This window comes from Muricoccus roseus, assembly GCF_900141905.1.
GTDB lineage: Bacteria > Pseudomonadota > Alphaproteobacteria > Acetobacterales > Acetobacteraceae > Roseomonas > Roseomonas rosea.
Genome location: NZ_FQZF01000019.1, coordinates 1 through 55646, shown reverse-complemented (window position 1 = coordinate 55646; position 55646 = coordinate 1). Strand labels below are relative to the sequence as shown.

47 protein-coding genes, 1 tRNA gene and 1 pseudogene (1 of these 49 running past the window's edge) are annotated in these 55646 nt (G+C 71.9%); 19 read left to right on the top strand and 30 right to left on the bottom strand.

Annotation, left to right across the window (positions count from 1 at the left end; genetic code table 11):
- A protein-coding gene (locus BUB97_RS16175; RefSeq protein WP_217659687.1) for an ABC transporter substrate-binding protein crosses the window boundary here: on the bottom strand, positions 1-284 show its start. The gene continues 925 nt to the left of window position 1, outside the view; 284 of the gene's 1209 nt are visible here — the first part of the coding sequence; the start codon lies at positions 282-284; the stop codon falls past the left edge of the window.
- A gap of 38 nt (positions 285-322) precedes the next feature.
- A complete protein-coding gene (locus BUB97_RS16170; RefSeq protein WP_073136574.1) occupies positions 323-1087 on the bottom strand; it encodes an SDR family NAD(P)-dependent oxidoreductase in 765 nt (254 codons plus the stop codon).
- A 68-nt stretch (positions 1088-1155) separates the two neighbouring features.
- Between BUB97_RS16170 and BUB97_RS16165 the strand changes: the two genes are divergently transcribed.
- Positions 1156-1884, top strand: a complete 729-nt coding sequence (locus BUB97_RS16165; RefSeq protein WP_338141786.1) for a GntR family transcriptional regulator — start codon at positions 1156-1158, stop codon at positions 1882-1884.
- Positions 1885-1915: 31 nt separating this feature from the next.
- On the opposite strand, the gene BUB97_RS16160 is transcribed toward BUB97_RS16165, so the two are convergent.
- Complete coding sequence (locus BUB97_RS16160; RefSeq protein ID WP_073136572.1) at positions 1916-3007, bottom strand: alpha-hydroxy acid oxidase; 1092 nt, start codon at positions 3005-3007, stop codon at positions 1916-1918.
- Between the two features lie 116 nt (positions 3008-3123).
- Between BUB97_RS16160 and BUB97_RS16155 the strand changes: the two genes are divergently transcribed.
- The 3 genes from BUB97_RS16155 (at position 3124) to BUB97_RS16145 (ending at position 8190) form a co-directional block, all read left to right on the top strand.
- Positions 3124-5616 (top strand): heavy metal translocating P-type ATPase, encoded by a 2493-nt coding sequence (locus tag BUB97_RS16155; RefSeq protein WP_073136570.1) that lies wholly within the window; start codon positions 3124-3126, stop codon positions 5614-5616.
- Positions 5613-6005, top strand: a complete 393-nt coding sequence (cueR, locus tag BUB97_RS16150) for a Cu(I)-responsive transcriptional regulator (protein WP_073136568.1) — start codon at positions 5613-5615, stop codon at positions 6003-6005. The genes BUB97_RS16155 and cueR overlap by 4 nt, the downstream gene beginning before the upstream one ends.
- Positions 6006-6225: 220 nt before the next feature.
- Entirely contained in the window at positions 6226-8190 is a 1965-nt protein-coding gene (locus BUB97_RS16145; RefSeq protein WP_086062253.1) for a hybrid sensor histidine kinase/response regulator, read from the top strand.
- Between the two features lie 273 nt (positions 8191-8463).
- Here the strand turns inward: BUB97_RS16145 and BUB97_RS16140 are convergent, their stop codons facing one another.
- The gene (locus BUB97_RS16140; RefSeq protein WP_073136566.1) at positions 8464-9285 is read right to left on the bottom strand and encodes an RNA methyltransferase; all 822 of its coding nucleotides are present in this window, start codon (positions 9283-9285) and stop codon (positions 8464-8466) included.
- A gap of 229 nt (positions 9286-9514) precedes the next feature.
- On the opposite strand from BUB97_RS16140, the gene BUB97_RS16135 reads away from it, so the two are divergent.
- Positions 9515-10687, top strand: coding sequence for an extracellular catalytic domain type 1 short-chain-length polyhydroxyalkanoate depolymerase (locus tag BUB97_RS16135; RefSeq protein WP_073136564.1), 1173 nt, complete (start codon positions 9515-9517; stop codon positions 10685-10687).
- Between the two features lie 44 nt (positions 10688-10731).
- Here BUB97_RS16135 and BUB97_RS26265 read toward each other — a convergent pair whose 3' ends face one another.
- The 9 genes from BUB97_RS26265 to BUB97_RS16090 form a co-directional block, all read right to left on the bottom strand.
- A complete protein-coding gene (locus tag BUB97_RS26265; protein WP_073136562.1) occupies positions 10732-11100 on the bottom strand; it encodes a DUF1488 family protein in 369 nt (122 codons plus the stop codon).
- A 369-nt stretch (positions 11101-11469) separates the two neighbouring features.
- Positions 11470-12078 carry an exopolysaccharide biosynthesis protein gene (locus BUB97_RS16125; RefSeq protein ID WP_073136560.1) on the bottom strand — a complete coding sequence of 203 codons (609 nt, stop codon included), beginning with the start codon at positions 12076-12078 and terminating at the stop codon, positions 11470-11472.
- A gap of 10 nt (positions 12079-12088) precedes the next feature.
- A complete protein-coding gene (locus tag BUB97_RS16120) occupies positions 12089-12292 on the bottom strand; it encodes a hypothetical protein (protein ID WP_073136558.1) in 204 nt (67 codons plus the stop codon).
- A 154-nt stretch (positions 12293-12446) separates the two neighbouring features.
- Positions 12447-14783, bottom strand: coding sequence for a class I SAM-dependent methyltransferase (locus BUB97_RS16115; RefSeq protein WP_073136555.1), 2337 nt, complete (start codon positions 14781-14783; stop codon positions 12447-12449).
- A gap of 86 nt (positions 14784-14869) precedes the next feature.
- The gene (locus tag BUB97_RS16110; RefSeq protein ID WP_073136554.1) at positions 14870-15391 is read right to left on the bottom strand and encodes a GNAT family N-acetyltransferase; all 522 of its coding nucleotides are present in this window, start codon (positions 15389-15391) and stop codon (positions 14870-14872) included.
- Positions 15376-16818 (bottom strand): cysteine--tRNA ligase, encoded by a 1443-nt coding sequence (cysS, locus tag BUB97_RS16105; protein WP_073136552.1) that lies wholly within the window; start codon positions 16816-16818, stop codon positions 15376-15378. The genes BUB97_RS16110 and cysS overlap by 16 nt, the downstream gene beginning before the upstream one ends.
- A gap of 4 nt (positions 16819-16822) precedes the next feature.
- Positions 16823-18154 (bottom strand): glutamate--tRNA ligase, encoded by a 1332-nt coding sequence (gene gltX / locus BUB97_RS16100; RefSeq protein ID WP_073136549.1) that lies wholly within the window; start codon positions 18152-18154, stop codon positions 16823-16825.
- Positions 18151-18531, bottom strand: coding sequence for a hypothetical protein (locus BUB97_RS16095; RefSeq protein WP_073136547.1), 381 nt, complete (start codon positions 18529-18531; stop codon positions 18151-18153). The genes gltX and BUB97_RS16095 overlap by 4 nt, the downstream gene beginning before the upstream one ends.
- Positions 18528-19949, bottom strand: coding sequence for a nitrilase-related carbon-nitrogen hydrolase (locus BUB97_RS16090; protein ID WP_073136545.1), 1422 nt, complete (start codon positions 19947-19949; stop codon positions 18528-18530). Before BUB97_RS16090 ends, BUB97_RS16095 begins: the two co-directional genes overlap by 4 nt.
- A 79-nt stretch (positions 19950-20028) precedes the next feature.
- On the opposite strand from BUB97_RS16090, the gene BUB97_RS16085 reads away from it, so the two are divergent.
- Positions 20029-21087 (top strand): 2OG-Fe(II) oxygenase family protein, encoded by a 1059-nt coding sequence (locus BUB97_RS16085; protein WP_073136670.1) that lies wholly within the window; start codon positions 20029-20031, stop codon positions 21085-21087.
- 103 nt (positions 21088-21190) lie between these two features.
- Positions 21191-21649, top strand: coding sequence for a hypothetical protein (locus BUB97_RS16080; protein ID WP_073136543.1), 459 nt, complete (start codon positions 21191-21193; stop codon positions 21647-21649).
- 1 nt (position 21650) lies between these two features.
- On the opposite strand, the gene BUB97_RS16075 is transcribed toward BUB97_RS16080, so the two are convergent.
- The 5 genes from BUB97_RS16075 to BUB97_RS16055 form a co-directional block, all read right to left on the bottom strand.
- On the bottom strand, positions 21651-22781 hold the full coding sequence (locus BUB97_RS16075) for a beta/alpha barrel domain-containing protein (protein ID WP_073136541.1): 1131 nt from the start codon (positions 22779-22781) through the stop codon (positions 21651-21653).
- Between the two features lie 2 nt (positions 22782-22783).
- Positions 22784-24166, bottom strand: a complete 1383-nt coding sequence (locus tag BUB97_RS16070; protein WP_073136539.1) for a class II 3-deoxy-7-phosphoheptulonate synthase — start codon at positions 24164-24166, stop codon at positions 22784-22786.
- A gap of 133 nt (positions 24167-24299) precedes the next feature.
- Complete coding sequence (gene gorA / locus BUB97_RS16065) at positions 24300-25694, bottom strand: glutathione-disulfide reductase (RefSeq protein ID WP_073136537.1); 1395 nt, start codon at positions 25692-25694, stop codon at positions 24300-24302.
- A 61-nt stretch (positions 25695-25755) separates the two neighbouring features.
- The gene (gabD, locus tag BUB97_RS16060; RefSeq protein WP_073136535.1) at positions 25756-27228 is read right to left on the bottom strand and encodes an NADP-dependent succinate-semialdehyde dehydrogenase; all 1473 of its coding nucleotides are present in this window, start codon (positions 27226-27228) and stop codon (positions 25756-25758) included.
- Positions 27229-27286: 58 nt separating this feature from the next.
- On the bottom strand, positions 27287-27997 hold the full coding sequence (locus tag BUB97_RS16055) for a GntR family transcriptional regulator (RefSeq protein WP_175562649.1): 711 nt from the start codon (positions 27995-27997) through the stop codon (positions 27287-27289).
- Between the two features lie 54 nt (positions 27998-28051).
- On the opposite strand from BUB97_RS16055, the gene fahA reads away from it, so the two are divergent.
- Genes fahA through BUB97_RS16040 form a run of 3 tightly spaced genes read left to right on the top strand, consistent with a single transcriptional unit; the run spans position 28052 to position 31130 of the window.
- Positions 28052-29353 (top strand): fumarylacetoacetase, encoded by a 1302-nt coding sequence (fahA, locus tag BUB97_RS16050; protein WP_073136533.1) that lies wholly within the window; start codon positions 28052-28054, stop codon positions 29351-29353.
- 26 nt (positions 29354-29379) lie between these two features.
- Positions 29380-30168: a cyclase family protein gene (locus BUB97_RS16045; RefSeq protein WP_073136666.1), complete on the top strand. Its 789-nt coding sequence runs from the start codon at positions 29380-29382 to the stop codon at positions 30166-30168.
- Between the two features lie 5 nt (positions 30169-30173).
- A complete protein-coding gene (locus BUB97_RS16040) occupies positions 30174-31130 on the top strand; it encodes a Bug family tripartite tricarboxylate transporter substrate binding protein (RefSeq protein ID WP_073136531.1) in 957 nt (318 codons plus the stop codon).
- 42 nt (positions 31131-31172) lie between these two features.
- On the opposite strand, the gene BUB97_RS16035 is transcribed toward BUB97_RS16040, so the two are convergent.
- From BUB97_RS16035 to glmU, 3 genes are all read right to left on the bottom strand, one after another.
- Positions 31173-32096: an alpha/beta fold hydrolase gene (locus BUB97_RS16035; protein ID WP_175562648.1), complete on the bottom strand. Its 924-nt coding sequence runs from the start codon at positions 32094-32096 to the stop codon at positions 31173-31175.
- A 150-nt stretch (positions 32097-32246) separates the two neighbouring features.
- A complete protein-coding gene (gene glmS, locus BUB97_RS16030) occupies positions 32247-34070 on the bottom strand; it encodes a glutamine--fructose-6-phosphate transaminase (isomerizing) (RefSeq protein WP_073136529.1) in 1824 nt (607 codons plus the stop codon).
- A gap of 2 nt (positions 34071-34072) precedes the next feature.
- Entirely contained in the window at positions 34073-35410 is a 1338-nt protein-coding gene (glmU, locus tag BUB97_RS16025) for a bifunctional UDP-N-acetylglucosamine diphosphorylase/glucosamine-1-phosphate N-acetyltransferase GlmU (RefSeq protein WP_073136527.1), read from the bottom strand.
- A gap of 93 nt (positions 35411-35503) precedes the next feature.
- On the opposite strand from glmU, the gene gph reads away from it, so the two are divergent.
- Positions 35504-36154 carry a phosphoglycolate phosphatase gene (gph, locus tag BUB97_RS16020; RefSeq protein ID WP_073136525.1) on the top strand — a complete coding sequence of 217 codons (651 nt, stop codon included), beginning with the start codon at positions 35504-35506 and terminating at the stop codon, positions 36152-36154.
- A 305-nt stretch (positions 36155-36459) separates the two neighbouring features.
- Here gph and BUB97_RS16015 read toward each other — a convergent pair whose 3' ends face one another.
- Positions 36460-37287, bottom strand: coding sequence for a DUF3108 domain-containing protein (locus BUB97_RS16015; RefSeq protein ID WP_086062248.1), 828 nt, complete (start codon positions 37285-37287; stop codon positions 36460-36462).
- A 116-nt stretch (positions 37288-37403) separates the two neighbouring features.
- Here BUB97_RS16015 and BUB97_RS16010 point away from each other — a divergent pair.
- Positions 37404-37478 (top strand) — tRNA-Val (locus BUB97_RS16010).
- A gap of 132 nt (positions 37479-37610) precedes the next feature.
- On the opposite strand, the gene BUB97_RS16005 is transcribed toward BUB97_RS16010, so the two are convergent.
- Positions 37611-38147: an EF-hand domain-containing protein gene (locus tag BUB97_RS16005; protein WP_073136523.1), complete on the bottom strand. Its 537-nt coding sequence runs from the start codon at positions 38145-38147 to the stop codon at positions 37611-37613.
- Positions 38148-38429: 282 nt separating this feature from the next.
- On the opposite strand from BUB97_RS16005, the gene BUB97_RS16000 reads away from it, so the two are divergent.
- The 3 genes and pseudogenes from BUB97_RS16000 to BUB97_RS27480 all read left to right on the top strand — a co-directional run bounded on the left by BUB97_RS16000 (position 38430) and on the right by BUB97_RS27480 (position 41671).
- A complete protein-coding gene (locus tag BUB97_RS16000) occupies positions 38430-40196 on the top strand; it encodes a solute carrier family 23 protein (RefSeq protein WP_073136521.1) in 1767 nt (588 codons plus the stop codon).
- A gap of 101 nt (positions 40197-40297) precedes the next feature.
- Positions 40298-40801: pseudogene (locus BUB97_RS27485) on the top strand (protoglobin domain-containing protein); the annotation flags it as partial.
- Positions 40802-40909: 108 nt separating this feature from the next.
- Positions 40910-41671 carry a methyl-accepting chemotaxis protein gene (locus tag BUB97_RS27480; RefSeq protein WP_408906139.1) on the top strand — a complete coding sequence of 254 codons (762 nt, stop codon included), beginning with the start codon at positions 40910-40912 and terminating at the stop codon, positions 41669-41671.
- A gap of 17 nt (positions 41672-41688) precedes the next feature.
- Here the strand turns inward: BUB97_RS27480 and BUB97_RS15990 are convergent, their stop codons facing one another.
- Positions 41689-43104, bottom strand: coding sequence for a M20/M25/M40 family metallo-hydrolase (locus tag BUB97_RS15990; RefSeq protein ID WP_073136516.1), 1416 nt, complete (start codon positions 43102-43104; stop codon positions 41689-41691).
- 119 nt (positions 43105-43223) lie between these two features.
- On the opposite strand from BUB97_RS15990, the gene BUB97_RS15985 reads away from it, so the two are divergent.
- Positions 43224-43574 (top strand): hypothetical protein, encoded by a 351-nt coding sequence (locus BUB97_RS15985; RefSeq protein WP_139281364.1) that lies wholly within the window; start codon positions 43224-43226, stop codon positions 43572-43574.
- Between the two features lie 270 nt (positions 43575-43844).
- On the opposite strand, the gene BUB97_RS15980 is transcribed toward BUB97_RS15985, so the two are convergent.
- The 4 genes from BUB97_RS15980 to BUB97_RS15965 form a co-directional block, all read right to left on the bottom strand.
- On the bottom strand, positions 43845-44825 hold the full coding sequence (locus tag BUB97_RS15980; RefSeq protein WP_073136513.1) for a Bug family tripartite tricarboxylate transporter substrate binding protein: 981 nt from the start codon (positions 44823-44825) through the stop codon (positions 43845-43847).
- 81 nt (positions 44826-44906) lie between these two features.
- Positions 44907-46103 (bottom strand): Zn-dependent hydrolase, encoded by a 1197-nt coding sequence (locus BUB97_RS15975; protein ID WP_073136511.1) that lies wholly within the window; start codon positions 46101-46103, stop codon positions 44907-44909.
- Positions 46104-46141: 38 nt separating this feature from the next.
- Entirely contained in the window at positions 46142-46507 is a 366-nt protein-coding gene (locus tag BUB97_RS15970; protein ID WP_073136509.1) for a hypothetical protein, read from the bottom strand.
- Positions 46508-46647: 140 nt separating this feature from the next.
- The gene (locus BUB97_RS15965; protein ID WP_073136507.1) at positions 46648-47802 is read right to left on the bottom strand and encodes an acyl-CoA dehydrogenase family protein; all 1155 of its coding nucleotides are present in this window, start codon (positions 47800-47802) and stop codon (positions 46648-46650) included.
- Positions 47803-47959: 157 nt separating this feature from the next.
- On the opposite strand from BUB97_RS15965, the gene BUB97_RS15960 reads away from it, so the two are divergent.
- Together BUB97_RS15960 and BUB97_RS15955 are read left to right on the top strand one after the other, a co-directional pair.
- The gene (locus tag BUB97_RS15960) at positions 47960-48433 is read left to right on the top strand and encodes an NMCC_0638 family (lipo)protein (protein ID WP_139281363.1); all 474 of its coding nucleotides are present in this window, start codon (positions 47960-47962) and stop codon (positions 48431-48433) included.
- A 9-nt stretch (positions 48434-48442) separates the two neighbouring features.
- Entirely contained in the window at positions 48443-48802 is a 360-nt protein-coding gene (locus BUB97_RS15955) for a hypothetical protein (RefSeq protein ID WP_073136503.1), read from the top strand.
- A 304-nt stretch (positions 48803-49106) separates the two neighbouring features.
- On the opposite strand, the gene BUB97_RS15950 is transcribed toward BUB97_RS15955, so the two are convergent.
- Entirely contained in the window at positions 49107-52523 is a 3417-nt protein-coding gene (locus BUB97_RS15950) for an indolepyruvate ferredoxin oxidoreductase family protein (RefSeq protein ID WP_073136501.1), read from the bottom strand.
- A 160-nt stretch (positions 52524-52683) separates the two neighbouring features.
- On the opposite strand from BUB97_RS15950, the gene BUB97_RS15945 reads away from it, so the two are divergent.
- Positions 52684-53136, top strand: a complete 453-nt coding sequence (locus BUB97_RS15945; RefSeq protein ID WP_073136499.1) for an Lrp/AsnC family transcriptional regulator — start codon at positions 52684-52686, stop codon at positions 53134-53136.
- Between the two features lie 7 nt (positions 53137-53143).
- Here BUB97_RS15945 and BUB97_RS15940 read toward each other — a convergent pair whose 3' ends face one another.
- Positions 53144-55375, bottom strand: coding sequence for a hypothetical protein (locus BUB97_RS15940; protein ID WP_073136497.1), 2232 nt, complete (start codon positions 55373-55375; stop codon positions 53144-53146).
- Positions 55376-55646 lie beyond the last annotated feature (271 nt).

Genomic DNA, 55646 nt, shown 5'->3' with positions numbered 1-55646 from the left:
TTCACCGCGGCGACCAGGTCGTTCGCGTTGCAGCGGTCGTCCTCCACCACGGCCTCGATCTGCCGTCCGTGGATGCCGCCCTCGCGGTTGATCTTGTCGAACCACATGCGGGCGGCGTTCAGCACGTCCTGCCCATAGGCCGCGCTCGGCCCCGAAAGAGGCGCGAACATGCCAATCCGCACGCGGTCCGGCGTCACGCCCACCTCCTGCGCCAGCGCCGTCAGCCCGCCCGCCATCGCCAGCACACCACCGAGCAGTGCCGCCCGGACCGATCGCATTCCCATCTTCTGCTTTCCTTCTGTCTTGGACGTTGCGCGGGACGCTATTGCATCCGGTATCCACCATTCACGTCGATCGTCACGCCGGTGAGGTAAGACGCCTCGGCCGAGGCCAGGAACCGCACCGCCCCGGCCACGTCGCCCGGGGTGCCGATCCGCCCCAGCGGGATATTCGCCGCCGCCTTCGCGTCATCCGCCGCATCGAGCGAGAGCCGCAGCATTGGCGCGTCGATCAGCCCCGGCGCGACGGAGTTCGCCGTGATGCGCCTCGGCGCCAGCTCCCGCGCCAGCGCCTTCGTCAGGCCGAGCACCGCGGACTTGCTGGCGATATAGGCGGCGCTGGAGCGGTATCCGCCGAGCTGGGCCGCGACCGAGGAGAGGGTGACAATCCGCCCCGTCGGGTTCTCCACCGGCGCGCGCCGCACATATTCGCGGCAAGCCAGGAAGCAGCCGGTCGCGTTCACCTCCTGCGTCCGGCGCCAGTCCTCCAGACGCGTCTCCGCCACCAGCGGCCGGTCGCCACCCGGCGCGAAGAGAAGGATGCCGGCGCAGGTGACGAGAATGTCGATGGGCCCGAGCGCCTGCTGCACCCGCTCGAAGCCGGCGGCCACCACCGCCTCGTCGGTCACGTCCATGGCCAGGCCGAGATGCCGCCCGGAGGGCAGCGCGGCCGCCACGCGGGCCGCCGCCTCCGCGTCCAGATCCGCCACCGCCACATCCACCGCATCCGCCGCCAGCGCCGCGGCAATGGCCGCGCCGATCCCGCGCGCGCCACCCGTCACAAGGGCGGTCCGCCGCCTTCGTTCCATCACGTTCTCTCCCTGCTCCCGGATGGGGAGCTGGGCCTGTTCAAACCGGCCCTCTTAGGATTGGATACATGAGGGAGGGCTCAATGGCAGGTCAAGACCGTTTTCCGGCCCAGGACGCCGAAATTTTATCCAATCCCCTACGTCGCACAGAGGGTGAGGAAGCGACGGCCATCCTGCGCGAACGTGTGCTGAACGGCGATCTCGCGCCGGGGGAGCGCCTGCACCAGGTCCCACTCGCCCTCTCTCTTGGCGTTTCGCGCACGCCGCTGCGGGAAGCGCTGGTCAACCTCGCCCAGGAAGGCTTGCTCGAGTACGAGGCCAACCGTGGATACACGGTGCGCCGCTTCGGTATGGAGGACATCCAGCAGGCCTATGCCGTCCGCGCCCGGCTGGAAGGCTTCGCCTGCTGGCTCTGTGCTACCCAGGGCCTGCCCGAGGCGGCGGCGGCCCGGCTACGCGCCTGCCTCGAAGCCGGCGACCGCATCCTCGCCGCCGGCACGCTGACACCCGAGGGCCTGCCGCCCTACCGCGCCATGAATGTAGAGTTCCACGAAACCCTGCTCGCCTGCGCCGAGAACCGCTTCGTGCGGAGCTTTGTACACCAGACCCAGAACGTGCCCATGGCCTCCGACCGCCTCTTCGTCTGGGAGGACCACGCCATCATCCGCCGCTCCCATGACGACCATCACCGCATCCTGCGCGCCATCCTGGCGGGCCAGGGCGAAAGGGCCGAGGCGCTGATGCGCGAACACGTCACCTTCGCCTGGGAGGTGCTGCGGGACCTGCTGCGCCGCTGATCCGGCGGAACGCGCGGTCCCGGCCCAGCCCTCACGGCCCGCGCCAGATCACCCCCGGCCCGATGGCGTCCAGCGTCGGGCAGCCCGTCTGCACCATCGCCACCTCCAGCTCCGTGCGCAGCAGCTTCAGCACATGCGCGACCCCCATGGCGCCCGCCACGGCGAGCCCATGCAGCACCGGCCGGCCCACCAGCACCGCCTGCGCCCCCAGCGCCAGCGCCTTCAGCACATCCGTCCCGCGCCGGATCCCGCCATCCATCAGCACGGGCACCCGCCCACCCACCGCCTGCGCGATGCCGGGCAGGGCGTCGATCGTGGCCGGCATCGTGTCCAGCACCCGCCCCCCATGGTTGGAGACGATGATGCCATCCACCCCCGCCCCCACCGCCCGATCGGCATCGGCGGGGGTCATGATCCCCTTCAGCAGCACCGGCAGCCGCGCCGCCGCCTTGAGCGCCACGATGTCCTCCCAGCCCGCCGCATGCTCCACCGCCCCGAAGATCTCGCTTTCCCCCGTCGCGGGGGGCGGCGCGGCCGCCCCGCGCAGGTTCACGGAATCGATCCCCGGCGGCAGCCGGAACCCCAGCCGCTGCTCCCGGTTCCGCAGGCTCACCGGCGCATCCACCGTCACCACCAGCGCCCCATAGCCCGCCGCCTCCGCCCGCCTCGCCAGCCCCAGGGTGAAGTCCCGGTCCGGCTGCACATAGAGCTGGAACCACGGCGCCTGCCGGGCCTGCGCCGCGATGGCCTCCAGCGGCAGGCTCGCCTGCGCGCTCACCACCATCCCGCTGCGCGTCGCGGAGGCGCCCAGCGTGGTCGCCACCTCGCCGTCCCGATGCAGCAGCCGGTGCCAGGCGCTCGGCGCCACCAGCACGGGGTGCTCGAAGTCCTGCCCCAGCAGCCGCAGCCGGGTATGGGCGCCGCGCATCGGCACCAGCACCCGCGAGGCCAGCCGCAGCCGCTCGAACCCCGCCCGGTTCTCCCGCAGGGTCAGCTCATCCCCCGCCCCGCCCCCTACATAGGCCCAGGCATTCTCCCCCATGCGCTCCCGCGCGGGCTGCTCGTAATCCGGCACGCAGACGATGCCGTCCGGAATGGGGTCGAAGCCGGTGGATGCGGACATGCCCCCGGATTAGGGCGGAACGCGCCGCGCCGGAACCGGGCTTTCGCGCGGGCGCCCCTCCCCTTGACCTTCCCATGATGGGAACCCCCATCTGAGCGGGCAAAGGATCACCGCCGATGCCCGTCGCCACCGCCACCCGCCTCACCCTCCCCGTCGAAGGCATGACCTGCGCCTCCTGCGCCGGGCGGGTGGAGCGTGCCCTCGCCGCCCAGCCCGGCGTCACCGGCGTCGCCGTCAACCTCGCCACCCATCGCGCGACGGTGGAAGGCGAGGCGCTGAACACCGCCGCCCTGCGCGGCGCCATCGCCCGCGCCGGCTACGAATCCCCGCTGGAGACCACGGAGATCGGCGTGGAGGGCATGACCTGCGCCTCCTGCGCCGGCCGCGTGGAGCGCGCCCTCGCCGCCCTCCCCGGCGTGGAGGAGGCGGCGGTGAACCTCGCCACCCACCGCGCCACCCTCCGCCACGCCCCCGGCACGCCGGACCGGACCGCCATGGAAGCGGCCATCCGCCGCGCCGGCTACGAGCCCGCCCCCGGCCCGGAAGCCCATCACCACGCCCATGCCGGCCATGCCGCCCATGCGACTGGGGATGCCGACCCGCACGCCCACCATGCCGGCCCGCCCGGCGCGGGCGAGGAAGCGGGGCTGCGCCGCGACACCCTCATCGCCCTCGCCCTCGCCGCCCCCCTCTTCCTCATCGAGATGGGCGGCCACCTCATCCCCGCCCTCCACCACGCCGTCAGTGGCCCCGTCTGGAACGGCCTCCAGCTCCTCCTCGCCTCGGCCGTCCTCTTCGGCCCGGGCTGGCGCTTCCACCGCATCGGCTGGCCCGCCCTGCTGCGCGGCGGGCCGGAGATGAACAGCCTCGTCGCCCTCGGCACCCTCGCCGCCTGGGGCTACTCCGTCATCGTCACCCTCGCCCCCACCCTCCTCCCGGAGGACCAGCGCCACGTCTATTTCGAGGCGGCGGCCGTGATCGTCGCACTCGTCCTGCTCGGCCGCTGGCTGGAAGCCCGCTCCCGCGGCCGCGCCTCCGCCGCCATCCGCCGCCTGCTGGACCTCCAGCCCGCCACCGCCCGGGTGGAACGCGACGGCACGGAAGCCGAAATCCCGGCGGCCCAGCTCCGCGAAGGGGACATCCTCCGCATCCGCCCCGGCGAGCGCATCCCCACCGATGCCGAGGTGCTGGAGGGCGAAAGCCATATCGACGAATCGATGGTCACCGGCGAATCCCTCCCCGTCCGCCGCGGCCCCGGAGACGCGGTGGTCGGCGGCACGGTGAACGGCGCCGGCGCCCTGCGCCTGCGGGCCACCGCCGTCGGCGCGGGCACCGTCCTCGCCCGCATCACCCGGCTGGTCGAGGAAGCCCAGGGCGGCAAGCTCCCCATCCAGGCCCTGGCCGACAAGGTCACGCGCGTCTTCGTCCCCGCCGTCATGGCCGTCGCCGCCCTCACCGCCCTCGGCTGGCTGGCGGCCGGGGCCGGCACCGCCCATGCGCTGGTCGCGGCGGTGGCGGTGCTCATCATCGCCTGCCCCTGCGCCATGGGCCTCGCCACCCCCGTCGCCGTCATGGTCGGCACCGGGCGCGGCGCGGAACTCGGCGTGCTGTTCCGCCGCGGCGCCGCCCTGCAGGCGCTGCGCGACGTCACCACCATCGCCATGGACAAGACCGGCACGCTGACGGAAGGCCGCCCGGCGCTGACCGACCTCATCCCCGCCCCGGGCTTCGCGGAGGCCACCCTCCTCCCCCTGGTCGCCGCCGCCGAATCCGCCAGCGAGCATCCGGTCGCCGAGGCCATCCGCGCCGCCGCCGCCGAGCGCGCCCTGCCCATTCCCGCCGCCACCGACACCCAGGCCATCCCCGGCATGGGCCTGCGCGCGATGGTCGGCGGGCAGCGCGTCGAGGTCGGGGCGGACCGCTTCATGGCCTCGCTGGGCCTCGACGTCTCGCCCTTCGCCGCCGAGGCCAGCCGCCTCGCCGATGCCGGCCGCACCCCGCTCTACGCCGCCATCGACGGGAAGCTCGCCGCCATCCTCGCCGTCGCCGACCCCATCCGCCCGACCACCGCCCCCGCCCTCGCGGCGCTCCGCCGCATGGGCCTCACCCTGGCGATGGTCAGCGGCGACAACCGCCGCACCGCCGCCGCCATCGCCCGCCGCCTCGGCATCGAGCGGGTGGAGGCGGAGGTGCTGCCGGAGGGCAAGGTGGACGCCATCCGCCACCTGCGCGGCGCGGGCCGCCTCGCCTTCGTGGGGGACGGCATCAACGACGCCCCGGCGCTCGCCGCCGCCGATACCGGAATCGCCATCGGCACGGGCACGGATGTCGCGATCGAAAGCGCCGATGTCGTGCTCATGTCGGGCGACCCGCGCGGCATCCCCACCGCCATCGCCCTCAGCCGCGCGACGCTGCGCAACATCCGCCAGAACCTCTTCTGGGCCTTCGCCTACAACGTCGTCCTCATCCCCGTCGCCATCGCCGGCCTCCTCTCCCCCGTCCTGGCGGCGGCGGCCATGGGCCTCTCCAGCGTCTTCGTCGTCGGCAACGCCCTGCGCCTGCGCCGCTTCACGCCACCTGACATCACCGCCCCGGAGACACGCGCATGAAGATCGGCGAAGCCGCCCGCGCCTCCGGCGTCACGGCGAAGATGATCCGCCACTACGAGGCGATCGGCCTCCTCCCCCCGGCCAGCCGGAGCGAGGCGAACTACCGCGACTACGGGGAAGCCGAGATCCACGCCCTGCGCTTCATCCGCCGCGCCCGCGACCTCGGCTTCTCGCTGCACGAGATCGCCAGCCTGCTCGCCCTGTGGGGTGACCGCCACCGCGCCAGCGCCGAGGTGAAGCGCCTGGCGCTCGCCCATGTGGAGGCGCTGGAGGCCAAGGCCCGCGACCTCTCCGCCATGGCCGCCACCCTCCGCCACCTCGCCGCCCATTGCCACGGCGACTCCCGCCCGGACTGCCCCATCCTGGACGAGCTCGCCCGCTCCAATTGAGCCCCACCCCAGGCTTCCGCCCAGCGAATCCCCTTTCATGGGGATTCACATGTGTTTGTGAAGAGCCTCACGCTTGAGGCGCGCCGGGAAGGATGCTGAGACAACTCCCGCAGGTTGCAGCCCGCGGGACCGGTCATGCCCGCAGGCCCCGCGACCTCGACCCCATGACCAGCCCGAGCATCCGAAGTGAACGCATGCGACCGGACCATGCCTTAAGGTGATGACCGCCCCCCAGGCTATCCCAGGCGCGAGAATCGCGGCTCCCACGGCCGGCACCTACGAGATGCTCGTCCAGGCCGTGGTGGACTATGCGATCTACATGCTGGACCCCGAGGGCTACGTCGCCAGCTGGAATCCCGGCGCGCAGCGGATCAAGGGCTACGACGCCGAGGAAATCATCGGCCAGCACTTCTCCCGCTTCTACACCGAGGAGGACCGCGCCGCCCGGATCCCCGAGCAGGCCCTGCGCATCGCGGCCGAGACCGGCCGCTTCACCGCCGAAGCCTGGCGCCTCCGCAAGGACGGCACGCGCTTCTGGGCCATGGTCGTGATCGACCCCGTCCGCCGCAACGGCCAGCTCGTCGGCTTCGCCAAGATCACCCGCGACATGACCGAGCAGCGCCTCATGCAGCTCGCCGCGCTGGAAAGCGAACGCGGCTTCCGCCTGCTCGTGCAGGGAGTGGTGGACTACGCCATCTACATGCTCAGCCCCGAGGGCCTCGTCACCAACTGGAACGCGGGCGCCGAGCGCATCAAGGGCTACGCCGCCACGGAGATCACCGGCCAGCACTTCTCCCGCTTCTATACGCCCGAGGACATCGCCACCCGCCTCCCCTGGCGCGCGCTGGAAACGGCCGAGCGCGAGGGCCGCTTCGAGGCCGAGGGCTGGCGCCTCCGCAAGGACGGCAGCCGCTTCTGGGCCGGCGTCGTCATCGACGCCATCCGCGACGAATCCGGGACGCTGATTGGCTTCGCGAAGATCACCCGCGACCTCTCCGAACGGCGCGAGGCGCAGATCCGCCTCGACGAATCCCGCCAGCAGCTCTTCCAGGCGCAGAAGATGGAGGCGCTCGGCCACCTCACCGGCGGCCTTGCCCATGACTTCAACAACCTCCTCACCGGCATGATCGGCAGCCTCGAGCTGCTGAGGACCCGCGTCGCCCAGGGCCGCCTCACCGATCTCGAGCGCTACCTCACCGCCGCCCAGGGCGCCGCCAGCCGCGCTGCCGCCCTCACGCACCGCCTGCTCGCCTTCGCCCGCCGCCAGACCCTCGACCCCAAGCCCACCGACGCCAACCGCCTGGTCGCCGGCATGGAGGACCTCCTCCGCCGCACCGTCGGCCCGGCCATCCGGATCGAGACGCGCCTCGCCCCGGATCTCTGGCCCGTCCTCTGCGACCCGAACCAGCTCGAAAGCGCCATCCTCAACCTCTGCATCAACGCGCGCGACGCGATGCCCGATGGCGGCCAGATCGTCATCGAAACCGCCAATGCCGAATTCACCGGCCAGGCCGCGCAGGACCGCGACATCCCCCCCGGCGGCTACGTCACCGTCGCCATCGCCGATACCGGCACCGGCATGCCGCCCGAGGTGCAGGAGCGCGCCTTCGACCCCTTCTTCACCACCAAGCCCCTGGGCCAGGGCACCGGCCTCGGCCTGTCCATGGTCTATGGCTTCGCGCGCCAGTCCGGCGGCCATGTCCGTATCCAGTCCGCCCATGGCGCCGGCACGCGGGTGAAGATCGACCTGCCCCGCCACAGCGGCACCGCCGAGGCAGAGGCGTCCGAGCCCATGCCCGGTGCCGCTTCCCGGGCCCGCGCCGGCGAAACCGTCCTGGTGGTCGACGACGAAGCCACCATCCGCATGCTCGTCGCTGAGGTGCTGCAGGAACGGGGCTTCGCTGTCATCGAGGCGCCGGACGGCCCCTCCGGCCTGAAGATCCTCGAGTCCGACATGCCGATCGACCTGCTGATCACCGATGTCGGCCTGCCCGGCGGCATGAACGGCCGCCAGCTCGCCGATGCCGCCCGCCAGCTCCGCCCGACCCTCAAGGTGCTCTTCATCACCGGCTATGCCGAAACCGCGGTCATGGGCGAGGGACAGCTCGAGCCCGGCATGCATGTGATGACCAAGCCCTTCCCGATGGACGCTCTGGCCAGCCGGCTCGGGCAGATCCTGGGCTAGGGATGCCGGTCTGTCCCGGGGAGAGAAAGAAGGAATTCTTCCTCTCCCCGGACCCCTCACCTTCTTCTTTTTCTTCAAGTTTGGAATCACGGGGCTGACAGTGCGCCTGAGGTCTTGGACCTCAGGCGACTTCAACGGCAGAATCAGCACCCTTCAACCCGAGACCCCTTCGATCCGGGGTATCCACGGCAGTCAGACGGGGTTCCAAGGGCCTCAGGCCCTTGGCGAGTGGAGGGCGGAGCCCTCCGGGCAAGACCCTGGAGCCGCGTGGCCTCAGCCGTCGATCTGCGGGTCCACCGTCGGTTCCGGCACCGCCGGGCCGCCGCGCGCGATCCGGCCGCGGGAGAGTTCGGTGACCACGCCGTGCAGGGTGCGCAGTTCCTGTTCCGTCACCTCGCCCCGTTCGAAGAGGTGGCGGAGGTTGCGGACCATGCCCGGGCGCTTGGGCAGGTTGTCCAGGAAGCCGCAGGCGTCGAGTTCCTTCACCAGCCGGCCGAGGAAGCCCTCCAGTTCGCCTTTGGTGGCGACGCGGGTTTCGTTGGTCATGAAGGCGCGGGGGGGCGTGGATTCCTCGGCCATCCACCACTCATAGGCCAGGATCATCACGGCCTGGGCGAGGTTCAGGCTCATATGGGCGGGGTTGAGGGGGTAGCGGACGAGGGTGTCGGCGCGCGCCATGTCCTCGTTGTCCAGCCCGGCGCGTTCGGGGCCGAAGAGGATGGCGGCGCGGAGGCCGCGGCTGTTGATTTCGCGCAGGTCCTCCGCCGCGGCGCGGGCGGTGCGGACGGGGATGATGACGTGGCGCGGGCGCGGGCAGGTGGCGAAGACGCGGTGGCAGTCGGCCAGGGCGTCGTCCACCGTCTCGTGGATGGTGGCGGCGTCCAGGATGCGGTCGGCGCCCGAGGCCGCGCGGTAGGCCACTTCCTGCGGCCAGCCGTCGCGGGGCGCGACGATGCGCAGGTGGAACAGGCCGCCATTGGCCATGGCGCGGGCGACGGTGCCGATGTTCTGCGCCATCTGCGGGCGGACGAGGACCACGATGGGGCTCTCGCCGGGCGGGGGGGTGAGGGCTGCGCCGCCGTCTCTGCCGGTCATCGGGGGGGCATGCCGCCTGGCGCGGGCCGGGGCAAGAGGTGCTTTGGGGGTGGAGCCATTCCGGCGCCGGGGAGTGGCATGGGCGGGTGTGAAAGGACAGGACGGCACACGCATCCGCGACCTTGCCGCGCCTTACCTTCAGGCGGCCGGCACCCCATGTTGCAATGCAGCATGACGCCCAGGCGCCTGGCCGGGCTCGGCCGCGGCCCGGCGCAGGAAAGGGCTTCCCATGGATTCCAAGCTTGGCCTCGCGGCACTCGTCCGCCTGCAGCGTCTTCGCCGGCACGCAGCCGGGCAGGCGGCCGGTGCGCCGTCCGGCGACGGGCGGCTGGTGGAGGTGACGGATTTCGGCTCCAACCCCGGGGCGCTGCGGATGCTCGCCTACCGGCCGGCAGGGCTGCGGCGGGGCGCGCCGCTGGTGGTGGCGCTGCATGGCTGCACCCAGGCCGCGGGCGGCTACGACCGGGGCTGCGGATGGTCGGACATGGCGGACCGCGCCGGCTTCGCGCTGCTGATGCCGGAGCAGCAGCGGGGCAATAACGGGCATCTCTGCTTCAACTGGTTCGAGCCGGGCGACACGGCGCGCGACATGGGCGAGGCGCTCTCGATCCGGCAGATGATCGGGCACATGGTGGAGCGGGACGGGCTGGATCCGGCGCGGGTTTTCATCAGCGGGCTTTCGGCCGGGGGCGCCATGACCTCGGTGATGCTGGCCACCTATCCCGAGCTTTTCGCGGGCGGGGCGGTGCTGGCCGGGCTGCCGCATGGCGCGGCGCGCAGCGTGGCGGAGGCGTTTTCCGCGATGGGCCGACCGGCCGCGCTACCGGCCTCCACGCGGGGCGAGGCGGTGCGGGCGGCGAGCGGGCATCGTGGCCCCTGGCCGCGCGTCGCGGTGTGGCAGGGGGATGCGGATACGACCGTGCATCCCGGCAATGCCGAGGAAATCGCGAAGCAGTGGCTCAGCCTGCATGGGCTTGCAAATGCGGCGCCCGAGGAGACGGTCGGGGCGGCCGGGCATGCGCAGCAGGTCTGGCGCGGGGCGGATGGCGGCGTGCGGGTGGCGGTGCATCGCATCCCCGGCATGGCCCATGGGGTGCCGCTGAATCCCGGGCGGACGGAGGGGCGCTGCGGTGTGGCCGGGCCCTATCTGCTGGATGTCGGCCTCTCCTCCACCCATGCCATGCTGGAGTTCTGGGGGCTGGAGACGGCCGGGGCGGCCCTGCCGGAGATGGAGGTGATCCCGCCCGGGGCGGCCGCGGCTTCCGACCGCGCCCGGCCGGAGGCGCCGCATGCGGCGTCAGGCAGGCCTGGCTTTCCGCCGATGGATCAGGGGCTCCTGTCCCACGGGCCCGGGGCGGTGATCGCGAAGGCGCTGCGGGCGGCAGGGCTCATGGGGCGCTGATGCGGCGCTGACGGCCAGTGCCCCTGGCCGTCAGGGGCGGTCGCTCAGGGCTGGAGCGCGGCCTGGCCGGCGATCGCGGGCGGCTCGGGGTCGTCGTCAAGATCGGCCGACCAGACATGCACCGGGCCGTCCAGCCCGCCCGGGCGCTCGCGGAACTTCGCCAGGGCCGCCTGCTCGATGCGCGGACGCAGACGGACGAACTCGGTCATGATGTCGCGTGGCAGGTTCGAATAACGACCGCCCGCATCCTGGATGGCCGCCTTGGAAACGGAGCAGGCGAGCGCCACGCCATGCTCCTCCACCTCGAACAGGATGCGGTCGTGCTGCCAGCGGGGCTGGCGGAGCACCGGGGCGTTCGCCGCGACGGGATGGGCCGCCGTATCGGGACGGTCGCCGGGATGATCGTTGTTCATTCGCCACCCTAGGCCCTTCCGGTCGCGGGGCGGGCGCACGTTCGCGGCATGATGCCCGTGCTGGGGAGTCTCGCTTGAGGGCTCCGCCCTCAACCCGCCAAGGGCCTCAGGCCCTTGGAACCCCGTCTGACTGCCGTGGATACCCCGGATCGAACGGGTCTCTGGTTCAAGGGGATTGGTCCTGCGCTTGCAGTCGCCTGAGGTCATCGACCTCAGGCGCACCGCCAGCTGAGTGATTCCAAACTCGAAGAAAAAGATGATGGGTCGAAGGCACTGCCTTCGACGGGTCCGGGGAGAGGAAGAATTCCTTCTTTCTCTCCCCGGGACAAACCGACAGACGAAAACCCGGCAGCACGAGACGGATCCCGCTCAACCGCCGAGCCAGAGGGTCGTTTCCACCGTTCCCCAGACCGCGGCCGCCATGGCCAGGACAAGCGCCACGGCGGAGACGAGGGAGAGGCAGAGCAGCAGTCCGTCCTCCTCCAGATAGGCGATGGCCATCAGCACGATGACCAAGCTGGGCGGGATGTTGCTGAGTGGCAGGGGGACGAGCAGGCAGGCGCCAAGGAGCAGGATGGCCGCGCCCACCACGCGCTTGGTCGTTTGGAAGGGCGTGGGCCAGCGCGGGCGGCTGAAGCGCTCGATGACGCGGAGGACCGGCAGGGCGCGGGTGATGAGTGCGGCGAAGCGGGCCGCCGCGATGGGGCGGTTCGAGAAGCGGCGCGGGAAGACAGGGGCGGTGCGGCCGAGCAGCATCTGGAAGGCCGGGACAGCGACGAGGAGGCCGGCGAAGAGCGAGATGCCGGGCAGCAGCCCGCCGGTGCCGAAGAGGAGCAGGAGGATGCCGAAGGCGCGTTCCCGGAGATGGGCGAGGACCCAGGCGAGGGTCACGCCGTCCGGCGGCGCCGTGCTTCGCAGGCGGGCCAGCACGGCGGAGGTGGCCTCATGGGGGAGGACGTCTTCGCCGGGCTGCGTCATGGCGGGGAGGTCAGGGATGGTCCTCAGGGGGGGTGGCGAGGGCGAGTTCCATCGCCTCCATCTCCCCAAAGGGCTTCAGCTCGCCGCTGGCCACCAGCCCGTGCAGGCGGCCCATGAGATCGGCCGCGGCGTCGGCCACGCGCTCGAAGTCGCGGCGGGCCGCGTCGCGTTCGCGGGTGAGCCGCTCGATGTCGCCGGGCTGATGTGTGATCACGCGGGGGCTCCGGCCATTCCGCCTCCGGCGGCGTCGCCTTCGGCTTCGGGCAGGATAGCGCGCGGCAGGGCCCGGCGCGATGGGCGATCCGGCGTCGCGCCGTTCAGGCGGCGCGGCGCGCCTGCCATTCCGGGTTAGCCAGGCGCGCGCGGACTCAGTGCGCGCGAGCGACGAGGATGGTGAAGTCGCTGCCGATCCGGCCTTCCGCCATCATGCGGTCCTCCAGCTCGAAGAAGCGCCGGAGATGGGCCATGTCCTCCGGGCTGTCCTCGCGGAAGTTCTGCGCGATGTTGCCGAGGGCGAGGTGCAGCAGCGTCCCGCCATAGGGGCGTTCCTCCACGATCTCGAAATGCCGGGCGAGGACCTCGCGGATCTCGGCGCTGCGGATGGCCTCGGTGGGGTCGACCGCGATCATGTTCTCGATCGTGTCGCGTGCCTGGGGCGGCTTCTGGCCGCTGGGGGTGCGGCGCAGGCGAGGCGGCAGGGAATCGAGCAACTCGTTCACGAGGTCGATCTGCGTGTCGGTCCACTGGAAGCGGTTGGGGCCGACATACTCGTTCAGGTGGAAAATGCCGCCGGGGCGGAGGGCGCGGCGGATGGCGGCGAAGATTTCGTCCAGCCGCTCGATGTGGTGGACGGACTGGTGGGCGAAGACGACGTCGTAGGAGCCCTCCGGGAAGTCCTGCGTCTCGAGGTCCCCCACATGGTAACGGAGCCAGCCAAAGCCGGCCTCCTCCGCCAGGCGGCGGGCCTCGGCGATCGCGCCCTCGGCCAGGTCGTAGGCGTCGATCTCGCGCAACATGCCGCGCGCGGCCAGGTCGCGCTCCAGCCCGCCGAAGCCGCAGCCGAGGGAGAGGGCGCGCGGAATGGGGAGTGGCATCCCGTTCCCGGCCAGGATCTCGCCAAGGCGGGTATAGGCGTCCCGGTCCGGGTAGCCGGAGACAAGCGTGTTGATCCGGGCCCGCACGGCGGGATGGGCCATCCAGTACCAGCCCACCGCCTCGGCCTGCTCCTCCGGCGAGAGGGACCAGTAGGCGGCGGCGCCGGCGGTTTCGCCCTCGGCGCCCTGGGCGCTGGCCGCGCGGAGGGAGGGAGGCGCCATGAGGCCGGTGCGGCCGGCATCGTGCTCGGCCTGCTCCTCCGGCGTGCGGCGGCGGAGGATGACGAAGTCCTGGATGGCCGCGGTCGCGTCCTCGATCGCGAGGACCTCGAAATAGGGGCTCCAGCGGTCCACGATATAGGCGCGGGACTGCATGGCGGAGCGGTAGTACTCCTTGTCCTCAATCACCGCGTCCAGCGCGTCGTCCACGGAGAGGTCCAGGAAGCCGTCCCGCTCGATCTGGCGGAAGAGATGGGGCGGGAAGCCATTATAGGCGAACTGCACGGGCCCCTGGATGGAGAGGAAGACGAGGCCGCCGGGGCGGACGACGCGGCGCAGCTCCTCCAGCCAGGCGAACTGCACCTCCTCCTTCAGATGGGTGACGACGGAGATGCCCACGGCGAGGTCGAAGGACCCGTCCTCGAAGGGCATGGGCGGCATGAGGCCCACCGTCTCGAAGCGGCCGCCGGGCAGGTTGGCGCGGCACCAGGCGATGTTGTCCGCGTCGATGTCCACGCCCGTCACCCGCGCGCCGGAATGGGCGATGAGATAGCGCGCGAGGCGCCCGGCGCCGCAGCCCCAGTCCAGGATGCGCGGGGTGTCGCCCCAGGTCAGCCCCAGCTCGCGCAGGTGGAATTCGAGGTTCTTGAACAGGGTGGCGCCGCCGAAGACGAAGCGCGCCCGGTTGGCCTCGCCCACCACGCGGCGCTGGTTGTCCTCGGGCGGCAGGGGGAATCGCTCGAATTGCGGGTGGACAAAGTGCAGGGCGCGCCGCCAGTCGGCCTCGAGATAGTGGCCGGTCGGCGAGGCGTCGAAGCGCAGGAAGCCGTCTGTGCTGAGCGTGGCCGTGTCCGTCCCCAGCCGCGCGCGGACATGCAGCCCCCCTCCCCGAACCTCCGAGAAGCGGGCGGCGGTCTGCTCGTCGAGCATGGGATACTCGGCATGGGCGAAGCGCTGGCCGTTCACGAAGAAGGCCATGTTGGCCGCCAGCCCTTCCGGGGCGCCGGCCAGGCCCTCGATCTGGATCGCGCGGTCGGTGACCCGGACATCGCCGAGAAGGAAAGGCAGGTGCCGGAGCGCGGCGCGCTGCAGCTCGCGTGCCGTGAGGCGGTCCAGCTCGGCATCCGGTCCGGCATCCGGCCCGGGCACGGCCGGCGGGACCTGCTCGGGCGGGGGCTGCTCGGGTGGGGGGGCGGCGAGGTGGGCGAGCTGCTGCCGGAGCTGGCGCAGCGCCTCCTCCTGCGCCTCCAGCCGGCCGCCGAGGGCGCGGCCGGCCTCCTCCTGCTGCGCGCCGAGCCGGGCGACCGCCGCGTTCAGGTCGCGGATCGCCTCGCGGAGCCGGCCAGCGGGAGGAAGGGCACGCAGTGCGATGCTGGAGAGGAGGCTGGCCATGGGCGCGCTGGATCCATCCGTTGCTCCCCGGCACACCTAGATCATGCTGGCCTTGGGTTGAAGCGTCGCCGTGCCGGGGCGACGGGTCAGGCCGGAGTGGCGGCCGCCCGGCGCGCCTGCCATTCCGGGCGCAGGATGGACATGATCACCAGGTCCTCGCGGCTGCCATCCGGGCGGGGGCGCGCCTGGCGGAGGCGGCCTTCCTCGGTGAAGCCTTCACGCCCGTAGAGGTGGCGGGCGCGGGCATTGCCGGCGAGGGTGTGCAGCCAGAAGCGGTGGACGGGCGTGTTGGCGAAGGCCCAGTCCGTGACGGCGTTGAAGAGCGCGGTGCCGAGGCCCCTGCCCGGCTCGGCGACGGCGATGCGCTTGAGGCAGTGGTTGCCGCGCGTGTCCGTCAGATCCGAGAGGATGGCGAAGCCGACGGGGGTGCCGGGCGGCGCCTCCGCGATGAAATAGGCGAAGGCGGAAGAGGCGAGCTGCGCCGCGTGCTCCGCCTCCGGCTGACGGTTGATGAAGGCATCATGGCCGGGCGTCGCTTCCACGGCCATGACGAAGGGAAGATCCTCCGCCGTGGCGCGGCGGAGGTTCAGCGTCAGGCGCGGCGCCATGTGGTGGTGCCCTTGCCGTCCTCGAGCACGATGCCCTTGGCCGCGAGGTCCGCGCGGATGCGGTCGGCCTCGGCCCAGTCCTTGTTGGCGCGGGCGGCGAGGCGGGCCTGGATGGCGGCCTCGATCTCCGCATCCTCTCCCCCTGCCCCGCCATCCGCCTTGCCCTGGCGCCAGGCCTGGGGATCGGAAGGGAGGAGGCCGATGGCGTTGGCGGCCTCGCGCAGCGCGGCGCCGGCCTGGCCGGGCTTGGGGGACCAGCCCCGGTTGGCGCGCGAGAGCACGGCGGTCATCGAGCCGCCGACCTGCATGACGTTCTCCAGCGCGCGCAGGTCCCGCAGCCGGGCGATGACCAGCGGGGTGTTCAGGTCGTCGGCCAGGGGCTCCAGTGCCCAGGCGACCATGTCGGCGACCGTCTCGTCCCCTTCCTCGGGCCGGGGCAGGTCGCGCACGAGCAGGGCGTAGTGGTCGTCCAGCTCGGCCCGGGCCTCCTCCAGCCGCTCGGGCGTGTAGTCGAGGGCGGAGCGGTAGTGCGTTTTCAGCAGCAGCAGGCGGAAGGCCTCGCCGGCCCAGGGGCCGCGCGCGAGGATGTCGCGCACCGTGAGGAAGTTCCCGAGGGACTTCGACATCTTCTCGCCGTTCACGAGCAGCATGCCGTTGTGCATCCAGAGATGCGCGAAGCGGCTGCCGGGGAAGGCGCAGCAGGATTGCGCCACCTCGTTCTCGTGGTGGGGGAAGATCAGGTCGGCGCCGCCGCCATGGATGTCGATCTCCTCGCCGAGGTTGCGCCAGGCCATGGCGGAGCACTCGATATGCCAGCCCGGGCGGCCGCGGCCCCAGGGGGAATCCCAGCCTGGGGTTTCGGCATCGCTCGGCTTCCACAGAACGAAGTCGCCGGGGTCGCGCTTGTAGGGGGCGACCTCGACGCGGGCGCCGGCGAGCATCTCGTCCGGGCTGCGGCCGGAGAGCTGGCCGTATTCGGGGTAGGAGGCGACGGAGAAGAGGACGTGGCCCTCCGCCTCATAGGCATGGCCGTTGGCGATCAGGCGTTCGATGAGCGCGATCATCTCCGGGATGCTGGCGGTGGCGCGCGGCTCGACATCGGGGGGCGCGCAGTTCAGCGCGGCGATGTCGTCATGAAAATCGGCGATGGTACGGGCGGTGATGGCGGCGATGGGCTCGCCGCTCTCGCGGGAGCGCGCGTTGATCTTGTCGTCCACGTCCGTGATGTTGCGGACATAGGTGACGGCGGGGAATTCGCGGCGCAGCAGGCGCGCGAGCACGTCGAAGACGACGACGGGGCGCGCATTGCCGAGATGGGCGAGGTCGTAGACCGTCGGGCCGCAGACATAGAGGCGGATGTGGTTCGGGTCGATCGGGCGGAATTCCACCCGTTCGCGGCGCGCGCTGTCGTGGAAGTGGAGTTGCATCGTTTCAGCCGATCGATCGCTGCAGGCGGATGGCCGCGCGGTCGCGGCCGATCAGCGGCAGGAAGGTCTTGAGGTCGGGGCCGTGCTCCTCGCCGGTCAGGGCGAGGCGGAGGGGGAGGAAGAGGGCCTTGCCCTTCTTGCCCGTCGCGGCCGAGAGCGCGGCGGTCCAGGCGGACCAGGTGGTCGCGTCCCAGGGTTCGGCGGGGAGGGATTCCAGCGCGGCCTTGAGGAGCTCGGATTCCTCCGGCTGCTCCGGCACGGTGATGTCGCCGCGGGCGACGTCGTACCAGTCGCGCGCCTCGGCCAGCAGGTCGAGATTGCCGCGGATGGCGAGCCAGAACGCCTCGTCGGCGCCTTCGGGCAGGCGGTCCTTCACCTGCGCGAAGCCGAGGGCGTGCAGGTGGCGGCGGTTGAGGGCGAGGAGCTGCTTCGTGTCGAAGCGCGCGGGGGAGTGGGAGACGCGGGTGATGTCCCAGTCCGCCACGAGGTCCTTCGGCGCGGCGGCGACGGGGTCGCGCGAGGTGCCGAGCGCCGAGAGATAGCCGGTGATGGCCTCGGGCTCGATGCCGTCGCGCCGGAACTGGCGGAGCGAGATGCTGCCGAGGCGCTTGGAGAGCTGCCCGCCCTCCGCATCCGTCAGCAGCGGCATATGCGCGAAGTGGATGCGGTTCGGGCGGCCGCTCAGCGCCTCGATGATGTCGATCTGGATGCCGGTATTGGTGACGTGGTCCTCGCCCCGGATGATGTGGGTGATGCCCGTCTCCAGGTCATCGACCACCGAGGTGAAGGTGTAGAGGAAGGAGCCGTCCGCACGGATGAGCACGGGGTCCGAGAGGCTGGGGAGCTTCACGTTGCGCTCGCCCAGCACGCCGTCCCGCCAGGTGACGGTGCGGGTGTTCAGCTTGAAGCGGTAATAGGGCGTCTTGCCGTTGGCGAGCGCGCGTTCGAGCTGCTCCTGCGTCATCTTCAGCGCGCCGCGGTCGTAGATGGGCGCGCGGCCCTGCTTGCGGCGCTGCTCGCGCTTGAAGTTCAGCTCCTCCTCGCTTTCGAAGCAGGGATAGAGGAGGCCCTTCCTCTTCAGCACCTCGGCGGCGGCCTCGTAGCGCGCGATGCGGTCGGACTGGCGGAAGAACTCGTCCCAGTCGAGGCCGAGCCAGCGCAGGTCCTCCTCGATCCCTTGCGCGTATTCGGGCTTGCTGCGCTCGGTATCCGTGTCGTCCAGGCGCAGCACGAAGGTGCCGCCGCGCTTGCGGGCCTCCAGCCAGTTCGCCAGGGCCGGGCGGGCATTGCCCACATGCAGCCAGCCCGTGGGGCTGGGCGCGAAGCGGACCTTCATTCGCCCCCCTCCTCCTCATCGTCGGTCATGTTCTTGCGGGGGTCGAGCGCGCGCCAGTCGCGCTCTGCCTTCGTGCGGGCGGGCTTGGCGGCGAAGTTCCGGATCTCGGCGCCCGAGGTCCAGTGCTCGCCATCCAGGTCCAGCGCTTCGGCATCCTCGCCGAAGGCGAACCAGGCGGCGAGGACGGCATCGGCATCCATGCCCGGGGCGCGGCAGCGCTCCATGCTGTCGCGCACGTAGCGGCGGGCGAAGGTGGCGGCATCGGCGGCGCTGGGGAAGCCGCGGATCTCCTCCACGGGTTCGTCGCCATTGCCGCCGGAGAGGTCCTTGATGCGGACGAAGGGGCCTGTCGGGGCGGGGAGCGGGGAGTTGGTCATGGCGCCGGGGCCTCGTCGGGGTTGCGGTGGCCCAATATGTGGCCCCGATCCCCCCCGAAGGCGCGGGGTGCGGGATTCAGGCCGGGCGGGAGTCGGCGGCGCTTGTAATCCGCGTGGGCGAGGCTTTGCCAGGGGGTGAGGCGCGGGGCCTGCCCGGCTTGGGGGGCGGGGCTGGCCGGTGGAAGCGGCAGGCCGGGCGCCGGAGGGCCCAGCAGGCCGGCGGGGTGGTGGGCGTTGCGCCAGGCCGCGAGGGCCTGGCGCTCCGCGCCGGTGAGGTGCCGGAGCGGGGCGAAGGCCGAGGGGCAGTCGCTCGGCGTCTCGGTGAGGGGGAGGAGGTTTCCGGCCAGGGCGAGGCTGTCCAGGGCCAGGCGGTGGAGTGGGTCGGGCGGAGGCGTCGCGCCCAGGGCCGCGGCCAGGGCCGTGGCGGCGGGGCCGAGCGCGAGAGGCCGGGGCTCCAGGCCGAGGCGCTGCGCGAGAGGGGTGGCCTCCGCCTCCAGCAGGAGGGGGTGGAGGGCTTCGGCGGCGAAGGCGTCGGTCGCAAGGGCGGCTGTGAGGGCTGCCTCCGGACCGGCGCGGAGCGGGAGCAGGATGCCGGCGGGGGCGTGGCGCGCGGCATGGTCGCGCAGGGCGAGGAGAAGGGCGCGCCAGAGGGCTTCCTCTTCCCCCATGGCGGGCGGCCTGGGCTGGGGCGTGCAGCGCCACGCTCCTTCGGCCCGGGTCCATTCGGTGACGGCGAGTGTTTCCGCGAAGGGCGGGAGGCGGAGGGCGGGGCTGCGATCCGCGTTGAGGATGAGGGCGGCGCCGTCATGCGCCGCTTCCTCCTCCGCGCCGAGGCGGTTGAGCAGGATGAGCGGGAGGTCGTTCTCCACAACCCGGGACAGGGCGGCTTGCAGCACGCGCTCCTCCCCGCCCCGCTCGAAGGGCAGGGCGTCGAGGGCGACCAGCAGCTCCGCGCCGGTCTCGGCCAGGGTTTCGGGCGTGGCGGGCTGGCGCCAGTCGGCCCCCGCCATGAGGCCGAGCCGGGCCCCGCGGAAGGCCACGGGGCCGGGCACCGGGCCGGGATCGAAGCCGGGGCGCGGCTCATGGGCGGCGCGGCGGGCGCGGATGGCGCCGCCCTCCAGCAGGTGCAGGGCGTCGTGCAGGCGCGGGCCGTCCCGCCAGGGGGCACCGAGGATGAGGGCGGGGCCGGGTTCGGCGGCCAGGGCGGCGAGGGCCGCCTCGCAGGCCTCGGCGAAGGCGGGATCGGCGGCGAGGGCGGCGGGGACGGCGCCGGAGAGGGCGTGCAGGGGGGCGAGGAGGAGATCCGCCCCCTCCCCCGCCGCCTGGGCGCGCAGGGCGCGAAGGCGGGCGGCATTCGCCTCGGTTTCCGCCATGCGCGGGTTGAAGCTGGCCAGGGCGATGCGGAGCGTGTCGGGCATGGGGGCCGGACCCTAGGGCAGCGCGCCGGAGGGCGGAATGGTGCTGGCGTCGCGACGCGGAGGGCGCGAGAAGGCGGGGATGTCCGAGCGTTCCTCCTTCCTGATCGGTGACCACCTGCCCGGGATCGTGCTGCCCGACGCGACCGGCGCGGGTTTTGACCTGATGGGGCAGGCCATTGCCGGGCGGCCGCGCCTGTTGCTGCTGGGGAGCCCGCCTGAAGGGATCGGCGAGCTGGAGGTGGCCGTGCGGGCGGCGGGGGCGCTGCTGCTGCTGGTGGAGGCGCGGGCGCCGGATGGGGGGCCTTCCGCAGAGGGCATGGCGCCGGGGGAGAGCGGGCCGGCGCGGCTGTTCGACGCGCAAGGGCAGCTTTTTCGCGCGCTGGGCCTGCCGGATGGCGGGGTGGCGGTGATCTCCCCGCGCGGGCGCCTGGTCTTCGCGGCCCGGGCGGCGGAACCGGCCGATGCGGTGCGGGCGGCGCTGGCGGCGCTGCCCTCCCCCGCCCCGGAACCGCCCGTGCGGCGCTCGGGCGCGCCGGTGCTGCTGGTGCCCGATATCCTGGAGCCGCCGTTGGTCGGCGCATTGCTGGCGCATTGGGAGAAGGGGGCGAAGCAGAAGGACAGGGTGGCCGGCGGGGCGGATGCGGCCGCGGCGAACCGGATCAAACGCCGGGCGGATGTGTTCCTGGACGACCGCGCGCTCTACGAGACCCTCCAGGCGCGGCTGATGCGGCGCGTGGTGCCGGAGATGATGCGAGCCTTCCGCTTCGCGGCCGCCTCCTACGAGGTGCCGCGGATCGGCTGCTACGACGCGGGCGATCTCGGCGCCTTCGAGGCGCATCGGGACAACCGCACGGCCTTCACCGCGCATCGGCGCTTCGCGATGAGCCTGAACCTGAACACGGGCGCGTATGAGGGCGGGCAGCTGCGCTTTCCCGAATACGGGCCGGACCTGCATGAGCCGCCGGCGGGAGGGGCCGCGATCTTCGGCTGCGACATGCTGCACGAGGCCCTGCCGGTGACCCGGGGGCGGCGCTTCGCGATCTTCACCTTCTTCACCGATGCCGAGGGGGCGAAGCAGGAGCAGGCGATGATCCGGCAGCGGATGGCGACGGGGCAGCCGGGCGTCTCCATGCGCTGACGCTCAACTGGGCGCGAGGAGCGGGCCTTCCGGACCCGGCCGCCATGCCCGCGCCCCATTTGCCGGCTGCCTTCGCACCCAGGTTGCAGGAAGGAGGCAGGCCATGGCCGATCGGATCATGCGGCGGGCGGTGCTGGGCGGGATGGCGCTGGCGCTGGCGCTGGCGCCTATTGCGGCAGGGGCGCAGACCCGCGGCCCGGTGGAGGAGCTGCAGGGGGCGCTGACGGCGCGCAACGCCGCCGCCTTCGGGCGCTTCGTCTCGGCGCATGACGGCGGGCTGGTTTCGCTGAAGCTGACCGCGGCCCCGGCCGAGGGGCGCGGCTTTTCGGTGTCCCTGCAGGCGCCGCTGCTGCTGGTGAACCTGGACCATCCCGAGCGGATGCAGGTGAGCGTGACCGGCGACTACACGCTGCGCGACGGGGCCTTCGCGCTGGACGGCGTGTACCGCGTGAAGGCCGAGGGGATGCAGCAGGGCATCCTGATCCTCGTGCTGGAACCGGTGCCGGGCGGCGAGGCGCGGCGGGTGCGGGACGCCGGTGTGAGGGCGGTCCCGCTTTCCTGATTCAGCCCTGGCGGGCGGCGCGCAGCAGGAACTCGCGCCCGACCTTCACGCGCGGCACGCCGTCATAGGAGACGATGTCGGCGGTGGCGTAGGTCTCGCCCCAGCTGTCCGGGATGAAGCTGCCGGTGCCGATCACGTCGATCGGCGCCCGGGCCTCGGCCATGACGCGGCATTTGGAGACGCCGAAGCCGGAGGAGGCGATGATGCGGACCTTCGGGAAGCCGGCCTCGTCCAGCGCCTCGCGCATGCGCCAGATGGCGGCGGCGGAGACGCCGGTGCCGACGAGGTGACGCAGCTCGCTCTCGCTGCGGTAGCGGCGGATGGCGCCGGGGGCGTGGCGCTCGACCGCGGCATAGGATTGCTGGGGGTCGAGCCCTTCGAGGAAGCGGCCGCCATGCGTGTCCAGCCGCACGGCGATGCGGCCGGCGGCGGCGAGCTCGGGGAAGCGGCGGCAGACGGCCAGGCCATCCGTCACCTCCTGGCCGAAATAGTCGGTCAGGACGGTGAGGTTCTCCTCCGGGAAGGTCTCGTGGAACATCTCGGCGGCGCGCAGCGTGCTGCCGGCATAGCCGATGAGGGCATGCGGCATGGTGCCGGCGCCCTTCTGCGCGCCATAGTAGTGGGCGGTGGCGTCGTTGGCGTTGCCGATGAAGCCGGTCGCGCCCTCCCCCTTCGCGGCCTTGCTGCCGACGGATGCGGCATAGGCCATGATCTCCTGCATCTCCGCCCCGGCGCAGTGGCGCGCCTCCATCGCCAGGAAGGCGACGTGCGGAAGTTCCAGGCACATCTGGTAGGCGTTGTGCGCGGCGACGCAGGCGGCGCCGAGCTTCTGGAGGAGGAGCGTTTCCAGATCCGCGAGATGGGTGAAGGAGCCGGTGACGTAGAGGATGGGATCGCCGGCGCCGACCCAGGTGCCCTCCTGGTGCATCAGCTCGACATCGAGCGCGGCGCCGCGCTCGGCGGCCACCGTGTTCAGCCAGTCCAGCATCAGCCGCGGGGCGGAGACGACGGGGCGGCGGAGGAAGATGGCATAGGTGACGCGCGCATCGCCGAAGCGCTGCACGATCGCCTTGGTGCGCTTGAAATAGACGTCCGTGCGGGCCGCGATATCGGCTTCCAGCGGCGAGGTCATCTCTATTGCGCGGCCCGGAGGTGGAGGGTGGTGGCGCGGCGGGACTTCAGTTCCTCGGCGACGAGGAAGGCGAGCTCCAGCGACTGCTCCGCGTTCAGCCGCGGGTCGCAGAAGGTGGCGTAGTTCGCGGCGAGGTCCGCTTCTGTCAGGCGATGCGCGCCGCCGAGGCATTCGGTGACGTCGCGGCCCGTCATCTCGACATGCACGCCGCCGGCATTGGTGCCTTCCGCGTGGTGGATGTCGAAGAAGCCGCGCACCTCCTGCAGGATGGCGTCGAAGGAGCGGGTCTTGTAGCCGCCTGCGGCATGGGTGTTGCCGTGCATCGGGTCGGACAGCCAGGTGACCTTGCAGCCATGGGCCTGGATGGCGCGGATGAGCGGCGGCAGCTTCGCCTCGATCTTGCCCGCGCCCATGCGGGTGATGAGCGTCAGGCGGCCCGGCGTGTTGGCCGGGTTCAGCCGCTCCGCCAGGCGGAGGAGGTCGTCCACCTCCGTGGTCGGGCCGACCTTCAGGCCGATGGGGTTGGCGACGCCGGAGAGGAATTCGACATGCGCGCCATCGGGCTGGCGGGTGCGGTCGCCGATCCAGAGGAAATGGGCGGAGCAGGCGTAGTGGCGGCCGGGATGCGTGCTCGGCTCGCGGGTCATCGCCTCCTCGAAGGGAAGCAGAAGGGCCTCGTGCGAGGTGTAGAACTCGGTCTCGCGGATCTGCGGGGCGGTGAGGCTGTTCATGCCGCAGGCGGCCATGAAGCGCAGCGTCTCGTCGATCCGCTGGGCGATGTCGGCGTAGCGATCGGCGAGGGGGGAGCGCGCGACGAAGCCGAGGTTCCAGCGGTGGACCTCATGCAGGTCCGCGAAGCCGCCGGTGGCGAAGGCGCGCAGCAGGTTCAGCGTGGCGGCGGATTGGAGATAGGCGAACTCCATCCGGGACGGGTCCGGGATGCGGGCCTCGGCGGTGAAGTCGGCGCCGTTGATGATGTCCCCGCGATAGGAGGGGAGGGTCTGGTCGGCGACGGTTTCCGTGTCGCTGCTGCGGGGCTTGGCGAACTGGCCGGCCATGCGGCCGAGCTTCACCACGGGCAGGCCGCCGCCGAAGGTGAGGACCACCGCCATTTGCAGGAGGACGCGGAAGGTGTCGCGGATGGTGTTGGCGTGGAAATCCGCGAAGCTTTCGGCGCAGTCGCCGCCCTGGAGCACGAAGGCGCGCCCCTCCCCGGCCTCGGCCAGGAGCTTCGTCAGCCGGTCGGCCTCACCCGCGAAGACCAGCGGGGGGAAGCGGGCGAGCTTCTCCTCCATGGCGCGGAGGCGCGCCTGGTCAGGGTATTCCGGGACCTGGCGGATGGGCATGTCGCGCCAGGAGGCGGGGTGCCAGGGGGTGGTGGGCATGACGCGGTTACAGTCCGGTGTGGGCGGCGGCGCCCTCTCGCGGGGCGGTCGGGCACCATAGCGGGGGGAGGCGGGGGGGCAAGGGTTGATGACCAGCCCTGCCCGGCCCGTCTGGCGGGGGGCCGGCGGGGGGTCAGGCGGCCTTGGCGGCCCCCTCCCCCACCCGCCGCGTTGCCACCCGCATCGTCACCCACTCCTCCGCGGCGGTGGGGTGGATGCCGATGGTGGCGTCGAGCTGGGCCTTGGTCAGGCGGTTCACCACGGCCACGGCGATGCCCTGCATCATCTCGGGGCTATCCTCGCCGATCATATGGGCGCCCAGCAGGCAGCCCGTGCCGCCCTCCACCACCAGCTTCATCAGGGTCTTGCGGCCCTCCCGCCGGGTGATGGTGTGGCGCATCGGGGTGAAGCGGGTGGTGTAGACCTCCACCGGGCCGCGCAGGGCGGCCTCCTCCTCGGTCAGGCCGACGCTGCCGATCGGGGGCGAGGTGAAGACGGCCTTGGGCACGTTCTCGTAGCTCGCGCGGCGCGGCTTGGGGCCGAAGAGGGTGTCGGCCAGGGCATGGCCCATGGCGGTGGCGACGGGGGTGAGGTTCACCCGGTCCGTCACGTCGCCGAGGGCGAAGATGTGGGGGATGTTGGTGGCGTGGTCGTCATCCACGGCGATGGCCCCGCCCTCGCGGCAGTTGATGCCGGCGGCGTCCACGCCGAGGCCCTTGGTGGCGGGCTTGCGCCCCGTGGCGAAGAAGACCGCATCGGCCTCCACCACCTTGCCCGAGGCCATGCGGGTGGTGCGGGTCTCGCCATTTCGGGTGATCTCGGCCGGGGTTTCGCCGGGGAGGATGGTGATGCCGTCGGCCGTCAGGGCCTCGCAGACCGCCTCGCGGATCTCGTGGTCGAAGCCGCGGAGGGGCAGGGACTGACGGTAGGCCAGCGTCACCTCGGCGCCCAGCCCGTTCAGCATGGAGGCGAATTCGAGGCCGATATAGCCGCCGCCCACGACGAGGATGCGGCGCGGCCGCTCCTTCAGCGTGAAGAGGTCGTCGGAGATATAGGCGTGCTCGGCGCCGGGGATGTCCGGACGGTCGGGGTTGCCGCCCACGGCGATGGCGATGCGGTTGGCCGTGACCGTGCGGTCGCCGACGCGCAGCTCATGCGGGCTGGTGAAATGGGCGTAGCACTCGAAGATCTCGACCCCGACGCCGGCCAGCATGCGGCTGTAGATGCCGGAGAGGCGGGCCACCTCCATGTCCCGCGCGCGGGCCAGGGCGGCCCAGTCGTGCTGCGGCTCGCCCAGGTTGGTCCAGCCGAAGGCCGCTGCGTCCCGGGCCCAGGCGCCGTATTCCGCGGCCTGGACCATGATCTTCTTCGGAACGCAGCCCACATTGACGCAGGTGCCGCCCCAGAACCGCCCCTCGGCGATGCCGACCTTGGCGCCATGGCCGGCGGAGATCCGGGCGAGCCGGACGCCGGCGCTGCCGCCGCCGATGACGAAGAGGTCGAAGTCGTAGGGGTGGGGCGCGCTCATGGGGAGAAAATCGGCGTTCGCTCCCGGGGGCGCAAGGCCCCCGGGCTGCGCGCGCCGGGGGTCAGACCCCGCCGATGAGGCAGTACTTGATCTCGAGATAGTCCTCGATGCCGTATTTGCTGCCCTCGCGGCCCAGGCCGCTCTCCTTCACGCCGCCGAAGGGGGCGACCTCGGTGGAAATGATGCCCTCGTTGATGCCGATGATGCCGCTCTCCAGCGCCTCGGCCACGCGGAAGATGCGGCCGACGTCGCGGGCGTAGAAATAGGCGGCGAGGCCGAACTCGGTGTCGTTCGCCAGGCGGATGCCCTCCGCCTCGTCCTTGAAGCGGATGAGGGGGGCCATGGGGCCGAAGGTCTCCTCCTTCAGCACCTTCGCCGTCACCGGCACGTCGGTCAGGATCGTCGGCTCGAAGAAGTTGCCGCCGAGCGCGTGGCGCTTGCCGCCGGTGAGCACCTTCGCGCCAGCCGCGGTGGCGTCGGCGATGTGCTCCTCCACCTTGGCCACCGCATCGGCGTTGATGAGCGGGCCCTGGGTCACGCCCTGCTCCATGCCGTTGCCGACCTTCAGCGCCTCGACCGCCTTCTTCAGCTTTTCGGCGAAGGCGTCATAGACGCCGTCCTGCACGAAGATGCGGTTGGCGCAGACGCAGGTCTGCCCGGTGTTGCGGAACTTCGACGCCATGGCGCCGGTCACGGCCGCGTCCAGGTCAGCATCGTCGAAAACGAGGAAGGCGGCGTTGCCGCCCAGCTCCATGCTGGTCTTCTTGATGGTGCCGGCGCATTGCGCGAGCAGGGTGCGCCCGACCTCGGTGCTCCCGGTGAAGGACAGCTTGCGGACCATCGGGTTGGTGGAGAGCTCCTCCCCCTGCTCCTTCGCGGAGCCGGTGACGACGTTGCAGACGCCCGCCGGCATGCCCGCGCGCTCCGCCAGCACGGCGATGGCCAGGGCCGAGAAGGGCGTCTGGGAGGCCGGGCGGATGACGCCGGTGCAGCCCGCGGCCCAGCCCGGGCCGGCCTTGCGGGTGATCATGGCGGCCGGGAAGTTCCAGGGCGTGATGGCCGCGAAGACGCCGATCGGCTCCTTCATCACCAGGATGCGGCTGCCCTGCTTGAAGGTGGGGATCATGTCTCCGTAGACGCGCTTCCCCTCCTCGGCGAACCATTCGATGAAGGAGGCGGCGTAGGCGATCTCGCCCTTGCTCTCGGTCAGCGGCTTGCCCTGCTCGGCCGTCATGATGGCGGCGAGGTCGTCCGCATTCTCCATCATCAGGTTGAACAGGCGGCGCAGGATGGCGGCGCGCTCCTTCGCCAGCAGGCCGCGCCAGGCGGGCTGGGCGGCCTGGGCGGCCTCGATGGCCTGGCGGACCTCCTCACGCGAGAGGGAGGGGACATGGCCGATCACCTCGCCGGTGGCGGGGTTCTTCACGGCGATCGTCTTGCCGGAGGCGGCCTGGACCCATTCGGCCCCGACGCGGTTCGCCTGCCGGAACAGGTCGGGGTCCTTCAGGACGAGCTTGGACGCGGTGTCGAGCATGGGGGCGCTCCCTTCGGCGGTGCTTCGGCGCGGAAGATGGGACGGCTGGGCGCCGCTGTCATCCGCCCGATAGAGCCTTGCCCGGTGGGGCCTCGCCCAGCAGGGCGAGGACCAGCTCGGCCGTGACGCCGATATGGGAGGCGAGGAGGGCCGGCGCCTCGGCGCTGCGGGCGAGGACGGACTCGGCCAGGCTTTCATGGACGGCCAGCATCCGGGCCCAGTCCTGGTGGGCCGTTTCCATGAGGCGGCGGTAGCGGGTCTTCTGCAGGTAGAGGTCGTCGCAGAAGCGCAGCAGCGAGGGCAGCGGACAGGCGGCGATGAGGGCGCGGTGGAAGCGGTGGTGGCGGGCCTCATAGGCATCCACCCATTCCTCGCTTGCCGGGTCGCGCCGCCCGATCTCGTGCCGGAGGAGGGAGAGGCTGGCGACGATGCCGTCCTCCCACTCCTCCCGCCCCTGTTCCATGGCCAGGCGCAGCGCCTCGGGCTCCACCACCTGGCGGGAGCGGGTGATGTCCAGCAGATGGGCCCGGGTGACGGGGGGGACGGAAAAGCCCTTCTGCCCCTCCAGCATCACGAATCCCTCGGCGGCCAGGCGCGCCAGGGCTTCCCGGAGCGGGGTGGCGCCCAGGCCGTAGCGGGCGGAGAGGTCGCGCAGGCGGAGGCGGGTGGCCGGGGGCAGGCCGCCGCCGACGATGTCCTGCCGGAGGCGCCGGGCCGCGGCCTCGGAGAGGGTGGGCGCATCGTCGGATGACGGATTATCGATCAGCACGGCAAATATATATTTCCTCTTCACAGCCCGGCGCAAGGACGCAAGGATGGGGGCATGAACGTCCTCGACTCCACCCATGACCCGGAACGCCGGGCCTGGGTCCCCTCGGCCCAGGCGCCGGATTCCGACTTTCCCATCCAGAACCTGCCGCTCGGTGTGTTCTCGCGTGGCGGGGACACGCCGCGCGGCGGCGTCGCCATCGGGGACCAGGTGCTGGACCTGCGCGCGGCGCTGGAGGCCGGGCTGATCCGCGGCGAGGCGGCGGAGGCCGCCGCCGGGCCGACCCTGAACCGCCTGATGGCCATGGGCCGCCCGGCCTCGCGCGATCTGCGGCAGCAGGTCTCCGACCTGCTCGCGGAGGGGAGCGACGCCAGGGCGCGCGCGGATGACATCCTCATCCCGATCAGCGGCGTGCAGATGCACCTGCCCAGCGCCATCGCCAATTTCTCGGATTTCATGGTGTCGCGCGACCATTCCTGGCGGCTGGGGGCGACAAAGGACGCCATCGCGCCGCTGCCCCCCGCCTTCGACAGCATCCCCATCGCCTATCATTCCCGCGCCAGCTCCGTCCGCGTGAGCGGGGAGCCGGTGGTGCGGCCGAACGGGCAGTGGAAGCGCGGGGACGGCGTGCATTTCGGCCCGACCGAGGCGCTGGATTACGAGCTGGAGCTGGCGATCTGGCTGGCGGGCGAGAACCCGCTCGGCACGCCGGTTCCCATGTCCCAGGCGCCGGGGCGGCTGTTCGGCTACGGGCTGCTGAACGACTGGTCGGCGCGCGACGTGCAGCGCTGGGAGATGCCGCCGCTCGGGCCCTTCCTATCCAAGAGCCTGTCCACCAGCGTCTCGCCCTGGATCGTGACCGCCGAGGCGATGATCCCCTTCGCCATTCCCGCCCGGCGCGCGGAGGGCGCGCCGCCTCCCCTGCCCTATCTCGATTCCGCGGAGAACCGGGCGCGGGGCGGGCTGTCCATCGCGCTCGAGGTCTGGCTGCTGACGCCGCGCATGAAGGCGGAAGGCGGCGGGCCCGCGCGGCTGACCGCGACCGATTTCGCCACCATGGCCTGGACGCCCGCGCAGATGGTGACGCACCACGCGACCAATGGCTGCAACCTGCTGCCCGGCGACCTGCTGGGCAGCGGCACCTGTTCCGGCCCCACCGATGAGTCCCGCGCCTGCATGGCCGAGATCATCCTGACCGGCCCCATCATGCTTCCGAATGGCGAGACGCGGCGCTTCCTGGAGGATGGGGACGAGGTGATCTTCCGTGGCCGCGCCCATGCGCCGGGTGCCGTTTCCATCGGCTTCGGCGAATGCCGGGCCAGCATCCTGCCCGCCCCACCCTGGCCCGCCGCCTGAACGAGCGGGGAGGAAACGAGAAGACCATGCCAAGAACGATCATCGACATCTCGACGACGCTGAAGACCGGCATCGCGAGCGACCCGCCGCATATGCTGCCGCAGATCGACTACCGCGACCACCACCGCACCGCGCCGAGCATGGCCGAATACATGGGCGTGCCCGTGGATGCGCTGCCGGAGGGCGAGTACGCGGCGGTGGAGCAGGTGAACATCTCCACCCATAACGGCACGCATCTGGATGCGCCCTACCACTATTTCTCGCGCCAGGACGAGGCGCTGGTGCCGGGCGGGCGGCCTTCCATGCGGATCGACGAGGTGCCGCTGGACTGGTGCTTCCAGCCCGGGGTGAAGCTCGATTTCCGCCACCTGCCGGACGGGCATGTGGTGACGCCGGAGGAGGTGGAGGCCGAGCTGCGCCGCATCGGCCACGAGATCCGCCCGCTGGAGATCGTGGTGGTGAACACCCGCGCCGGCAGCCGCTATGGCGAGGACGACTTCATCGACACGGGCTGCGGCATGGGCAAGGCGGCGACGATGTGGCTGCTGGAGCGCGGCGTGCGCGTGGTGGGCACCGATGCCTGGAGCTGGGACGCGCCCTTCAGCCACACGCGGCGGCGCGTGCAGGAGACCGGCGACGCCTCGCTGATCTGGGAGGGGCATCGGGCCGGGCGCGAGATCGGCTATTGCCACATGGAGAAGCTGTCGAACCTCGAGGCGCTGCCCGCGAACGGCTTCATGGTGGCGTGCTTTCCCGTGAAGATTCACCGGGCTTCTGCGGGCTGGACCCGCGCCGTCGCGATCCTGGAGGGCTGAGCACCATGCGCCGCATCCTCTTCTCCGCCCTGGCACTGGCCCCGGCGCTGCTCGGCGCCGCTCCGGCGGCCCGCGCGGACTATCCGGACAAGCCGATCGTCATGGTGATGCCCTACACGCCCGGCGCGGCCGACGTGTTGATGCGGGCGCTGAGCGAGCATTTCCAGCGCACGCTCGGCCAGCCGCTGGTGCTGATGACGCGCGACGGCGCCTCCGGCGTGGTCGGCATGCGGTCCGTCGCGGCCAGCGCGCCGGATGGCTACACGCTCGGCCAGACACCGATGACGGCGATCGTGGTGCAGCCGCATATGGTGCGCAACGCCGGCACCCAGCCCGAGAATTTCGAAGCGGTGTGCGGCACGAACGAGAACGTGCTGGGGATCGTCGTGCGGGCGGAGAGCCCGATCCGCACGCTTCCGGACCTGGTGGCGGAGGGCAAGCGGCGGCCGATGAGCTTCGGCAGCCCCGGCCCCAATTCCCTGCCGCAGCTGGGCGTGTGGCGCGTGCAGAAGGCGACGGGCGTGGAGTTCAACCACGTGCCCTATCGTGGCGAGGCGCCGCATCTGAACGACACGCTGGCCGGGCGGCTGGACTTCTCCGCTGCCGTGGTCAGCTCCGCCGCCGAGCTGGTGCAGGCCGGGCGGATGCGGCTGATCGCGGTCTTCTCGAACCGGCGGCATCCGGACTTCCCGGAGGTGCCCACGGCCCGGGAACAGGGGATCGACGCCCTGCAGCTGAGCCAGGTGGGCATCTACGCGCCGCGCGGCACGCCGGCGCCGGTGCTGGACCGGCTGGAGGAAGCCTGCCGCACCGGGCTGGAGACGCCGGCGGTGAAGGCCGTGCTGGCGAACACCCGGGCGCCGGCGGCCTTCGTGCCGCGCGCGCAGCTGAATGCGATGCTGCGCGAGGAATTCGCGACCTATGGGCGGATCCTGAGGGAACTCGGGGTGCAGCCGGAGTGAGCGGGTGCCGGCCCGGGGAGCGCCCCGGGCCGGCGCCGGATGCTAACGGTTGGCCTGGGCCTGGCGGACGAACTCGGCCAGTTCGCGGTTGAAGCGGGGCGCTTCCTCCCAGAAGGGCGCGTGGCCGCTTTCGGGGTAGAGGGAGAGCTTCGCACCTGGCACGGTGGCGGCGGTGAAGCGGCCCATCGGCGTCGCGAGGATGCGGTCCTTCTCGCCATGCGTCACCAGCACGGGCAGGCGCAGGGCCTTCAGCGCCTCCGCGTAGTTCGCGGGGCGGCCGGACAGGCCGGCGCGCACGTAATGCGGGGCCAGCATGTTGAAGGCGAGCATGGTCTGAAAGTCGGCCGGTTCGGGCTGGGTGGCGAAGCAGGCGCGCAGGAAGCGCACCGTGCCCTCGATGAAGCCGTCGATCCCCGGCGCCAGCATGGCCTGCGGGCCGAGCAGCCCGACATCCGGCCCGAGGAAGGCGGGATCCCCCAGCGAGCTGCTGGCGTTCACGTAGTTGATGCCGCCGATGGCGGACGCGCCATGGGTGGAGATGTAGTCGCCGACGACCCGCCCCGCATAGGACCAGCCGACCAGCACCGGCTTTTGCAGCCCCAGCTCCGTGATGACGCTGCGCACGTCGTCGGCCCAGACCTGGCCGGGCTTGTAGAAGGCGTCCCCTTCCGGCTTCGCGCTCATGCCATGGCCGCGCAGGTCGATCGCGACCATGCGGAAGTCCCGCGCCAGGGCCGGGTCCCTGAGCTGCCGGTCCCAGGAGAGGGCGGCCTGGGCGTAGCCGTGCAGGAACAGGATGGCCGGGCCCTGCGGGTTGCCGAACTCATAGGTCGCGAGGCGGACGCCATCGGGCGAGGAGACGAAGCGCGGCGTATAGGCCGCGCCGTCCATGCGCGCGGGCGGCTGCGGGGCCTGCGCCGCCGCGGGCATAATGTGCAGGGCGGCCGTCGCTGCGCCCCATCCCATCACATGGCGCCTGCCTGACAGGTGCTTGTCCATTTCCGTCCCTTCCGCTTTTTGAGGCGGAGCAGCCTGCAAGGGCGGCATCCGCGCCGGCGCAGGCTGACATGCGGGACGAGTCGGCGGAAGCGGGGATGCAGTGGTGCCCCGCCCCTCTCACTCCACGGTCACGGCCTTGGCCAGGTTCCGCGGCTGGTCCACATCCGTGCCCTTCAGCACCGCCACGTGATAGGCGAGCATCTGCACGGGGATGGCGTGCAGGATGGGCGCGACGAAGGGATCCACCTTCGGCAGCACCACGACGCGGGAGGCGAAGCGGCGCAGGGCCTGGGCGCCGTCCTCGTCGGTGAAGGCGATGATGCGCCCGCCGCGCGCCGCGGCCTCCTGCAGGTTGGAGGCGGTCTTCTCGAAGAGCGGGCCGGAGGGGCAGAGGGAGATGACGGGCACGCTGTCGTCGATCAGCGCGATCGGGCCGTGCTTCATCTCGCCGGCGGCATAGCCCTCGGCATGGATGTAGGAGAGTTCCTTCAGCTTCAGCGCGCCTTCGAGCGCGATGGGGAACATGCTGCCACGGCCGAGATAGAGCACGTCGCGCGCGCCCTTGATGTCCTCGGCCAGCGCCTCGATCTCGGCGCTGGCATCCAGCAGCCGGGCGGCGTGCTCGGGCACCTCCAGCAGGGCGGTGGTGAGCCGCGCCTCCTCCTCGGCATCGATAGCGCCGCGGGCGCGGGCGAAGTTGAGGGCAAGGCAGGCCATGACCGAGAGCTGCGCGGTGAAGGCCTTGGTGGAGGCCACGCTGATCTCGGGGCCGGCGACCGTCATCAGCGTCGCGTCGCTTTCGCGCGACATCGTGCTCTCGGGCACGTTCACGACCGAGACGATGGACTGCCCGCCGGTGCGGAGCAGCTTCATCGCGGCCAGGTTGTCCGCCGTCTCGCCGGACTGGGAGACGAACATGGCGGCGCCGCCCCCGGTCATCGGCGGGTCGCGGTAGCGCAGCTCGCTCGCGACATCCGCGTCGCAGGGAAGGCGAGCGATGGTCTCGAACCAGTAGCGGGCGGTCTGGCAGACGATGAAGGCGGAGCCGCAGCCGGAGAGCCAGAGGCGCGGGAGGGTGGCGGGGTCGAAAGGCAGAGCGGGGCGGGACACGGCGCGGGTCGCGGGGTCCACATACTGGCGAAGCGTGTCGCCGATCACCGCAGGGTGCTCGTGCAGCTCCTTCTCCATGAAGTGGCGGTAGTTGCCCTTGCCGATGGCGGCGCCGGAGAAGGCCGTGGTCTTGACGGCGCGCTGCACCGGGGCGTCGTTCGCGTCATAGACCTGGGCATCGGTGTCGCTGACCACGGCCCAGTCGCCCTCATCGAGATAGGCGATGCGGCGGGTCAGGGGGGCGAGGGCGAGGGCGTCGGAGCCGACGAACATCTCCCCCTCCCCATAGCCGATGGCGAGCGGGGCGCCCTGACGGGCGGCCAGCAGCTTGCGTGGATGGCCGGCGAAGACGGCCGCGAGGGCGAAGGCGCCATGCACGCGCTTGAGCGCGCCGGAGAAGGCGATCTCCGGGCTTTCGCCAAGGGCGAGGCGATGGTCCACCAGGCGGGCGAAGGTCTCGGTGTCGGTCTCGGTCTCGAACTCGGCGCCCTCGGCCTCCAGCTCGGCGCGCAGCTCGGCATGGTTCTCGATGATGCCATTATGCACGATGGAGACGCGGGTGGTGCCGTGCGGATGGGCGTTGCGCGTGGTGGGCGCGCCATGGGTGGCCCAGCGGGTATGGCCGATGCCGATCGTGCCGGGCAGCGGGTCATGCTCCAGCACCTCGGCGAGGTTGCCCAGCTTGCCCTCGGCGCGGCGGCGCTCGACATGGCCGTTCACCAGCGTGGCGATGCCCGCGCTGTCATAGCCCCGGTATTCCAGGCGCCTCAGGGCTTCGAGAAGACGGGGGGCGGCCTCGACCTGGCCGACGACGCCGACGATACCGCACATGCTCAGGGCTTCTCCGTCTTCGTGGGGGGGGCGCGACGCTGGGCGCGGAACGCGGCGGCGCGCCCTTCCTTCTGGTCCTGGCGGGCGCGGCCGAAGGCCATGGCATCGGGCGCGACGTCGGCGGTGATGGTAGAGCCGGCCGCGACGAAGGCGCCATCCCCTAATGTTACGGGCGCGACAAGAGTGGCGTTGGAGCCGATGAAGACCCCCTGCCCCACCGCGGTGCGGTGCTTGGCGTAGCCGTCGTAATTGCAGGTGATGGTGCCGGCGCCGATGTTGGTGCGCGCGCCGATGCTGGCATCACCGATATAGGAGAGGTGGTTGGCCTTCGCGCCCTCCCCCAGCATCGCGGCCTTCAGCTCGACAAAATTCCCGACATGGGCGCCGGCGCCGATCTCCGTGCCCGGGCGCAGCCGCGCGAAGGGGCCGATGACGGCACCACGGCGGATGGTGCAGGATTCGAGATGGGAGAAGGCGCGGATCTCGACCCCGTCCTCGATGGTGACGCCGGGGGCGATGACGACATCCGGGCCGATCGTCACGTCTTGCCCGATCACCGTGTCATGGCTGAGGGTGACGCTTTCCGGGCGGACCAGCGTGGCGCCGCCGGCCATGGCGCGCTCCCGCAGCGCGGCCTGCACCGCGGCCTCGGCGGCGGCCAGTTCGATGCGGGAGTTGATGCCGCGGCACTCGGCCTCCTCCGCCTCCACGGCGACGGCGCGGAACCCCTCGGCCCTGGCGGCGGCTACCGCATCCGGCAGGTAGTATTCGCCGGCCGCGTTGTCGTTGCCGAGGCCCCGCAGCCAGCCGAAGAGCTGCCCGGCGGAAGCGCAGACCACGCCGACATTGCAGAGGGTGATGGCGCGCTCGGCCTCCGTCGCATCCTTCCACTCCACCACGCGCGCGATGCCGCCATCCTCATGCGGCAGCACGCGGCCGTAGCGGGCGGGGTCGGCGGGGCGCATGGCGAGCAGGGCGATATCGGCGCTCTCGCGCGCCTGCAGCAGGCGGCGCAGCGTGGCGGCGGTGATCAGCGGGTTGTCGGCGTAAAGAACCGCGACATCGCCGTCGAAGTCCCGCAGCAGCGGCGCGGCCTGGAGGGCGGCATGGCCGGTGCCGAGGCGTTCGTGCTGCACCACCGTGGCATGCGGCGCGGCCGCCTTCTCCAGCATGGGCATGTCGGGGCCGGTGACGACCACAATGCGGTCGAACACCTCCTCGCAGGCGGCGACGAGATGCCGGAGCATCGGACGGCCCGCGATGGGGTGCATCGCCTTGGGCAAGGATGAACGCATCCGGGTGCCCAGACCGGCGGCGAGGAGGATGGCGGCCCTTTGCATGGGATGGATAAGCCCCAGGGGCGGGTCCTTCCGCAAGGGCGGCGCGCGTCAACTCGCATTGCGGGCTGTAATCCGGGGTGGCATGGGGGGCAAATGGACCGGATCGCCCTCTTCGACCTCGACGGCACGCTGCTGGACAGCGCGCCGGACCTCCATTCGGCGCTGGACCGGCTCATGGCCCGGCATGACCGCCCCGGCTTCAGCCGGGAGGAGGTGTGGCGGATGATCGGGGATGGGGTGACGGTGCTGGTGCAGCGGGCCTGCGCGGCCCGGAACCTGGCCTTCTCACCGGAACTCGTGGCCGATTTCATGGCGGATTACGAGGCCCATGCCGCCGACGAGACCCGGCCCTTCCCCGGCATCCCCGAGGTGCTGGCGGCGCTCCGGGCGGAGGGATGGCGGCTGGCGGTCTGCACCAACAAGCCGGAGAAGGCGGCGCGGATCATCCTGGACGATCTCGGCCTCTCCCCCCTGCTGGACGGGATCGGCGGCGGCGACAGCTTTCCCGTGCGCAAGCCGCATCCCGGGCACCCTCTCGGGCTGCTGGCCCGGATGGGGGGTGAGGCCTCGCAATCCGTGCTGATCGGGGACCACCAGAACGACACGCGCGCCGCAAAGGCCGCGGGGATCGCGGCGATCTTCGCCGCCTGGGGCTACGGGCAGCCCGAAATGGCGGAAGGCGCGCCGGTGGCCTCCGCGCCGGGGGACCTGCCGGGGCTGCTGGCTGGGTTGCGGCTGGGTTAACGTTGCGCTTGTGGCCCCCGGGAGGCGCTGCCTCCCGGACCCCTGGGCGAAAGCTCCGCTTTCGCCCGTGCCGGGGTGGCAGCGGCCACCCCGGACCCCGCGTCAAGCCTGCCGGGGATACGATGATCGCTGGGGCGCCGCAGGAATTTTGATTCAGGGGCGCGCGGCGGCCCCTTCAGTCGCCTGAGGTCATCGACCTCAGGCGCACCCACAGCCCCGCCTTCCACGGCAGTCCTGAAAAAGAAGATGAGGGAGGGTCCGGGAGGGAGAATTCCTCCTCCCTCCCGGGGTGCCACCCTTCAGGCTCAATCCCCAGCGCGGGCCTGCATCTGCCCCGGGGGTCCGTAGCTGGCGAGGCGGGCGGTGAGCGTGCCCATCCAGCGGCTGGCGTGGTCGATTCGCACGGGGATGGGCGGGCGGCCGGGCGTGACCTCGGCCAGCCAGGCGGTGCCGGTTTGCGGGCGGCGGGCGGCTTCCACGTCTTCGCCCTTGCGGTAGCCCGCGAGGAAGCGGCCTTCGAAGGCGCATTTCAGGGCGGTGCCGGACCATTCGTCCCGAGCCGGGGGGAACTGGTCGCGGCCCTGGGTGCGGGCGGCCAGTTCGCTCAGGCGGCGGCCGTCATAGACGCGGACGGCGCCGTTGCAGTGGCCGTCCCGCCGGACCTGGCGGACCAGCTGGGCCATGGCCGAGAGGCTGTCGATCGTGTTGCGCTGCATGGTGTCGGGCACCGGCTCGCGCTCGTCCTGGTTGGGGGGGACCATGGCGCGGATGGCGGGCTGGCTGCCCTGCCATTCCAGCACCGTGCGGCGCGGCTCCCCGCGCCAGACGCCTTCGGAGATGTAGCGGCGCGGCCGGGCCGCCTCCCCTTCCCACACGCCTTCCACCCGCGTGGTGGTCTGGCCGCTGGCGAAGGCGGAGACGAGGCCGCGCATGCGGGAGCGGAACTCCACCATGTAGCCGCGATCGGTGATGTCGAGGGTGGCGTTGATCTCCATCACGGTCAGCCCCGCCGCATGGACGGTGTAGGTGGCGGTGATGGGCTGGGCGCTGGCGGGCCGCGCGGCCAGGGGGAGGCCGGGCGCCAGGGCGGCAAGGGCGATGAGGGCGGAGCGGCGGTGCCGGTTCGGGGTCATGCCATGCCTTGCGTCGCGGGTTCTGTTAAGATCGGAACGGTCGGGCGGTTTCGCCAGGGGGTCGGTTCGGGTCGCTTGACAGGGGCGGCCTCTCGGTGGATATCCCCCGCCACTCCGGGCGCGTAGCTCAGCGGGAGAGCATTCGCTTCACACGCGAAGGGTCACAGGTTCAATCCCTGTCGCGCCCACCACCCCCCTCTTCTCCCCGGGGCGGGTCCATTCCTCGACAATCCGGATTTCTCAGGCCTCGCGGCGTCCTCGCGGGGGCTTTCGCGCGTGGGCTGCCGGGGGAATGCCCTCCCCCGGCAGCCCTTGCGGCGGGCCTACTGGGCCTGGGTCGGCGCCGGCTGCGGCCGCGGGCCGTGGCGCTCGCCCCGGGCGTGGTGCGGGCGCACCTCCTCGCGGGACAGGGCGTTGTCGCCATTCGCGTCCCGCGCGCGGAACATCGCTTCCGCGAAGGGACGCAGCTCGGCGAGGGTCACGCGGCCGTCGCGGTCGGCATCGAGGGCGCGGAACATGCCCTGGCCGCGCTCCTCCATCCGGGCCAGCCGGCCGGCGGGCGGGGCGGGGCGGTCGCCGCGGCGTGCCTCCATCCGGGCCTGCATATGGGCGCGGAACTCGTCCCAGCTGACGCCGCCGTCCTTGTTCGCATCCGCCTCGCCGAAGCGGGCGGAGAGGGTGTTCCAGGCCTCGTCGGCGGTGACGCGGCCGTCCTTGTTGCCGTCCGCCTGCTGGAAGAGCATCGCGCCGCCGCGGCGCATGCCCTCCTGGGCCAGGGCCGGCACGGCGACCGCGCCGAGGGCGCCGGCGCCGAGCGCCACGGCCAGGGCGGAGAGAGTGATCTTGCGGGTACGGGTCATGCGTCGTCCTCCTTGACGATGATCCGAAGATGGCAGCGGGCGTGTAACGGGCCGAGACGCGCGACGTGAGGAAGCGTGACGCGGATGTGGCGGTGGTGTGGCGCCGCAGTTGGCGACGGCGTGGCGCGCCGCTTGCGTTTGCGCATCCTCCCGCCTTCACGGACGGTGCGGCGCCGGGCCATCGCAGCGGCGTGGCTCCACAAACCGGGACGATGATGGCCTATTACATTCCCAAGACGGGTGGCCGTGGATTCCGGGCCGGTCCGAGCCGGAGCGTCGTGTTTGAGGTTCTTCTTCGATCGTGTCCTGCCCCCGCCCGGCCCTTCCCGGCACACCCGGCCGGAGGAGCTTCTCTATGCCGAGGATGAACGCCCGCCGCTGGGGCTGACCCTCAGCATGGGGGTGCAGCATGCCTTCCTGTCGCTGATGTTCATCCTCTATGCCGTGGTGGCGGCGCAGGGGATCGGGCTGGACCCCGCCGAGACGAGCGGCTTCGTCAGCGCGACCATCTTCATGCTGGGCGCGGCCACCCTGCTGCAGGCGGTGCCGAGCCGGCTGGGCGCGGGGATGATCCTGGTGGCGCTGCCGGCTCCCGCGCGGCTGCCGATCTTCATCGGGGTGGTGACGGCCTATGGCCTCGGAGCGGCGATGGGGGCGACCATCGTGGCGGCGGTGGCCGGCCTGATCTTCGCCCGGGTGCTGCCCCGATTGCGGGCCTTCTTCCCGCCGGAGGTGCTGGGGGTGGTGGTGGTGATGCTCGGGCTCTCCCTTGTCTCGGCCGGGCTCTCGCGCGGGGTGGGGCTGGATGCGGCGGGCCATATCTCCGGCGCGGCGCTGGCCTCGGCGGCGGCGACCATCCTCTGCATCATCGCGGCCTCACTCTGGGGCCCGCCCGGGCTGCGGCGGCTGGCCGTGGTGGTGGGCGCGCTCGCGGGCACGCTGGTGGCGGCCGTGGCCGGGGCGCTGACCGAGGGCGGGATGGAGAGGCTGGCCGCGCTGCCGCCACTGGCCGTGCCCATGGCCGGGCGGTCCCTGCCCGCCCCGGAATTCCTGCTGGTGCCGATCGCGATCTACCTCGTCACCGAGCTGATCGGGGCGATGGACCTCTTCGGCGCGGTCCTCTCGATGGAGAAGATGAACGACGCGCGCTGGAGGCGGGCCGATATGCGCCGCGTCTCCCGCGCCGTGACGGGCCACAGCCTGATGCATGCGGTGCAGGGCGCGGCGGGGCTGCTGACCAGCGCCGCCTCCTCGGCGAATGTGGGCCTGGCCCATGCGACGGGGGTCACCGCCTGGCGCGTCGGGGTGGCCGCCGGGCTCGTGCTGATGGTGGCGGCCTTCGTGCCGCCCATCGCGGGGCTGATCGCGCTCACCCCGGCTCCGGTGATCGGGGGGATCCTGATCTACACCGCCTCCTATCTCCTCGTGGCCGGGATGGGGCTGGCGACCTCCCGCATGATGAACACGCAGCGGAGCTTCACGGTCGGGCTCGCGCTGGTGGCGGGCACGGGGGTGATGCTGCTGCCGGCCCTGGGCCAGGCCGCGCCGGACTGGGCCCGCATCATCGTCAGCTCCGGCCTCACCATGGGTTCGATCGCGGCGGTGGCGCTGAACGCCGTGCTGCGGGTGGGCGTGAAGCGAACGACGCAGGTGGTGCTGGACCCTGCGGAGGAGGCGCCTCAGGCCGCCGAGTTCCTGGAGCACCAGGGCAGGGCCTGGGGCGCGCGCGGCGAGGTGGTGGTGCGCGCGGGCGTCGCCCTCGGCGAGGCGCTGGAGGCGCTGCGGCAATCCGGCACCAAGGGGCCGATCACGCTTTCGGCCAGCTTCGACGAGTTCAACCTGCGCTGCCGCCTGATCCATGCGGGGCCGCCCTTCCCCCTCGCCGGTGGGGCGATGCCCGATGCGGCGGCGCTGCTGGAGGAGGATGAGGCGGCGGTGGACGCCGCCATGCTCCGCGTCTCCGGCGCGCTGATCGCAAGGCTGGCGGACCGGGTGCGCTCTGTGGAGCGCGGAGGGGCGGCGGAGCTGGTCTTCGATTTTGGACACTGACCGGGCAAGTTATGTTGATCTCGGAAATGTGAGGAGCAGTAAGGAGCCTTTAACCGCCCGGGGCGGACACTGCGGAGCCTGCCCCCGCGGGCGACATTCGCATGGAGCCCCCCATGGCCGAGATCCTCGACCCGGACCAACGCAAGCGCCTCGCCGCCTTCGGCATCACGGACCAGGACATCCGGCTGCTGAACCGGCAGGCGGACTACGCGCGGGATCGGCTTCCGGTGTTGATCGGCTCCTTGCACGGCACCTTCGCGGGCTGGCCCGAGATCCAGGCGGCGCTGATGGAGCCTGCGGTGCACGAGGTGCGCGTGGCGCATTGGCAGCGCGTGGTCTCCGGCAGGCTGGGCGAGGGGTTTTTCGAATCAGCGGAACGGCTGGCCACGGCCTTCTACACCCGCGGCGTGCCGAGCTACGCCGTGGCCATCTGCCACTCCACCGTGGGCTCGGCGATCTGCCGCGACCTCGGGCTGGCGCCCGCGCCGCGCGGCGGGCTCTCCCTCCTCTGGCTCCGGCGGAAAGAGGACCAGGCCAGTTCGATCCTGGCGGAGACGCTCAACCGTGCCGCCTGGCTCGACCTGGAGGTGCTGCTGGAAACCTATGTCGCGGCCGAACGTGCCTCGCGCCGATCGGTGCTGGATTCCCTGGCGCGCGACTTCGAGGCGAAGATCGGCGGGGTGGTGGAAAGCGTCGGCGTCTCCTCGCGACGGATGGAGGCGGTGTCCGGGCCGATGACCGAGGCCGCGACGCGCACCACCGACGGGTCGGCCCAGGCCGCGGCTGCGGCGGATGAGGCGAGCGAGAACGTGCGCACCGTCGCCGCCGCCACGACCGAGCTGACCGCCTCCATCGGCGAGATCACGCGGCAGATGGGGCAGTCCTCCGTGATGGCGGAGCGGGCGGCGCGCGAGGCGCGGCAGACCGACGCGGTGGTTCAGGCCTTGGCCGAGAATGCGGCGCGGATCGGCGATGTGGTGCGGCTGATCGGCGACATCGCGGGCCAGACGAACCTGCTTGCACTGAACGCGACGATCGAGGCGGCGCGTGCCGGCGAGGCGGGGCGTGGCTTCGCCGTGGTGGCGAGCGAGGTGAAGGCGCTGGCCACCCAAACCGCGCGCGCGACAGAGGAGATCGGCGGCCAGATCAACGCCATCCAGACCGCGACAGGACAGGCGGTGGAGGCGATCGGCGGCATCTCGCGCATGATCGGGGAAATCAGCGGCATCACCACCGGAATTGCCGCGGCGGTGGAGGAACAGGGCGCGGCGACGGCCGAGATCACGCGCAGCGTGCAGCACGCGGCGGCCGGCAACGAGCGGGTGAGCGCCCTGATGGGCGGCATCCACAGCGATGCGGCCGGCACGGCGGGCGTGGCCGGGGAACTGGCCGGGACGGCGCAGGAGCTTTCCGCCCAGTCGGGCCTGCTGCGCGAGGCGGTGGACGGCTTCCTGGCCGAGGTACGGGCCGCCTGAGGGCGGCCCGCCGCCGTTCAGCCGCGCGCCGGCGTGCCGGGCTCGCCGAGATCCCACCAGATGCCGGCGAAGGCCGCGAGGCCCTCGCGCATCATGGCCGGGATGACATGCTCATCCGGCCCGTGCTGCTTGCAGCCATTGTAGGAATGCGGAACCCAGACGAGCGGGGTGCCGAGCAGGTCCACGAAGACATCCCCGGGCAGGCCGCCCGAGGCGTTCGGCGTGACCTGCACGCGCGTGCCGAGGGACCGCTCCATGCTCGCCTTGGTCCAGAGCACCCAGGGATTGTCCGGCGGGGTGCGGCTGGCGGGCATGCGGATGCCGGTGCGCTCGATCGCGACCTTCTGCAGCCCATGCGCGTCGAGATGGGCGCGCAGGGCGGGGATGAACTTCGCCGGGTCGGAATCGCCGGTGTAGCGGATCTGGCAGACGGCGCGGGCCTCGGGCGCGACCGCGTTGACCGGGGCCTCCGGCTTTCCGCTCAGCATGGCGAGCACGATGAAGGAAGCCCAGCCATAGATCTTCTCGGCGGAGGTGAGGCCGGGCTCGCCCCAGCCCTCGTCGATGGTCGCGGCCCCCTGTCCGCCCCCGACCGGGCAACCCTCAAGGGCGGCGCGGATATTCGCGGGCACCGTCTCGCCCGGCAGCCAGTCGCGCACCAGGATCTTGCCGTGCCGGTCCGCGATGCTGGCGATGGCGTGGGAGAGGAGAATGGCGGGGTCGGTGGTGAGGCCGCCCCAATGGCCGGAATGCACGCCGCCCTGGCGCAGCTTCACCACCAGGTCGAACATGAAGGAGCCGCGGGAGCCCGCGGCGATGGTCGGCAGCCCGGGCTCCACCCGCGGCCCGTCCGAGGCGATGAGGGCGTCGGCGGCGAGGTAGTCCCGATGCGCCTCGACGAAGGGGCGCAGGCCCTTCGAGCCCAGCTCCTCCGACATCTCCAGCACCAGCTTGACGTTGGCGCCGAGCACTCCGCCACGCTCGGCCAGCACGGCCTCCAGCGCGGCGAGGTTGATGATGTGCTGGCCCTTGTTGTCGGCGGTACCGCGCCCGTACCAGAGGCCGTCCTTCTCCGTGATCGCCCAGGGCTTCAGCCCGGCGGACCATTGCTCATCCAGGCCGAGCACCGTGTCGCCATGGCCGTAGAGCAGCGCGGTGGGGCGCGACGGGTCCTCGATGCGGCTGGCGATGAGGATGGGGCCGCAGGACGGGTCCGGGTTCGGATGGATGCTCGATTCGAAGCCGAGCCGCGCGAGCCAGGGCTGGATCCCCTCCTCCAGGTAACGGCGGCAATCCGGCGCATGGGCCGGGTCCTGCGAGGTGGAGGGGATCGCGATCAGCGACTCCAGGCGCTCGCGGAAGGCGCCGCTGTCGAACTCCGCCCGGGCGCGGGCGATGGCGGCCTCGCGGCTCGGACCTCTCGGGCTGGTCATGGGGCGGCTGGCCTCCTCTCTCCGGATGGTGGCACGGGAATAGGGCGGAACGGCGCGGAAGGCAGCCCCGGCCCGGCGTGTTTTCCGGGCGCCGGGGCAACCCGGGGCGCCCGGATGGCTTGAGCCCGGGTCTGGATGGCCGGCAGGGAGGCGCGATGCGGGCGGCGGATGCGGCAAGGCTGGCGCGGGTGCTGGCGCTGCTCGGCTCCGATTTCGAAGGGGAGCGTGCCTCGGCCGCGCTGGCGGCGGACCGGCTGCTGAAGCGGCTCGGCCTGTCCTGGCCCGAGCTGATCGCCGGCGCGGGCGGCGCGCGGAAGCCCGCCCCGCCCCCACCCGATGCGCTGGAAGCCGCGCAGTCCCGCCTCCGGCAGTCCCAACGGGAAAACGCCGACCTGCGGCGGCAGATCACCCGGCTGAAACGACAGGTGGAGGCGCTGACGCCGCGCCGTCCGCCGCCAGAGGATGAGTGAGTCTGGTCCAGGAGAGGAGGGCTCCGCCCTCGACCCGCCAAGGGCCTGAGGCCCTTGGAACCCCGTCTGACTGCCGTGGATACCCCGGATCGAAGGGGTCTCTGGTCGCTGGGTGCCCTTCCTGCGTTCGCAGTCGCCTGAGGTCGAAGACCTCAGGCGCACCGTCCGCCGAGTGATTCCAACTCGAAAAAGAAGATGATGGTGAGGGGTCCGGGGAGAGGAAGAATTCCTTCTTCCTCTCCCCGGGCACAGACGGACAGCGAAGGCCCGCTACTCCGTCATGATCCGCCGGGCCTGGATGATTTCGCGCCAGGTCTTCGTGTCGCGTTCCATCAGCGCTGCCAGTTCCTCGGGCGAGCCGGTGGAGACCTCGGCTCCCTGGGCGGTCAGGCGCGTGCGGAGGGAGGGGTTGTCGAGGGCGGCGCGGAGGAGGCCGTTCAGTTCCCGCACCAGGGGCGCGGGCGTGCCGGCGGGGGCGTAGAGCGCGTACCAGGTGCTGTAGCGGAAGCCGGGCAGGCCTTGCTGTTCCAGCACGGGAAGGGCGGCGAGGTCCGGCACGGTGGTGGGGGCGGTGATGCCGAGCGCGCGGATGCGGCCTTCCTCCAGCAGCGGCTTCAGCCCGCCCGCGGTCATGAACACCGCGTGGACGCGGCCGCTCATCATATCCGTCAGCAGGCGCGATCCCTCGCGGTAGGGGATGTGCACGCCTTCGATCCCGGCGACGGACTGGAACAGCTCCGCGCCGAGATGGGAAACGCCGCCGGCGCCGGGCGAGGCGAAGTTGATCTCGCCCGGGCGCGCCTTCGCATAGGCGACGAACTCCCGCACGTCCTTCACTGGCAGCCCGCCATGGATGAGCATGACATGCGGGTTGTCGCTGAACTGGCCGATGGGGGCGACCAGCGCCTCCGTGCCGCGGGCGGCGGCGCTGACGAGCGGGTTGATGACGACATTGCCCATGGCACCGAGGAAGAGCGTGTGCCCGTCCGGCGCCGCGCGTCCCATGTTGCGCAGCGCGACGATGCCGGTGCCGCCGGTCGCGTTCTCCACCACCACGGGCTGTCCCAGCTCGGCGCTCAGCTGGTTGCCGAATTCGCGGGCGAGCACGTCGGCGCCGGTGCCCGCGCCGAAGGCGATGAGCAGGCGCACGGGGCGGGTGGCGAAGGCGGCAAGGGCCGGGCGTGGCAGGAGGGGGAGTGCCGCGGCGAGGGCCAGGGAGCGGCGCCCGAGGGCGCGCCGGGTGATCTGCATCGGTTCGTTTCCTCCTCGGCCGCGTGGACACGGCGCCGGGCGGCCATAGCAGCCCGTGCCGGGCGCGGCGGCAAGGCCGGGCTAGCCGAGGAAGCGGCGCGCCCCCTCCGCCAGCACCTTCATCCCGAGGACGAGGTCGTCGCGGTCCGTGTCCTCGGTCCAGTGATGGCTGATGCCGCCCTTGGAGGGGACGAAGAGCATGGCGACGGGCAGCTTGCGGGCGATGTGCTGGCTGTCGTGGATGGCGCCGCTCGGCATGGGCTGGAAGGCGCCGGGGGCAAGGTCCTCGGCGGCTTCGGTGAGCGCGCGCATCATCGCGGGGTCGCAGGGGGCGGGCTCGGCGCGGCTGAGCGGGGTCAGGGTCGCGGGGCAGCGGTCGCGGCGGTTGCTCTCCCGCACCAGGGCGCGGAGCGTGGCCTCCAGCCGGTCCATCACCTCGGTCGAGATGTCGCGGAACTGGAAGGTGACCTCGGCGCGGCCGGGGATGATGTGGGGCGCGTTGGGCTCCAGCACGATGCGCCCCGTGGTCCAGGTGGTGCGCTCGCCGCATTGGCGGGGGAACTCGGTGTCGATGGCGTGGAGCAGGCGCATGGCGGCGACGCCGGCATCGCGGCGCTCGGCCATGGTGGTGCCGCCGGTATGGTCCTGGCGGCCCTCGAAGGCGATGAGCCATTGGCGCACGCCGACGATGCCGGTGACGACGCCGATGCGCAGCCCGCCATTCTCGAGCTGCGTGCCCTGCTCGATATGCATCTCGAGCGCGCCCTTGTACCGGCCCTCCTCCAGGCTCAGGCGTGGCAGGCCGGCGAGGCCGGCGGCGGCCAGGGCGTCGCGCAGGGGCGTGCCGTCGAAGCGGTTGCGGCTGGCGTCGATCTCCTCCTCGCTCAGCGCGCCGATGAGGGAGCGGCTGCCGAGGAAGCCGCTGCCGAAATGCGCCTCCTCATCCGCATAGGCGCAGACATCGACGGGCAGGCCGGCGCGGGCGAGGGCCAAGCCGCCGACGACGCCGAGCGCGCCGTCCAGCCAGCCGGCGTGGTTCTGGGTTTCGAGATGGCTGCCGGCGAGCAGGTGCGGCCCCGGGCCGCGGTGGCGGCCGAGGACATTGCCGATGCCGTCGATCGTGGGTTCGAGCCCGATTTCCGCCATGCGCTGCATGAGCCAGCGGCGGCTTTCCATGTCCTCCGGCGAATAGGTCGGGCGATGGACGCCCGTCTTGTAGGCGCCGATGCGGCGGAGCGTGTCGAGGTCCTGGAGGAAGCGGTCGGTGTCGAGGTTCATGGCGCCGGTCCAGCAAGCTTCGGGCCGCGCGCCGCGCCTCAGCGGGTGCGTGCGGGGCTGGAGGTGCCGCCCTTCGAGCCGGCGATGGTGCCGCCCAGCACGGCGGCGGCGATGGCCGGCAGGGCGAGGCCGATCAGCGGGGCGGCGAGGCCGGTGCCCGTATCGGGCAGGAGAACCGGGCCGTTGCGCGAGGCGCCGGGCGGGATGGGAACGCCGGCGCCGGTGCCGGCCGGCCGGGCCGCCAGGCGAGGGGCGCTGCGCGGCGGGATGACCACGGCGCCGTCCGCCGGCACGGTGATGCTGCGGATTTCGCCATGGGCCAGGGCCGGCCGCGGGGCGGCGGGGAGGAGGGCCGAGGCGAGAGCGAGTGCTCCCAGGGCCATGCTCCAGGGCCGGGGCGACATGCGGGCTCCTTTGGCGCCGTCCTGGCGCCGGTCCGAGCCGCGCGGGGGGCGCGACACTTCGTTCGCGAAATTGTGAGCGAGACCCTGTCGCCTTGTCAACGACTCGCCCGGGATAAACGATTCGTTCGATTCACGTCCCGTTAGCGCTTGCCCAGCAGATGGCGGGCGATGATGACCCGCATGATCTCGTTCGTGCCCTCGAGGATGCGGTGGACCCGCAGGTCGCGGACGAGCTTCTCCACCCCGTAGTCGTGCAGGTAGCCATAGCCACCGAGCAGCTGCAGCGCCTCATCCGCCACGCGGTGCCCGGTGTCGGAGGCGAAACGCTTGGCCATGGCGCAGAAGGGGCCCGCATCCGGGGCCTTCGAGTCCAGCTTCGCGCAGGCACGCCAGAGAAGGGAGCGCGCGGCCTCCAGCTCGGTCGCCATGTCGGCGAGGCGGAACTGGGTGGCCTGGAAATCCGCAACCGCCTTGCCGAAGGCGCGGCGTTCGCGCGTGTAGTCCAGCGCGATGTCGAGCGCGCGCTGGGCGCCGCCCAGGGAGCAGGCGGCGATGTTGAGCCGGCCGCCGTCGAGCCCCGCCATCGCCATGCGGAAGCCCTGCCCCTCCTCGCCCAGCAGCGCCTCGGCGGGCAGGCGCGCGTCCTGGAACTCCATCGTGCGGGTGGGCTGGGCGTTCCAGCCCATCTTCTTCTCATTCGCGCCGAAGGACAGGCCCGGCGTGTCCTTCGGGACCAGCAGGGCGGAGATGCCGTCCGGCCCCTCCCCGCCCGTCCGCGCCATGGTGAGGTAGAGGTGCGAGACGCCGGCGCCGGAAATGAACTGCTTCGAGCCGTTCAGCACATAGCCCTGGTTGTCGCGCAGCGCCTTGGTGCGCAGCGCGGCGGCATCGCTGCCGGAGCCGGGTTCCGTGAGGCAGTAGGAGGCCAGGCGCTCCATGGTGACGAGGCTCGGCAGCTGCTCCGCCCGCTGGGCCTCGGTGCCCCAGCGGTCGATCATCCAGGCCACCATGTTGTGGATGGAGAGGAAGGCCGAGGTGGTGGGGCAGCCGGTGGCCAGGGCCTCGAAGACCACTGCCGCGTCGAGGCGAGTGAGGCCGGCGCCGCCGGATTCCTCGCGCACATAGAGCGCGGCCATGCCGAGCGCGGCGGCCTGGCGCATCTCCTCCACCGGGAAGTGGCGGGTGGCGTCCCATTCCAGCGCCCTGGGGGCCAGAACGTCGCGGGCGAAGTCCTGGGCCACCTCCTGCAGGGCGCGGGTGTCCTCGGGCAGGTCGAAGGCGCTATCCAGGGGCATGGTCTCGTTTCCTCGTTTCCGTCATTGGGGCGCCTCCCGGCGCCGGCGTCCAGTTCTGTCGCTGGTTGCGCCGCTGGTTCCGTTGCTGGCGGGCGCGCTGCTCCTGCCCCTCCCCGCCCGGGCCGCCGCGCCGCTGACAGAGGAGACGGCGGCGGCGATGGGAAGCTTCATGCAAATCTGCGCGCGGGTGCTGACGGGCGGCGACAGCAGCGCGGCCGCACGGGAAGCCGGCTTCACCGCCCTGCCCGCCGAGCGCTCGGCCGCGCTGCTGGGCGCGGCGCGGGGGCAGGTGATGGCGGCCCAGGGACGCAGCACGGGGGCGCTGGTGCTCATCCTCACCTCCCGCCCCCTCGCCTGCTCGATGCGGCTGCAGCGCATGGATGTGGAAACGGCGGAGGCGCTGTTCGTGCGGCTGGCGGAGGGCGTGCGGCGGCCGGGGCTGACAGTGACGCGCGCCTTCGATGGCCAGGTGCCCGTGCCGGGCGCGGGGGTGGCGCGGCAGATCACCTACCGCCTTTCCTCCGGCGCGGAAGGGCGGCCGGATTTCGCCCTGGCTTTCACGGGGGATGCCGATCCGGCCGCGGGCACGCAGGGCGTGCTGACCTTCGGCACGACGGCGCCGCGGCGCTAGGATGGGCGGATGGAACGGGACGGACCGGGGCCGGAGAACGGCCGGATCGCCTATCTTACGCGCGACCCGATGCCCCATGCCTCGGAGGGGATGAAGCGCGGCCTCGCTCACGATGCCGATCGATATGGCCTGGCGGTGGTGATGGTGCCGATCTTCGGCCTGACCGCCTGGGGCGTGTACGAGCTTCTCGAATGGGGGCAGCGCCTGACCGGCGGCGGGGTGCCGCGCGGCGTGATCATCCTCTCCTTCATGTTCCTTCCCGCGGGCGCCGCCGTGGCGATCGGCCTGCCCCTGCTGAAACGGCTCGGCCACCCCTTCACCCCGCCGCCACCGCCGCCGCCCTGGGCCCCTCCGCCACCACAGGACTGACCGGTGGGGTTCGGGGGATTTCAGGGAGGGCTCTGCCCTCCACCCGCCAAGGGCCTGAGGCCCTTGGAACCCCGTCTGACTGCCGTGGATACCGTTGCCCCGCGGGGTTTCTGGTGAGGGGTGCTTTTCCTGGCTTTGCAGTTGCCTCGGGTCCATGACCCGAGGCGCACCGTCAGCCCCGCGATCCCAAACTTCTAAAAGAAGATGATGGTGAGAGGTCCGGGGAGAGGAAGAATTCCTTCTTCCTCTCCCCGGGACAGACCAACAGCTCAGGACAAAGCCCACCGGGACAGCAAGCCGCCCCTCACTCCGCCGCCATGGCCGGCAGGGGCGCAGGCGCGTCCAGCCGTGCCGCGATGGCGGCGAGGCGCGGGCGGGTCTTCTCCAGATTCGCCGTCTTGACCGGGCCGAAGCCACGGATGCCGCCCCAGGCCTCCACCCATTCGCGGATGGTGTCGCGGGTGGTGGAATCCAGGCGGGGCAGCATCGCCTCCAGCCCCGCGCGGAACTCGGCAATCAGGGCGCGTTCGGTGCGGCGTTCCTCGGTGCGGCCAAAGGGGTCCAGCGCCGTGCCGCGCAGGATCTTGCCGTGGCGGAGCAGGGACATGGCGCGCAGCATCCAGGGGCCGAAGCTGCGCTTCACCGGCCGGCCGGTCGCCGGGTCGGTGCGGGCGAGGATGGGCGGGGCGAGGTGCATCACCACCCGCCGCGTGCCGGTGAAGTGGCGGTCCAGCGAGGCCTGCCAGGCGGCGTCGGCATGGAGGCGGGCGACCTCGTACTCGTCCTTGTAGGCCATGAGCCGGTGGAGCTGAATGGCGACGGCACGCGCCAGGGCCTCGTCGGCGCCCGGCGCCGCGCGGATGCGGACGACGAAATCCGCGTAGTCCCGGGCATAGGCGGCGTTCTGATAGGCCGTGAGGTCGGCCGTGCGGCGGGCGATCAGCGCATCCAGCGTCTCCGGCGCGCGCGGCGCGGCGGGCTCCTCCAGCGCGGCGGCGCGGCCGAGGGCGAAGGCCTGCCGGTTGCGATCGACCGCCGTGCCGTTCAGCTCCAGCGCGCGGTCGATCGCGGTGAGGGAGAGGGGCAGCAGGCCGCGCTGCCAGGCGGTGCCGAGGAGGAAGACGTTGAGGAAGATGACGTCGCCCAGCGCCTCCTCCACCCGATGCGCCGCCGGCAGCGCCAGCATCTCGCGCGAGACGGCGCGAAGGTTCTCGAGGATGGGCGTGCTTTCCGCGCGCGGGGTGCCGAGGAGGAAGCCGGCGGTGGCGGCGAGTTCGGCATTGACCACCGCGGCCGTGCGCTCCGGCGAGAGGAGCGGACGCACGGCGGCGCCATGGGCGCCGATGGCATCGGCCGCGATCAGCAGATCGGCCTGCCCCGCGTCGATGCGCGGCCCGGCCAGGGTTTCGGGCGCGGCGCCTTCCGCGCCGATGCGGAGCTGGGCCTGCACGCCGCCGCCCTTCTGGGCCAGGCCGAGCTGGTCCATCGTGCGGACGGGACGGCCATCGATATGCGCGGCCATGGCGAGGATAGCGGAAAGCGCCGTGACGCCCTGCCCGCCGATCCCGGCGAGGACGATGTTCCATGCCTCCCCCCGCAGGGCGGGCATGGCGGGCTCGGGCAGGTCCACCGGCGCGGCGGCGGCTTCGGGATGCGCCGCGACCTCCGCGCCTTCGAGGCTGATGAAGGAGGGGCAGAAGCCCTTGAGGCAGGAGAAGTCCTGGTTGCAGGCGCTCTGGTCGATGGCGCGCTTCTGCCCGAACTCCGTCTGCACGGGCTGCACGGCGAGGCAGTTGGACTGCACGCCGCAATCGCCGCAATCCTCGCAGACCTGCGGGTTGATGACGACGCGCTTCGTCGCGGCGGCGGCGATGCCGCGCTTGCGGTGGCGGCGGCGCTCGGTGGCGCATTCCTGGTCATAGATCAGGACCGTGACGCCCGGGGTTTCGCGCAGGCGCTTCTGCACGGCATCCAGGTGGTCGCGGTGCTCGAAGGCGACGCCGGGGGGCATGGAGGAATCGTGCCGGTGGCGCGCGGGATCATCGGAGACGACGGTGATGGAGGCGGCGCCCTCCGCCGCCATCTGGGCGGCGATGCGGGGCACGGTCATCTCGGCTTCCGGCGTCTGGCCGCCGGTCATGGCGACGGCGCCGTTCACCAGGATCTTGTAGGTGATGTTGGCCTTCGCCGCGATGGCGGCCCGCACGGCGAGGCTGCCGGAATGCGAATAGGTGCCGTCACCGAGATTGGCGAAGACATGCGGCGTGTTCACGAAGGCCATCTGGCCGAGCCAGGGCGCGCCCTCCCCGCCCATCTGGGTGAAGACCTCCGTGTCCCGATCCATCCAGGTGGCCATGTAGTGGCAGCCGATGCCGGCCATGGCGCGCGATCCCTCGGGCACCACCGTGGAGGTGTTGTGTGGGCAGCCCGGGCAGAACCAGGGCTGGCGGAGCGCGACCGGCGGGCGCGCGGCCTCCGCCAGCGCCTTCAGCGCGCCGAGGCGGGCGGCCATGGAATCCGGGCGGCCCTCGCGCGGCAGGCGGGCGTCGAGGGCATGGGCGACGGACGCGGCATCCAGTTCCGTCAGCTCGGAGAGGAGGGGCGCGCCCTGGGCGTCGCGCTTGCCGGTGATGCGGGGGGGGGCGGGGAGGCCGTAGAGGGCATCGCGGAGCTGGGCTTCGAGGAAGGAGCGGCGGTCCTCCACCACCAGGATCTCCTCCAACCCCTGCGCGAAGGCGCGGGCGGCTTCCGCGTCCAGCGGCCAGGCGAGGCCCACCTTCCAGATGCGGAGGCCGAGCAGGCGGGCGGCGGTCTCGTCGATGCCGAGGTCGAGCATGGCCTGGCGCAGCGTCGCGTAGGCCTTGCCACGCGCGGCGATGCCGAAGCGGGCGCGGGGGGAGTCCAGCACCACGCGGTCCAGCCCGTTGGCGCGGGCGAAGGCGATGGCAGCGGGCAGGCGCGTGAGCCGGAGGCGGCGTTCCTGGGCGAGCACGATGTCCCGCAGGCGGATGTGGCGGCCATCCTCGCCCTCGAAATTTCCTTCCGGGATCACGGGGGTCCAGGCCGGATCGATTCTGAAGCTGGCGCTGGCATCCATCGTGTCGGCCACGCATTTCATCGCGGCCCAGGTGCCGGCGAAGCGCGAGAGGGCGATGCCCTTCAGGCCGAACTCCAGGATCTCGCCAACGCCGGACGGATCGAGGAAGGGGATTTCCAGATCCATGAAGGCGTGGTCGGAGGCATTGGCGACGGTGGAGGACTTGGCGGAGGGGTCGTCCCCGGCGAGGGCGAGGACGCCGCCCAGCGGCGCCGTGCCGGCCATGTTGGCGTGGCGCAGCGCGTCCCCGCTGCGGTCCACGCCGGGGCCCTTGCCGTACCAGATGCCGAAGACGCCGTCCTTCTTGCCATCGTTAAACAGCGTGGCCTGCTGGCTGCCCCAGGCGGCGGTTGCAGCCAGGTCCTCGTTCAGCCCGGGCTGGAAGACCACGCCCGCTTCGGCGAGGCGCTTCGCCTGCTTCTGCAGCTCCTTGTCGTAGCTGCCGAGCGGGCTGCCGCGGTAGCCGGTGACGAAGCCGGCGGTGTCATGGCCCGCCGCGCGGTCGAGGGCACGCTGTTCCAGGGGCAGGCGGACCAGGGCCTGGATGCCGGTCATCAGCACGGGATCGGCGCTGGATTCCCAGCGATCCTCCAGCCGCATCGTCGCCCGTTGCACGCTTCCCATGGGGCACCTCCCTGCCGGCCCTCTTCCGGGGCTCGTCCTCTTTCGAGATATGGGGGAGGATGGACCGGAAGACCCGGCGGTTTTGTCCCGTTTTCTCTTGTGCGCCGCCGAAGGAACGGAAGAAGCTTCTGCAAATCCGGGAAAACCCGGGGGAGGAACCATGGACGCCACGGACCGACGCATCCTTCGCGCCCTCGCGCGGCGGGGACGGCTCTCCAATGCGGAGCTGGCCGAGGAGGTGGGCCTCTCCCCCTCCCCCTGCTGGACGCGGGTGAAGCGGCTGGAGGCGGCGGGGGTGATCAAGGGCTATGCGGCGCTGCTGGACCAGGCGGCGCTGGGGATGCCGGACACGGTGTTCCTCGAGGTGATGATGGAGAAGCATGACGAGGGCGCGCTGCGCCGCTTCGAGGAGGCGGTGCATGGCATTCCCGAGATCCTTGAATGCCATCTCGTCACCGGCGAATACGACTACATCATCAAGGCCGCCGTGGGCGGAACGGCGGGCTATGAGAGCCTTCTGCGCGAGAAGATCTACCGCCTGCCCGGCGTGCGGCACACGCGCAGCGCCTTCACGCTGCGCTGCCTGAAGCGGGAGATCTCCGCGGTGCCGTGACGCCGCCTCAGAGCAGCTCCACGCTGATGGTGCTGGCGACGCGCTGGGGCTCGATCAGCGGCTGCAGCTCCCCGATCGCCACCGCCATGTCGAGATGCGAGACTGCGCCGCGGTCGATCAGGGCGGCGGAGCCGGCGATCTGGGCGGGATCCGCGCTGCGCTCCAGCGCCGCCTCGAAATGCCGGGCGACCCAGTCCCGCGTGTTCAACCCGTCATAGAGGGCGCCATGCATCTCGGTGTGCATGAGGGTGTCGTACAGGGCCGGCAGCGCACCGGGCTGGAGGACCGCGCCCTTCCAGAGCGACAGGCTGACCGGATCAGGCATCGTGCCGAGCATGGTGTCATAGGCCCGCACGACGGCGGCGCCGCCGAGGTCGGGGATCCAGATGCCGGTCGGGTGGCTTTTCTCGAAGGCGGTCGCCGCTTCGGGGAGCTGGGCCAGCCAGCTCGCGACATCGCCGAGGCTCACGCCCTGCTGGACGAGGGCACGCATGTAGCCCAACGCCTCGGTGGCGGGCGTGATGCCGAAGATGCCCTTGTAGACGAGGCTGAGCTGCGCCCCCGTGTCGAGCCCGGCGAGCCGCGCCTTCGCCTCGCCGGTGCTGAGGAACATGGCGGTCAGCGAGGCGACCGAGTGGCCGTTGTCGAGCATGTTCTCGAAGCCGGCGGCACCGAGGCCGGTGAGCGGCAGGCCGATGGTCGATTCGTAGAGGCGGGTGACGAGGGCTTCGCGCGATCCGCCATCCACGACGAGGCGGCCTTCGGCGAAGGACAGCTCATCCACCGCGCCGAGGCGGTCCACGCTGCCGTCGCGCCAGCGCAGGGCCATCCCGTCCCTCGCGACATCGATGCGGAAGAGGTCCGCGACCGCACGCGTGCTGACGGCATGACCGGTGGCGGAGTTCGCCAGATCCGCGAGGGACTGGTTGCGGCCGAGCACTTCGCTGTCGGAGTGGGAGCTGGGATAGACGGTGTGCTCCGCCTGGCCGACGCCCGGGCCGGCGCCGAGATCGCCCTGCAGGTCACCCAGCGCGTTGAGCATCACGATGCGCGAGGCCAGGCCCTGGTCGAGCACGCGGGTGGAACCCTGCAGCTCCACCGCCGTGCCGGGGCGTTCCAGCGCCTGCTCGAAGATGCTCTGCACGAATTCGGCGTTGGACTGGCCGGCATGGCGCGCCTGGTAGAGATCCGTGCCGGCGAGATAGGAGTAGAGCTCGTATTTCGACATCGCTCCCAATTCCAGGAGGACGGACCAGCGCCAGAGCGCCGCGGCATCGGGTGCCTGGTCGAGCACGGCATCATAGGCGCGGATCACCGTCTGCTCCGCATCCTCGGTGAGCCAGATGCCGCCCGGGTTCTGCTGCTCGGTCAGGGCGGCGGCCTGCGGGGCATCGATGAGTACCGCCGCGAGAGAGGCCAGGCTGGCGCCGGCGCTGGCGGCCTGGTTGAGCCAGCTCAGCGCCGGGCCCGTGGGCGAGCTGCCGATCGTGTCCTGATAGAGAAGCTGTAGCATCTGCGCCGTGCCGAGGGAGGCGCTGCGCGCCGCCCATTCGGGGCTGGCCATCAGGCTGGCCGCCAGCGTCTCCATCGAGGTACCGGCCTCCAGCTGCGCCACGCTGCGCGCCAGCGCCACTGGCGAGGGGGCGACGCCCTGGATCGCCATATGGGCGCGCAGGGCGCGGGCGGCGGCGGATTCGCCGTCAAAGATGAGCTGGCCGTCTGTGAAGGAGAGGCTGGTGGCCCCGTTCAGAAGCGTGGTCGTGCCATCCCGCCAGGCGACGAGCACGCCCGTGCCGGTGGCGGTGACCGCCGCGGCCTGGATGGAGGGTTTCAGCAGCGCCGCCTCGCCCTCGAGGGAGATGGCGGTGCCTCCGGCATGCTGTCCCGGTGAAAGGGTGAGCGTGGGAGGAGGCGGCGGTGAGGGCGGCGGCGAGTTAGCCGGGGTGGCGACACTGTCGATCACCATGACCGGCATCGGCTGCGCCACGAGGCGGTTGTAGGCGGGGTCGTCGCTGGACAGGGTGAAGGTGAGGTTCGCGACCTCCGTTCCCTCGGCGAGGGCGTCGGCCACGGCGCTGAGCAGGACGGCGCGCGGGGAGGCCCAGTCCGCCGGAGAGAAGGTCAGGCTCACCGAGGCGGCGGTGGCGCTGCCGCTGAGGGCGAGCAGCAGGTCCGGGCCGCCCGTGATGGTGACGGTGACGGCAGCGATGGGCCTGGTCGCCAGGGCTGCGAATTCCACGGGATGGTGGGCAGTGATTCCACGGCATCGTGGGCAGCGGTTCCACGGGATGGTGGGCACGGATTCCACGGGATCGTGGGCACCCTGTTGAGGGTTGCCTGGGGTGGATTGCCGACAGTCTGAGCCGGCTAAGGGACCTCGTTCTGAACGGGGTCTGCCTGATGCCTACTGAGAGATTGTCGATGCGACGGATCCGCGACGTACTGCGTCTGAAGTTCGAGGCTGGACTGAGCGACCGGACCCTTGCGGCCGCGGTTGGCATCAGCAAGGG

What these genes read in the sequence shown, in the direction of transcription:
- BUB97_RS16170 (WP_073136574.1), bottom strand. Translation starts at nt 1,087, where the DNA reads ATGGAACGAAGGCGGCGGACCGCCCTTGTGACGGGTGGCGCGCGCGGG.
- BUB97_RS16165 (WP_338141786.1), top strand. Translation starts at nt 1,156, where the DNA reads ATGAGGGAGGGCTCAATGGCAGGTCAAGACCGTTTTCCGGCCCAGGAC.
- BUB97_RS16160 (WP_073136572.1), bottom strand. Translation starts at nt 3,007, where the DNA reads ATGTCCGCATCCACCGGCTTCGACCCCATTCCGGACGGCATCGTCTGC.
- BUB97_RS16155 (WP_073136570.1), top strand. Translation starts at nt 3,124, where the DNA reads ATGCCCGTCGCCACCGCCACCCGCCTCACCCTCCCCGTCGAAGGCATG.
- cueR (WP_073136568.1), top strand. Translation starts at nt 5,613, where the DNA reads ATGAAGATCGGCGAAGCCGCCCGCGCCTCCGGCGTCACGGCGAAGATG.
- BUB97_RS16145 (WP_086062253.1), top strand. Translation starts at nt 6,226, where the DNA reads ATGACCGCCCCCCAGGCTATCCCAGGCGCGAGAATCGCGGCTCCCACG.
- BUB97_RS16140 (WP_073136566.1), bottom strand. Translation starts at nt 9,285, where the DNA reads ATGACCGGCAGAGACGGCGGCGCAGCCCTCACCCCCCCGCCCGGCGAG.
- BUB97_RS16135 (WP_073136564.1), top strand. Translation starts at nt 9,515, where the DNA reads ATGGATTCCAAGCTTGGCCTCGCGGCACTCGTCCGCCTGCAGCGTCTT.
- BUB97_RS26265 (WP_073136562.1), bottom strand. Translation starts at nt 11,100, where the DNA reads ATGAACAACGATCATCCCGGCGACCGTCCCGATACGGCGGCCCATCCC.
- BUB97_RS16125 (WP_073136560.1), bottom strand. Translation starts at nt 12,078, where the DNA reads ATGACGCAGCCCGGCGAAGACGTCCTCCCCCATGAGGCCACCTCCGCC.
- BUB97_RS16115 (WP_073136555.1), bottom strand. Translation starts at nt 14,783, where the DNA reads ATGGCCAGCCTCCTCTCCAGCATCGCACTGCGTGCCCTTCCTCCCGCT.
- BUB97_RS16110 (WP_073136554.1), bottom strand. Translation starts at nt 15,391, where the DNA reads ATGGCGCCGCGCCTGACGCTGAACCTCCGCCGCGCCACGGCGGAGGAT.
- cysS (WP_073136552.1), bottom strand. Translation starts at nt 16,818, where the DNA reads ATGCAACTCCACTTCCACGACAGCGCGCGCCGCGAACGGGTGGAATTC.
- gltX (WP_073136549.1), bottom strand. Translation starts at nt 18,154, where the DNA reads ATGAAGGTCCGCTTCGCGCCCAGCCCCACGGGCTGGCTGCATGTGGGC.
- BUB97_RS16095 (WP_073136547.1), bottom strand. Translation starts at nt 18,531, where the DNA reads ATGACCAACTCCCCGCTCCCCGCCCCGACAGGCCCCTTCGTCCGCATC.
- BUB97_RS16090 (WP_073136545.1), bottom strand. Translation starts at nt 19,949, where the DNA reads ATGCCCGACACGCTCCGCATCGCCCTGGCCAGCTTCAACCCGCGCATG.
- BUB97_RS16085 (WP_073136670.1), top strand. Translation starts at nt 20,029, where the DNA reads ATGTCCGAGCGTTCCTCCTTCCTGATCGGTGACCACCTGCCCGGGATC.
- BUB97_RS16080 (WP_073136543.1), top strand. Translation starts at nt 21,191, where the DNA reads ATGGCCGATCGGATCATGCGGCGGGCGGTGCTGGGCGGGATGGCGCTG.
- BUB97_RS16075 (WP_073136541.1), bottom strand. Translation starts at nt 22,781, where the DNA reads ATGACCTCGCCGCTGGAAGCCGATATCGCGGCCCGCACGGACGTCTAT.
- BUB97_RS16070 (WP_073136539.1), bottom strand. Translation starts at nt 24,166, where the DNA reads ATGCCCACCACCCCCTGGCACCCCGCCTCCTGGCGCGACATGCCCATC.
- gorA (WP_073136537.1), bottom strand. Translation starts at nt 25,694, where the DNA reads ATGAGCGCGCCCCACCCCTACGACTTCGACCTCTTCGTCATCGGCGGC.
- gabD (WP_073136535.1), bottom strand. Translation starts at nt 27,228, where the DNA reads ATGCTCGACACCGCGTCCAAGCTCGTCCTGAAGGACCCCGACCTGTTC.
- fahA (WP_073136533.1), top strand. Translation starts at nt 28,052, where the DNA reads ATGAACGTCCTCGACTCCACCCATGACCCGGAACGCCGGGCCTGGGTC.
- BUB97_RS16045 (WP_073136666.1), top strand. Translation starts at nt 29,380, where the DNA reads ATGCCAAGAACGATCATCGACATCTCGACGACGCTGAAGACCGGCATC.
- BUB97_RS16040 (WP_073136531.1), top strand. Translation starts at nt 30,174, where the DNA reads ATGCGCCGCATCCTCTTCTCCGCCCTGGCACTGGCCCCGGCGCTGCTC.
- BUB97_RS16035 (WP_175562648.1), bottom strand. Translation starts at nt 32,096, where the DNA reads ATGGGATGGGGCGCAGCGACGGCCGCCCTGCACATTATGCCCGCGGCG.
- glmS (WP_073136529.1), bottom strand. Translation starts at nt 34,070, where the DNA reads ATGTGCGGTATCGTCGGCGTCGTCGGCCAGGTCGAGGCCGCCCCCCGT.
- glmU (WP_073136527.1), bottom strand. Translation starts at nt 35,410, where the DNA reads ATGCAAAGGGCCGCCATCCTCCTCGCCGCCGGTCTGGGCACCCGGATG.
- gph (WP_073136525.1), top strand. Translation starts at nt 35,504, where the DNA reads ATGGACCGGATCGCCCTCTTCGACCTCGACGGCACGCTGCTGGACAGC.
- BUB97_RS16015 (WP_086062248.1), bottom strand. Translation starts at nt 37,287, where the DNA reads ATGACCCCGAACCGGCACCGCCGCTCCGCCCTCATCGCCCTTGCCGCC.
- BUB97_RS16005 (WP_073136523.1), bottom strand. Translation starts at nt 38,147, where the DNA reads ATGACCCGTACCCGCAAGATCACTCTCTCCGCCCTGGCCGTGGCGCTC.
- BUB97_RS27480 (WP_408906139.1), top strand. Translation starts at nt 40,910, where the DNA reads ATGGAGGCGGTGTCCGGGCCGATGACCGAGGCCGCGACGCGCACCACC.
- BUB97_RS15990 (WP_073136516.1), bottom strand. Translation starts at nt 43,104, where the DNA reads ATGACCAGCCCGAGAGGTCCGAGCCGCGAGGCCGCCATCGCCCGCGCC.
- BUB97_RS15980 (WP_073136513.1), bottom strand. Translation starts at nt 44,825, where the DNA reads ATGCAGATCACCCGGCGCGCCCTCGGGCGCCGCTCCCTGGCCCTCGCC.
- BUB97_RS15975 (WP_073136511.1), bottom strand. Translation starts at nt 46,103, where the DNA reads ATGAACCTCGACACCGACCGCTTCCTCCAGGACCTCGACACGCTCCGC.
- BUB97_RS15970 (WP_073136509.1), bottom strand. Translation starts at nt 46,507, where the DNA reads ATGTCGCCCCGGCCCTGGAGCATGGCCCTGGGAGCACTCGCTCTCGCC.
- BUB97_RS15965 (WP_073136507.1), bottom strand. Translation starts at nt 47,802, where the DNA reads ATGCCCCTGGATAGCGCCTTCGACCTGCCCGAGGACACCCGCGCCCTG.
- BUB97_RS15960 (WP_139281363.1), top strand. Translation starts at nt 47,960, where the DNA reads ATGGGAAGCTTCATGCAAATCTGCGCGCGGGTGCTGACGGGCGGCGAC.
- BUB97_RS15955 (WP_073136503.1), top strand. Translation starts at nt 48,443, where the DNA reads ATGGAACGGGACGGACCGGGGCCGGAGAACGGCCGGATCGCCTATCTT.
- BUB97_RS15950 (WP_073136501.1), bottom strand. Translation starts at nt 52,523, where the DNA reads ATGGGAAGCGTGCAACGGGCGACGATGCGGCTGGAGGATCGCTGGGAA.
- BUB97_RS15945 (WP_073136499.1), top strand. Translation starts at nt 52,684, where the DNA reads ATGGACGCCACGGACCGACGCATCCTTCGCGCCCTCGCGCGGCGGGGA.